Genomic DNA, 57,671 nt, shown 5'->3' on the forward strand with positions numbered 1-57,671 from the left:
AACTGCTTTCTGACGCCAGATAAATAGCTTTGTCTGCTAAGGCAGGTACAATCTGTTTGGGTGTCTGGCTGCAGAATTCTTTACTGTTACAAACGTCGAGAATATGCTTTCTTTCCTGCTCACTGAGGGCTTCGCACTTTTTTGACAGCACCAGCAACACGGCTGTATCCGGAACAGATTGATCAGTGGAAAACGGCAGCGCTGTCAGGGTATCAACGCCATGCTCGGGCTGAGAAAGAAAAGAATCGCTACCGTCAGGAAGACAGGAAGCAGATAAAACGTCTGGAATCTGAACTCAGACGCAAGGAAAAAGCACTGGCAGAAACAGGCCTTTACTGCGGCAATACTCACTCAGTTGTGCGCTATTCAAACCCGCTGTTTCTATGACAACCGCCAGTTTATCTTCTGCCGTCCAGTCATCTGCTTTACTGTTATCTCCCGGCACTGCGATTCCCCTGTTCCTGTATTCTTTTCTCCATTTGTACAGCGTAACATCAGATACTCCCGTTTCTTTACACAATTGTGGAACAGATACCGCATTGGGTGGCATCATCTTTTTGATTAATGATTCCTTGTATTCTTTCGAATAGCTCTTTTGCATCTTCTCCTCTCGCTTCGCCCTTCAAGTTTTTAGGTTTCAATTGAGGCGAAAGGTATCCTGACACATAGGGGAAGCGAAATTTCAAGGTGCTAATCTTGAAGGCGCTATATTTGCAGGGGCAAAGAATCTTAATGAGGCAATTTTTGATCCAGATGTTGATATTAATTTGTTTCCACAATAACCGATTATCGGAAAAACAGAAAAACCTCTATATTTAGTAGCGAACTATTAATGATATGTATTTGTAGCCCCCCGTGTTACTTAAACGGGGGATGCCAGATTATCACCGAATTAAATACAAATAACCGCGTATATCATCAGATATAAAATGAATACAAACATGACTCTTACTTGTGAGATATGCGAGCAAGACACGGATTGTCGGATAGGGCATTCAAATCGTAGAATACAACCGTTGAGTTTTGCTTGTCCTCACTGCGGATCTCTTATGCATATCACTCTTGACATATCGGACGCCCCTTCATCTAGTTTTCAATTTAAGAGCTGCAGTCCATCTAAAAATCAGCCCAAAAAGATATTCAATGGCACAAACCCCTTCGTAGATTTGCACTTAGATTTCCCGGTTAGGTTCGGGGAGTACGTTATGGGATTCACCCCATTCATAATGGCCGTAAACTATCTACATGATTCAACAGATTCGGAATCTGATGCGTTCTCAAAAATGGCATTCCATTCAGAAAGATTGGAGCAACTAAACTATTTTCACGATAAAGCAGATGAAATAAAAGCGATAATTCGCTTGTATAATGGAAATAATAAACAACTATTTAAGAAGCGAGTTGGCGAATTTCTGCAACAAGACCAAGGGTTATCTTTAAAGCCTCAGGATATCAATGCAAGTCTTTATCTATTCCTCAATTTCGTATTTTTACCTTTTGTGCACTTTGGTGAAGTTAAATCATTAGTTAAGGAATACACTCAACTAATCATGAATCTTCCTAAAAAACCACTCGATGACTTTGTAGAAAACCTTATTTCATCGAATTTTCTCAGCACTTTACAAAAGGATTGCCTAAAAATCTACCCCGAAATATACAACGCCGAAATGCCAATTCGTCCCGCGCTGTTTCTAGATTTGACCAAAAAATACGAAAAGGAAAAGATAGCAGCACGCATTTCAACAAAAGAATTTCAATCGTACAAAGACCTTTACAAAGATATTGCAGAGGTTTTTGCTCGCCAGCTTACAATAATCGCTGGGATCAACAACATCATACATCGTAATAATAGCAATTCTTTTAAGGCTATTGACGGTGGCGCATTAAGCTCTCTAGAAAAATTTACTTCAAAAGTCCTGTCCGATAAGTTCAAATACTTAGATGATTGTTGGTATCCAATAAACAAAGAGGTAGTCGATGTCGGTATGAGAAATGCAATCGCTCACAACAACGTTCAATACAATGAGATTTCCCAAGAAATAATCTACTATCCAAACGGCGGAAACTTACATCAAACAACAGGGAGCACAATTTATTTTCTAGATTTTATGAGAATGATTCTTGTCCTATTTCGAGAAATACATAATCTTCACCACTTAATTAAGTCTCTGTTTTATTATGAATATCTTATAAGAAATAGAACTCTAACGTCGTCTTCTACGCATCAGTAGTCGATCTAATATATAAAGAAGTTTCGTCGGAATCCGCTACTTTCCGCGCATTAAGATATTCAATTGAAACCGTGAGAAGCCAGTGCCCAGATTTATCCATATTGGTGAACCATCTATGTGTAACTCATTGTTCTATATAGCGTCTATCCGAAAACCATTTATTCCGATAAGAAACAGGGGTTACATCTAATTTAAGAAATGAAGATTTCTAAAAGATTGAAGCAGAGCGACGTTAATTAATTGAATTGCGTTGGTTTTACTCAAATTTCTAGAAATCTTCATTTTTGAAATTAGGCGCAACCTTTTGTTCTTTATTGGGTTTGAGAGTTCTCGGGCAAGCACTAATTACGACAGGATAGTTGGCAGCTTGATTCGGGTAGATCGTTAAGTCGTTGCACCGTTCGCCTCTATCGCGCCGAACACGCAGTTCCTTCCGCTCCGCTTGGCTTGATACAGACACTTGTCGGCCTTCTTCAGCAGCAGCCCGAACAAAGCGGAATCGCTTACAGGTGACGATGCTGCATTGTCAGTTAGAGTCACTACCCCGATACTGACAGTCGATGCGATTAATTCAGTGCCACCATTGACACTGACCTGCTTCCCCTCTATAGCTTCACGCAGCCATTCAGCTAGAGCGCAGGCACTGACATAATTAGTTTGCGGCAGAACGATGGCGAACTCCTCCCCGCCGATACGAGCCACCACATCGATACCTTTGCGAGTGCCGTTGAGACAAACATCGGCTACTGCACAAATTACCCGATCACCGATAGGATGCCCCCAGGTATCATTCACTCGTTTAAAAAAATCGATATCTAGAACGAGCAGTGAAAGTGGATGTCTGAAACGCTTAGCACGCTTGCATTCATTCGCACCTACTTCCATCAATTTGCGGCGGTTCGCCAGGCCAGTCAGTGAATCAGTCACCGCCAGTAATTGCAGGGAGGCATTCATGCTTTCCAATAACGCATTTTGTTTGGCAAGCTTGCGATTGATTTGTTCGATTTCATTTTCCCTGCGTTTGCGATCATCTATATTGAATGTGATGCCGATAAACCGTTTGCCATGGTCGCTGCCGCCGACCGTCATGATCTTGCCATAACTGGCATACCAGATCCATCTACCACTCCTGGAACGCAATCTGAATTCGCAACGATATTGTGCAGTAACGCCGGAAAAATGGTTCTTAACGGCCGATTTGAGTATTGGCACATCATCCGGATGAACAATCGAGTAAATATCATTGATATCATTACTTACCTCTTGCGCGCTGTAGCCAAGCTCCACTAACGTCTTCTTCGCCATGTGCATGACATCACCATTTACCAGATCATTCTCCCAAAGATCCAATCCGGCAGCTTCCAATGCCAATTCCAATCGTTCTTTATTGACGTTCTCTTCGGCCATGGTCTGATCAATCGCGAAGTATCGCACCAGCATAACCAATGTTACACAACTGGTTGGTAAATGATTCGGCTACGGCTACAGCTGCAGTATCGTAGCACAAGGGCGCAATGATCAGTGTTGCCATCCTGATAAGCAGCCATTATCTCTCCCTTATTCAATCTGGATTACACCATGATGCTGCTCCTTTCCAAGGAGGGCACTGGCTCAGCCATACTACGTTCTATGCTAGGAAAGATGATGTGTGTTTTCTCACAAACTGATAATAAAATAATATGCTAGCCCAGCAATACCATGCCCCATAAGGTGGTCATTTTAATCATCATCCTACTTCGCCCTGTGTGACTGATATGAATAAAATGCCTCTACAGTATAGCAAAGCTCAAATAAATTGATTGCAATCCATAGATGACTTATCCATCATCATTTCGCTGCAAAGTTTTGTCTGTTCGTAAGAAGGAAGGACTTACCATTGCGCAGGCGGCACGTTTTTGTGTGGAAATTGCCAGCGTGACGCACTGGGTGAAGAATCCCAATCCCAAGCAGACCCGTAATAAACCGGCGACGAAGATCGACATGAAGGTGTAAGCGAAAAAGGTATCGGCCACGCGCTGCGGCGTATGAAGCTCAAAACCGCGTCATCGTCTATATTGACGAGAGTGGTTTTGCGCACGATATGCCACGAACACATGGGTATACACCCATTGGCAAGCGGTGTCACAGTGTGTGTAATTGGCATGCCAGAGGCCGCGTCAATGTGATCGGCGCGTTTATCGGCGAATGTCTTCTGACGGTGGGATTGTTCAAAAGCAAATCAGAAAACAACAAAACCAAACCGTTGAGCATCTCTTTAAAATTGAATCATTTTATGTGACGTAGGCTATAACCTGTACCGTCAGCTAACTGTATGAAATCTGCGATCGCCTTTTTGATCATCTTGCTGATGACGGAAGTGGCATTCGTGGAGGAAGATTCCGGCTACTGGGAACCGGGTGCGGGCATTTCCTATCTGCAATCGCCCTATTATCTCGGTTCCGACGAGTCGAAAAACTATGTGCTGCTGTTTCCCCATATCCTAGTTCATAGCGAAAAATTTTCAGTAGAAGGCAGTAGCGTGCACTGGCATGTCCTGTCCACCGATCGTTTCGAGTTCGATCAGGATGACCGTATCACACGGTCAGGCCTTTAATAATCCCCCGGCAAAGCCGGGGGATTACCTCGTTTATTTAACCCACAGCGAATTACAAAATGCTTGACACAAATCATAGAATCTCAAGGCGAACGGGTGCGGGAGCGAGCAAGGGGTTTACTCTGCTGTATATGACCACTCTCGCCATCCTCCTAGCATAGGGAAATACAGGCCGAGCCGAATGGGTCGTTGTTCCATTTGTTGCATCAGATCAGCATAGCGTTCCAGTTGGGCGCGATAGCGTGTCTGCTCGCTATCGAGGAAGATTTCGATATCCCCCCCCATATGGCTGCCAGTTTTGTAATCAATGATCCAGCGTGTTCCCGTTGCATCGACAAAGGTTCTGTCCATGACGATATGGTCGGGCCCATCCTTGCGCATGCCGCTTACCGCCCATTCACAGCGCGCCTCGGCATGCTGCCCGCTCAGTATCCAGCGACCCCTTTCATCCTGCCACAAAGTCTTGAGCGCAGCGGATAGTTGCGCTCGTGCCTGATTGAAATGAGCCTGGGTCACGCCTGTTTGTATCAGCAATGCCTGGCCTACCTGCTCCAAATAGGCCAGGTCCTGCGATGCAAGCTGTTCGATACCGCTTCTGCCGATATATTGCAGCAGTCGGTGCATCACTGTGCCGACTTGCCGGGCAGTTTCCCCCGCCCAGTCGAATTCGATTGATTCTTCCGCAATGCGGCGAGCAGGCGCGATGGTTACCTTGACAGCTTCAGGCGACGGAGGTGCAGTCCAGTCTGTCGTCAGGCGAAGCCGTTTCAACGCAAGTAGCGGTAGCGGCTGGGTAGTCACTTGTGCCGGAGGGTGGTCTGCTGTTTCCCCATTTTGGCTATGCGCATTCAGCAAAGCCTGGAAATGTGCTTTTGTCACCGGCCATAACCGCGCCAGCAGGGAATTGGCCGGAGGTGCCTTGATTTCTGTATTGTCGGTCAGGTCGGGCTGATTCACATGCCCGAACAGATGCAGTTGCTGTTTGGCGCGCGTGGCCGCCACGTACAACAAACGGCCATCTTCCAGATAGCCTTTTTCTTTGTCCAGTTGCCGCAGGTAGATCGTAATCGGATTGGCATCATCGCCCACCGCACTGATCGGTGCGAGCAGCAGTGCTGGCTGACCTGATTTAAATTGATGTTTCATCCAGTACAGCAGTCTGGCTTCATCATTCTTGCCGCTGCGGCCAAGCCCCGGCAAAATCACTGTGTCAAATTCCAGCCCTTTTGCCTTGTGCATGGTCATGAGCTGCAGCGAGCCATCAGCCATCACATCCGGCAAGGCATAGAGTTGCCCGACATGCTCATTGAGTGTCTGGATATCCGGTAACTGACCTGCTTCGGACAGCTCCTGCAGCAACTGAAAATAAACTTCGGCATCGTCCAGATCGGTGACATCGGTCACGCAGGCCGGCCCACCCAGTGTAATCCAGGTGCCTTCCACATTCCGGCGCAGCGAGCGCCTGGCCTGCTGGCTGATCGCGCTTTCCAGTAGCGGCAGTACGCGGGCAAGCCGCTGCTGGCCATCTGCACTGAGTTGCGCAAGGCGGGGCGATTGCCGCAGCAGATCGATGATCGTTTGATCAAAGTCTCCGCCCGCCAGAGTATGCAGATCCTGCAAAGTCAGTCCGCACCATGGTGCACGCAACAGCGCCAGCCAGGCAATACGATCGCCATGATGCAGCAGAGCGCGCGTGAGCGCGAGCAAATCCTGAATCACGGGACGATGTGTCAGTTGCTCGATTTCAACTGCCTGGAAACGCTGCCCTGCCTGCTTCAGTTGCGCGATGATTTCCAGCAGATGAGTGCGGCTGCGTACCAGGATGGCAATGGCGCCATGCGGCTGCGCAATTTTAGCCTGCTGCACGATGGCCACGATCTGTTCTGCTTCCGCCTGATCATTACGTTGCAGCGAGGGATAAACAGTAACCGCTTTACTACTGGTGTTGGCATGAAAAGCGATTGATGGCGCATAGGACACAGCGCCTGCTGTCATTTCATCCTGCGCTGGCAAAATTGCGGGAAAATGCTGATTGATCCAGTCGACGATGCCTTGCTGGGAGCGGAAGTTGACCGACAAACGCAGGAATTCCAGCGGCACCTGACCAAATGAGCCACGGTCACGGATTTCGAGAAATAACCCGACCTCGGCCTGGCGGAAACGGTAAATCGACTGCATCGGATCGCCCACCAGAAAAAGTGTGCGCCCATCGTCTGCCTGCCAGCCAGCAGTCAAGCGTGCCAGCAGTGCTGCTTGGTTAAACGAAGTATCCTGAAACTCATCCACCAGCAGATGCTGGATGCGGTAATCCAGCGCCAGCGCCAGATCAGTCGGCGCATCGGGCTCGCCCAGCGCCTGGATTGCGGCCAGCGTCAGCGCTGGAAAATCAACTTGTCCCATTTGCAAAAAAGTGACTGCCAGATTGCCTGCCGCCAGTCTGAGCAACTTGAATAATGCCTGCAGCGTCTCCCATTCCTGCTGGGCATATTGATGCGGAGGGAGTTTCCGTATCTGGGCCAGTTGCTGAATGAATGCATTTTCCGGGGCCAGTGCTTGCAGCAAAGCTTCCATGCGCTGCTTCATGTCGCGATAGGACGCCTGCTCTTCCCGGTTTTTTGTCTGCGTTGGCGAAGGAAAACCTTCATTTTTGGTTACTTTCTTGCGTAATTCTCCTTTACTCGTCAGCAGCAAGGCGGCCAGTCCCTCCCATTGCGGGCGATCGGCGATTTGCCCGCCCGGCACATCCTGCAGCGTCTGGCAATAGGCGATGACAGCAGCGCTTGTTTCCGGCTGGCTTGCTGCAAATCTTGCCAGAGCGACAATTTCAGAACAGCAACCTGCAGGAACTTGGTCAGCCAGTGTTTGTAAAGCGTCTGTTATCAATTCAGTCAGTGCAGCTTCCAGCTTGTCGCGCATGAGCACTGCATGATTGGGATCAGCAAGAAAAGGAAGCCACTGATCGCGGCGCGCGAGCATGCTGGCAATCAGTTGCTGCAACTTGTCCAACTGGTTATCCAGATGCTCGATCAGATGGGCAATGGCATCCGACCACTCGCCATCCGATTCCACTGCTTCGATCGTCTGCCTGGCTGCTTGCTGATAAAGTTCGGTTGCATCTGCTGCAATCGCTGGTAGCGCACCTAACCTGGCCAGGATGGGCATCTGACTGACCAGTCTGGCACACAGCGAATCGATCGTCTGGATGCGCAAGCGCGCGGGATTCTCCAGCAATTGCCAGTTTTTACTCTGATCGCGTGCCAGTACACGCTGCGCGAGCTGCCAGGTATGAAGTGCGTATGATTCTTGCGGCATGGGAGCATGCTGGGCATCTGTTAGCGCCTGCAGAATCCGCTGGCGCATTTCAGCCGCTGCCTTGCGGGTAAAAGTGATCGCCACGATCTCCTCGGGTGCATCAACGATTGTCAGCAGCACCAGAAACCGCTGGGTCAGCAAGCCGGTTTTGCCTGAACCAGCGGGCGCCTGCACGATGAACGAATGCTGTGGATCAAGCGCCCGCAGCCGTTCAGCCTGATCGGCCACCTCTGATCGTGCCGTCATGAGTCATTCTCCGCACTGTCCATGCTGACATCGGCTTCATCCAGCAGAGTCATCTCATTGATACGGCACAGCGGCTGCAGCGTGCAATACAGGCAAGCAGCCGGATTTCTCCTGGGATCGACCGCTGCTTCGCCGCGGCGGAAACTATCGCCCAGCTTTGTCAGTGTCATGCGCCAATGCGCTAGTAGCTGAGGCCAGTCGCCAATCTCACGGCTCTGGGCAAGCATTTGATATGATTTCACACCGGGCAGAATCTCCTCTTCCACTGTAATGCCGCTGAATGCTATCTGCCCTGCTCGTAACTGGGCAAAGGCCATACCGGCCAGATCATCGGGAAAAATTAAACTATACAGCGGCAATTGCGGCTCATCGGGACGATCTCCAAACCATTGACTGGCCTTGGCCTGGCCTGTTTTATAGTCGATGATCAGCCGCCGACCATCTATCAGCGCATCAATACGGTCGATTTTAAGCTGAATACTGAGCGCACCTACAGTCACTTCATATTTCCTTTCTTTTTCGATGACCTGAAAAGATGGCCGATTCTTTTCCAGTTCCAGCCATGCCAATACCAGACGATGCAGCCGGTCAGCCTCCATAGTGCGGAAACGCCGGGTGAATGTTTGCGGATAGCGCGGGGCGATTTCATTGATGGCAGCGTTGACTTGAGCCAGCACCAGCAGGTTCAATTGGTCATGCGGTAATGCCATGAGTTGCTCATACGAACCCAGTTGATCCCAGACTTGTTCCATGATGCGGTGCAGCAGATTGCCGCGCGTCATGGCATTTAGTCCGATTTGCAACTGTCCCAGCGGACGGGCACCTAAGCGCAATTCCGCAAACGCGCGAAAGGGACACGCTGCCTGCAACTTGAAAATGCGACTGCCGCCGCTGATCGTACTCTGCGCCAGCGCAGGCGCAGGATCATGCGGCCATGCGCTTAAACGGGCGCTGTCATGTACGCTATCGCGCCATAGGATAAACTTGCCTGCTGCCAGTGCGCTTGCTTGCAAGGACGGATAGTCCTTGATCAAAGGACTGACACGCAATTCCTCATCGCCATTGCGTTGTGGATAACTGACGATGACTTGAGCGGCGCTCGTCACGATGCGCTGCGTGAGCATGCGCGTTACTGCTAATTCGCGCTGCTCGCTCGAATGCGGCAGTGTATTGCTGCGCTGTAGCGGCAAGGGAATGAAAGGATTGGGCTGAAATGATCCTGGCCATACGCCATCATGCAGTCCCATCATCCATAAACAATCAAACTGGATACCATGAGCTTCGAGCGGACCGAGCACCTGCACTGGCGCAATCCCTGTCTGAGGCTGGAAAATGCGCTCTCTCGCCATTTGCCAGAGCTGGCTCAGTGCAGCAGACAATGAAATTTCTCCCATTACCCAGTCCAGTGTGGCCAATTCCGCCAACAACGCATGCCATGCTTCCACCGTCTGATACTCTTCGCTCGATAAACGGTAGTCTTCCAGCCAGCCTATCGTTTTGAGTAATTGCACAAAATGCTGCACCCATTGTCCGGGATAATCCTTGCGTGGACAGGCTGGCAACCATGCTTTCAACATGGTGAGTTTTTTCGCCAGCACAGCGCAGGCATAGCTGCGATTCGTTTGTGCAGCATAATAATGCACGGTACTCATCGATACGCTAGCTTCGCCTGTTTCACGTAATTGCACATCGAGCAGCGCACGTGCGCTCGCTTCCTGCTCCCAGCCCGCTATAAATGGGGTAAGAAGAAATCGACTCATGTCCTGTAAACTGATCGTGGCTTTAAACAGCTCCAGCAGTTTCAATGCTGCCGCAATCAGCGGAAAAGTACTGAGCGGCTTGCCAAGCGACACATTGTAGGGACACTCTTGCTGCTGCCCCCCTGGATGAAAGACCTGCGGCATCAGGATTTGATCCAATGCATGGATGATGATTTCACGGTGTGCAGACAGTTCTGGCACCACGATCCCTATTTGTGCCGCTGGATTGTCTGCCAGTTGCTGTCGGACCCAGCGCGCCATGAGATTAGCTTCCTGATGATGATCGGTGCAGGCTAGCTGGCTAACCTGACTATCCTTCGGCCTTAATTGCAGCCACTGCACGTCGCAGCCTGATTGCGCCAGCGTTTCCAGCAAAGCCAATTGCTGCGGGATCAGCTCATCAAAACCGGTTAACACCAATTCAGCGGGCGCCGGTAGTGCTCCCTGCTCAAAACTATGCCGCAGCTGGTCTGGCAAACAAGCTGCGGATTGCCAGCCCTGCTGCTGACATCTATCTTGAAATAACCGTTGCCATTGCCAGAAGAGCCGGCTGTCATCGTTATACTGAAAAACCGCCTCATGCTGCGGCAGGCACCACCCCTGCAGCAATTGCCAGGCTTCCTGCACCTGTAAGGCTGTCTTGCTCATCGGCTGGAATGACAGATCTGAGGTGATCACCTCTTGCCAAAGAACACGCTCCTGCCGGGGCGAGAGCAGTTGTTTGCATTCAGACATCTTTCCTGACAAGAGCGCATCTTCCCACTGGCGCTGCAACCAACCATGCCATGGCAAAATATCGGGTGATAGCCAAACACTCGCCCCTTTATTGATCGCTGTCTGATCAAAGCGCTGACGAAATGCCTGTGCCAGCCGCTGATTCCCGGTAATCACCGTGATGCCTTGGCTTAATTTAGCGAGGATAGCCGCGCTATCCGCCAGTTGTGGAATAAGTCGGTATGCTTTCATATATGCCTAATTCTATTTCTAAATCAAAACTGACATTGTCGGCTTCACCTTGCCGTATTATTTATACTGTCGGCGGCTCGCCTTCGCGTCATTTTTGATTTGGAAATGGAATAATTACGCTTTGCTAAAAATTTACCCACATAGGCTGGCTGTTCATATCATGTTGAAATAGGTAGAATTGCAAATCAGAAACACTTTTATTTAGAGAAGCATATCAGGAGAACGAATGAATAAAAAAGTAATCAGCAGTATGTTTATGGCAATAACATTGTTGTGGTCTGCTCAAGTGCTAGCAGAAGAAGCAGAATCAGCAGAACCCGCTCAAGAAACTCCCTCTGCCGAGGCGCCTTCTACCGAAGCTTCTTCTCCGGAAGCGGCCTCTCAGGCAGCAACCCAATCATTACCCAGCGGCCAGGGATGGCGAGTTGTTCGCATTATCGAGATGGGCAATTCAGGCAAATTTGTGCATATGGTGCTGGTAGATTTGAATAAAGAAATGGATAAAACAGTCTATAGTGCTGCAATCAATCAAATTTGCGGTAAAGCAACCGATTTCTGCCGCATAAGATTCTGGACGCAGGAACGCTTCATACCGGAAAAAGTTTCTCCTACGGCCGAGCAGATCAAAGTTCAAAAAGCTGAATTCCTATTCAATAAGGCAGCGAGCATCCGCCAAACAACCTGGTCTTGCGCGGTCAATCCTGATAAAACTCAGTGCGTGAATTATTAAAAATCAGTAAACATTCCCCACATTGTTATTCTTGCAGATGTGGGGTCAGTACCTTCCCAATAGCACAATCAACCGGATTAAACAGTCATCAGATATGTAGTGCGCGTTTATCTACCGCTAACGCCGCTTCATGAAGTACTTCCGACAACGAAGGATGCGCATGAATAATGCGTGCCAGATCTTCGCTGCTGGCGGCAAATTCCATTGCAACCACAGCCTCCGCGATCATTTCGGAAACATAGGGACCGATCATATGCACTCCCAGAATGCGGTCTGTATCAGCATCAGCCAGCACCTTGATAAAACCGCTCGTTTCTCCCAGCGCGCGCGCGCGTCCATTGGCCATAAATGGAAATTGTCCTGCGCGATAAGCAACACCGGCTGATTTTAATTCCTGCTCGGTTTTTCCTACCCAGGCGATTTCCGGTGCGGTATAAATCACCCATGGAATGATATCCAGATTAACTTTGGCAGACTCTGTGCCATGGCCTTGCTTGGCAGCGGCAATCATTTCCGCCACAGCTACGCCTTCTTCAGAAGCTTTATGTGCCAGCATAGGGCCTCTGACTACATCACCGACGGCATATACTTTCGGCAGGTTGGTACTGCAGTGTTCATCGACTTCAATATAACCACGCTCGTTCGTTCTTAAACCGATTTCGTCTGCACCGAGACCTACTGTATTCGGAATCCGGCCAATCGACACGATCAGTTTATCGACTTCCAGTTTTTGCAATTCCGCTTTGGCATCAGCGTAATCAACCACTACCTGCTGCTGTTCCACTTGAACCGACTTGATCTCAACTCCTGTCTGCATCACTAAACCGAGTTCACGCGTAAAGATTTTTTGCGCCTCCTTGGCGATCTGCTCATCCGCAGCCATCAATAAAGCCGGCTGCGCTTCCAGCACGGTCACTTCCGAACCTAGCCTTCGCCAGACACTCCCCATCTCCAGGCCAATCACCCCCGCACCGATCACGCCCAGCCGTTTAGGTGTCTCCGTTAATGACAGCGCGCCACTATTATCCAATATGCGATCATTATCAACGCTGATAAACGGCAACTGACGCGGTGTCGATCCAGTAGCAATGATGACATGCTCAGCCTGAATTTCTTCGATCTGATCGCCATTCTTGACTTGAATTTTCCAGAAATCATGCTCGCGCTTCAGCAATGTTCCCTTGCCATGCAAAGAAGTCACCTTATTCTTCTTGAACAACATGGCAATGCCACCGGTAAAAGCCTTCACAATTTTATTCTTGCGCGCGATCATTACCGGCACATCCACCGATAAACCTTCCAGTTTAATACCATGATCAATGAATTTATGCGCAGCTCGCGCATAATTCTCGGAAGATTCCAGCAATGCCTTGGATGGAATACAGCCTGCATTGAGACAAGTGCCTCCCAGACTTGCGACGCCTTGCTCATTTTTCCATTCATCAATACAGACGGTATTAAGACCTAACTGCGCACAGCGGATAGCCGCCACATAACCGCCCGGGCCTGCACCTATAACAGCCACATCGAAAGATTTAGTCATGAATCACCTTATAAAAAAATGAGTGGTTACAAACGTAAGTTTTAAAAAGACAGCTCCCGATTGCTTGCGCCAATTTCATTGATTTCTCTGACAGCCCGCATAAAATTTGCCTCTTCGTGGAGCTTAAGCATTGATTGCGCATGACGCCGTCCACGCATGTGTGCCAGCCGCGCCAGACTCACCGCAGGAATTTCCCAGCGCAACGTTGCCAACAACTGATCTGCTGCTTGACAATCATTGCATACCAGCACCATGTCACAGCCAGCCTGTAATGCCGCCTCGGCGCGCTCAGTGATACTGCCATAGTCAGCTGTACCTTGCATGCTCAGATCATCACTAAAAATGCACCCATCAAACCCCAGTTCATTGCGTAAGATATGCTTGAGCCAGAAGCTAGAAAACCCAGCAGGATGCCTATCCATTTTAGGGTAGATCACATGAGCTGCCATGATTCCTGTCAGACCAAAATCGATCATCTGACGGAATGGAATCAGATCATCCATCTGGATATCGCCATAAACACGATCATCCACCGCTATCTCAAAATGGGTATCTGCCTGGATATAGCCATGTCCGGGGAAATGCTTGCCTACCGCCGCCATGCCGCCTGATTTCAATCCCAGCATTAAACTATGCGCCAGTTCAGCAATGGCCTGCGGCTTGCGATGGAAAGCACGATCACCAATCACGCTACTTTGCCCATGATCGACATCCAGCACAGGGGTAAAACTCAAATCAACGCCACAGGTGGATAATTCCGCCGCCAGCACATAACCTGTTTGCTGCGCCAGATGGTGCGCCTGGTGCGGATGCCTGTCCCACATCTGGCCCAATTCACGCATCGCAGGCAGTAGCGTGAAATCTTTATGGAAACGCTGCACCCTGCCGCCTTCATGATCGACAGCAATGAGCAAAGGTGGACTCCTGAGTGCGTGAATTTCGGCAGTCAGTGCAGTCAATTGCTCGCACGACTCATAATTGCGGGTAAACAAAATGACGCCACCGGTAAGCGGATGGCACAACCTGGCTTTATCTTCGTCGGATAGGTGCGTACTCGCAATATCGAGCATTACAGGCCCCAGTGACATCATGCCTTCTCCAGGATGACAAAAGCACTGGCAAGATGGAGTTCATCGCTCAGGGAAAGATGGTGATTGACAATCCCTTCACGTTTGATCAACTCGGCCAATTCAGGGTGAAACATGAAATACGGTTTGCCCAGGGAAGTATGCGCTACAGTGATATTGCTCAACGTCACAGGGGAGCGCAAGCCCGTGCCCATTGCTTTGGAGAGCGCTTCCTTGGCTGCAAAACGTTTAGCTAGAAACATCGCAGGTTTAGCGTCCTTAATATAATCAGACCATTCATGCTCTGCTAACAGTCTGCGCGCAAAGCGTTCACCATATTTTTCAAGTGATTGTGCAATACGGGAAGACTCGACGATGTCTGTGCCAATTCCATAAATCATTGACTGGCTTCCAGGATGAGCTGCTTCATCTCTTTGACTGCTTGCGTCAAACCAACGAATAAGGCATGCGACACAATAGCGTGACCAATGTTAAGTTCGGAAATACCTTGTATTGCAGCAATAGGCCGTGTGTTCTGGTAATGCAATCCATGGCCGGCGTTAACTCTTAATCCCTGGCTGATGCCAAAGGCAACGGCCGAGCAAATTTTTTCCAGCTCGCATTGTTGCGCATCATTATCTTTGGCGTCTGCATAATGACCGGTATGAATCTCAATGACTGGCGCACCTGCTCTGACTGCGGCATCAATCTGTTCGCGCTCTGCATTAATGAACAACGATACGCGGATACCGGCGTCTGCCAGCTTGCTGCAAGCCTGTTTCACTTGTTCGAAATGACGCACCACATCCAATCCTCCTTCAGTGGTCAATTCTTCACGCCGCTCTGGAACCAGGCATACATCGTGAGGTTTGATGCGGCACGCAAAGGCGATCATCTCTGTAGTCACAGCGCTCTCCAGATTCATGCGAGTTTGTAGCTGCTCGCGCAAAATCTCTACATCCCGATCCTGAATATGCCTGCGGTCTTCCCGCAGATGCAGTGTAATGGCATCTGCCCCGGCAGATTCAGCAACTAATGCTGCTTCCACTGGACTTGGATAAACCGTTCCACGCGCTTGGCGCAATGTGGCGACATGATCAATATTAACTCCCAAAGCAATCATGATAGTTGGATACCTTTAAGCAATAACTGAGGAACTTGCCACCATTCCGAACCAGGTTCCCAAGTACATTCTTTTATTGTTAAACAGCTCAATTCTACAATCTTATTCATATCCCAGATTCTTTAACGTGTTGATATCATCGGCCCAACCACTTTTCATCTTAACCCAGATTTCGAGATATACCTTGCCACCAAACAAATTTTCCATATCTTTACGCGCCTGGGTGGCAATCTTCTTAAGTTTTTCACCATTCTTGCCAATCACGATGGCTTTCTGATTTGCTTTTTCCACCAGAATGCAGGCAAAAATCCGGCGTAGATTTCCTTCCATCGTAAATTGATCGATGACCACACTGGTCGAGTAAGGAATTTCCTCTCCCATCAAACGAAATAGTTTCTCACGGATCATCTCAGCGGCAAGAAAGCGCTCGCTACGGTCACTAATTTCATCTTCGTCAAACAAAGGCGGACTCTCCGGCAAATAAGGCCGGACCATATCAATTAACTGCAGCAGTTGTATTTCTCTGGCTGCACTGACTGGAATAATGCCGGCAAAGCTGAATTTCTTCGCCATCATCTCCATGAAAGGGAGTAGTTGGTTTTTCTGTTCTAACTGATCTACTTTATTGATCACGAGGATGACTGGTCTGTCGGCAGACAGTAATTTCAGCACTTGTTCATCACGCTCATCAAAACGCATCGCTTCAATCACGAACAGCACAACATCGACTTCTCGCATGCTCTGAACAACTACTCGATTCATCATATGATTGAGTTGATTATGATAGCGAGTCTGAAAACCTGGTGTATCAACAAAAATGAATTGAGACTGGGCATCGGTCAAAATACCATTAATACGATGCCTCGTTGTTTGCGCCTTTTTAGAAGTAATACTGATTTTTTGCTGGATTAAATGGTTCAGCAAAGTTGATTTACCGACATTAGGACGTCCAACAATGGCAACATAGCCAGTTCTGAAATAAGGGGAATCCATAAATTAGATATTTTTGCTCTTATTTAACCAAGAAAGTTTCCAGGTTTAAGGTTAAGTGAGTATATCTTGAGCGCGTACATTGTTTATCCCTCTAAAACTGAGCTTATAAAGACAGAGACAATTTGAAGATATGAATCCAGATAAAACGGCTCAAACCAAGAAGGCACCAGGATAAGAGGAAGTTACAGGCATTTCTCCAGTAAGCCAGGAATTTTGGCCGCTCAGCGATGAATGATTAATTCGTATGCCTGTTTGGCTGCTTCCTGCTCGGCTCTGCGGCGACTTGTCCCTTCGCCTATCGTGCGAATATTAAATTTGGCAACGACGCATTCCACTCTAAATTTCTGCCGGTGCGCTTCTCCACTGGTGGTGATGATCGTATATTCCGGCAGAGCACCCTTGTGAGCCTGCAGATATTCTTGCAGCAGCGTCTTGGCATCCTTACCCAAGGTTTCAAGATCTAAATTCTGTAATAATGGCTTATAGAGATTATTGACAAAATTTTCAACTTCAGGGAATCCGCCTTCCAGGTAAATGGCGCCTATCACTGCTTCCAATGCATTTGCAAGAATAGAGGGACGATGATGCCCGCCGCTTTTTCGTTCCCCCTCACCCAATCTGATTAAATCACCTAGACTCAGTGCCGACGCAAGCTCAAACAATGCATGCTGATTGACAAGATTGGCGCGCAGTCTGGATAAGTTTCCTTCCGGTAAATGCGGGAACTGTTTGAACAGAAGCGCCGATACTGCACAATTCAATGCACTATCGCCAAGAAACTCCAGCCGTTCATTATGCGGAGAACCAAAACTTCGGTGTGTCAGCGCTTCCTGCAACAATGCAGGTTGCTTAAAAACATAACCGATTTTGTGAAAGAAATCGTTATGACTTTTAACTGGAGCGCTTTGCAAATGGCGTGTATCCAGGCTATGCGGGCTCATCACTTACTGGCAGCAGTAAAATCTATGAATAAAGAAACATTCGCAAATAAAGGTGTTTTAACCGCATAGTTCACGCTCAAAACTATTTGCCCGCCTTCTTTCCTGATGTCGATGTCGCGGCTATTCACAATCGTAATCTCGTCAATGACTGCACGCTTGTCGAAAGATTGACGTATCTCCCGGGGAAGAGCATTCTGCAGGCTTGGATCACTGGCTATAGCAACCAAGGCGCGCTTGATTGCTGCATATTCCAGATAGGATGGAGCTAACTTCATTCCTAGAATAGCGATCATAACGATAACTGCTGACCAGACTGACAAACCAGCAAGGCTGATACCTTGCTGTTTTTCTCTCATTACATGGCGCATATTTTCCCAGTTCCGAATTCCAGTCCTGAGCTCATTATTCTATCGTTAGCCCGATTCGACTTAGGTCACTAAAATTCCACCAAACCATAAAAGCTTTGCCTACAATATTTTCTTCCGGAACAAATCCCCAATATCGGCTATCGCTACTGCCATCACGGTTATCACCCAATGTAAAATAATTCCCATCAGGAACTTTACAGGTGAACCCCATCCTATCAAATGAGCAATTTTCTCTGAAAGGAAAATAATGCACGTTTGATAACAGCATGCCAGGCATCTCTTGATTGATAAGAATGCTGTGGCTTTTCTCTCCTACATATTCTCTGAAGCGCTGGGTATAAATATAAGCAAGTCCTGATTCAATATATTTATAATCACCGTCTAATTCGATTTTCAATGGCACACCATTAATGCTCAGCTTCTTGTGACGATAAGTAACGATATCTCCAGGCAAACCGACCACTCGTTTAATATAATCGATCGAAGGATCTTCCGGATAACGGAATACCATCACCTCTCCGTGTTTGGGCTGATTCACTTCAATGACCTTACGATTAACTACCGGCAACCTGATGCCATAAGTAAATTTGTTAACCAGGATGAAATCTCCCACCAGTAATGTGGGTATCATCGAACCAGAAGGTATCTTGAAAGGTTCTACTAGAAAAGAACGCAGGCAAAAAACAATCAGAATGACAGGAAAAAAACTTTTGGGATACTCCACCCACCAGGGTTCCACACCATCCGGTTCGCGCCTACGTTTCAAAAAGAAAATATCGAGCAGCCAGATACTGCCGGTCACGGTCAATAAGATTAGTAGCACTAACGGAAAATTCATTTCATTTTCCTTAATGACATCTTAAACTTAAAAATATAATAAAAAAGGCGAGCACGCATGGTTATCACTCAGTTAATTTGATCTTGCAGCAATTCATTATTTGCCAACCTGCAGGATGGCCAGAAACGCTGCCTGGGGAATTTCGACATTACCGACTCGTTTCATACGTTTTTTCCCTGCTTTTTGCTTCTCAAGCAATTTGCGTTTGCGGGTTATGTCCCCGCCATAGCATTTGGCCAGAACATTCTTACGCAATGCTTTAACATTTTCTCTTGCTATAACATGTGCGCCAACTGCCGCTTGCACTGCAATATCAAACATTTGACGCGGAATAAGCTCACGCATCTTTTGCGCTAATTCACGCCCTCTTTGCTGACTGGTAGCGCGATGCACGATCAATGACAGTGCATCCACTTTTTCACCATTGATCAGTATATCGAGTTTAACCAGATCAGATGCACGAAATTCTTTGAATTCATAATCCAGTGAAGCATAGCCACGGCTAACCGATTTTAATTTATCAAAAAAATCCATGACAACTTCATTTAAGGGCATTTCATAAACCAGCATGACCTGTCTGCCCATATACTGCATGTTTCTTTGCATACCGCGCTTGCCAGTGCACAGAGACATGACTACGCCGACATATTCTTCTGGAACTAATATCGTGGTAGTAATGATGGGTTCACGAATCTCTTCAATTTTAGAAAGGTCTGGCATTTTTGAAGGATTCTCAATTTCAATGACTGTACCATCGCGCAATGCAACCTCATAGATAACGGTAGGCGCGGTGGTGATAAGATCCATATCATATTCCCGCTCCAATCTCTCTTGAACAATATCTAAATGGAGCAAGCCTAGAAAACCACAACGAAAACCAAATCCAAGCGCCTGGGAAGTTTCTGGTTCAAACTGTAACGATGAATCATTCAACCGCAGCTTCTCTAATGCAGCACGCAGCGCATCATATTGATTAGATTCGACCGGATATAGCCCAGCAAAAACCTGTGGCTTGATTTCTTTAAACCCCATCAAAGGTTCGGCGGCAGGATTATCAGCCAATGTGACAGTATCCCCCACCTTAGCTGACTTCAACTCTTTGATACCGGAGATAACAAAACCCACTTCACCCGCACTCAGTAAATCGCGATTTTCTGCTTTAGGCAGAAATACGCCCACTTGTTCACATAGATGAGTGGCGCGACTGGCCATCAGCATGATTTTGTTGCCAGACTTCAGTACGCCGTCAACAACCCGCACGAGTATGACGACACCAACATAATTGTCAAACCACGAATCAATCACAAGCGCTTTTAATGGCGCGCTCGCATCGCCTTTAGGCGCAGGAATACGCGTAACAACTGCTTCAAGCATATCCTGGATGCCTTCCCCCGTTTTAGCGCTGACACGCAAGGCATCTTTTGCATCTATGCCAATAATATCTTCTATTTCTGCAATAACTCGATCCGGATCAGCAGCGGGTAAATCAATCTTATTCAATACCGGTATCACCTCGACGCCTTGCTCGATCGCAGTATAGCAATTAGCCACTGTTTGCGCTTCCACTCCCTGGGAGGCATCCACCACCAACAAAGCGCCTTCACAGGCAGCCAAGGATCGTGACACTTCATAGGAGAAATCGACATGACCAGGCGTATCAATCAAATTTAGCAGAAAGGTCTGACCATTACGTGCCAGATATTTCAAGGCAACCGTCTGTGCTTTGATCGTAATGCCGCGTTCACGCTCCAAATCCATGGAGTCGAGCACTTGCGCTTCCATCTCCCGATCAGACAAACCGCCACAAAACTGGATGATGCGATCAGCCAATGTGGATTTACCGTGATCGATATGCGCGATAATAGAAAAATTGCGAATGTGTTGCATTCGATTGGAATTTTTAATGTCAGTGGCTTTCTGCTAATGCGTGATGAAAACCTTGCTTTATTTTCGAATAAAAATGTCTGTTATGAGGCTGACAGCATTCTATCGAATTTTAGCAAAATACGCATCTAATGCAGCAGTATCGAGATAATAATGGCAGATTTCTTCTTGTTTTCCTGTTACCGATACCAACACCGGAATTCGCTCATTATACTGACTAACCAGTTCGGGATCGCTGTCGATATCAATCATCTCGAACTCGAACTCGATTTGTCCCTGTAATTTTTGCAATGAGGCAATCATTTCCTGACACAAATGACAATCCATTCGGCCATACACAATCAGTTTCTTGCTATCTGTCGACTCAAACATGATGGGTATTTTAATTATCGAGTTTCATAGTAATGAAAGTGGTCATATCACCTCTTTTTATCAACAGTGCAATATTACGTCCTTTCTCAACCTTGTTAAGCAGCTGATTAAATTGCTTGATCGTTTTGACATCCTGGTTATTAAAGCCGAGAATAATATCGCCTTGGCGTATGCCGGCATGACTTGCAATGCCTGTTTGTACTTCTTCCACCAGCAAACCACTCTCTATGCCCAACTGTTTTTTCTGCCTGTCAGAGAGTTCGCTTAGCGCCAATCCCAGACGATTAGATGTATCCGGAGCCTTGCTTTGCTTCCGGCTCAGATTACTTTCATCTGATGGCATTTCGCCAACAAGAACAGTGAGATTCTTGATGGCGCCATTACGCCAAACCTGTACCGCTACTTTAGATTGAGGTTTAGTATTTCCGACAAGACGCGGCAGATCGCTGGAAACAGCAATATCCTTGCCGTCAAATTTCAATATGACATCTCTTACCTCGATTCCAGCTTTGTCTGCCGGACCATCTTTTTCTACAGAAACCACCAACGCTCCGCGTGATTCGGATAATCCAAAAGATTCAGCCAGCTCCTCGGTCATCTCTTGAATCATAACACCGATTCTACCGCGTGAAACTTTCCCATGTACCTTAAGTTGATCAGCAATCTCTGTTGCCACATTGATTGGAATAGCAAAAGACAATCCCATAAAACCGCCCGTGCGGCTATATATCTGCGAGTTGATACCTACGACTTCCCCTTTCATGTTAAACAGGGGACCGCCGGAATTACCTGGATTGATTGCGACATCTGTCTGGATGAAAGGAACATAGCTTTCCTGGGCAAGTGAGCGACCTTTCGCACTTACTATTCCTGCTGTTACACTATTCTCGAAACCAAAAGGAGAGCCAATTGCAATAACCCACTCCCCTACCTTGAGCTTATCCGGATCACCTTGCGTCACCACAGGCAGATTTTTTGCCTCGATCTTGATGAGTGCCACATCAGTTTTTCGATCCATGCCTATAACCTGAGCATTAAACTCTCTTTTATCTGTTAGTTTTACAGTAATCTGATTGGCAGATTCAACAACATGCGCATTGGTCAGGATATAACCATCCTTACTAAGGATGAATCCAGAACCCAGTGATCTGGATTCATACTTCCGAGGTGCCGAAAATGGCTGCATATACCTGCGAAAAAACTCGAAGAAGGGAGAATCTTCAGGAATATTAGGGATTTCTGGAAAAATCTGACCACCTGTAATCTGCTGTGTTTGGACTGTACTAATATTTACCACCGCTTCTCCATGCTGCTCAACTAAGTCGGTAAAATCAGGCAGCTCCTTTGAATGAACAAAACTGGTCGAAGAAATTAGAAGTAGGCACAGGAGAACAAATTTTTGCATGTTTTTCTTGATAAAAGAATTAATAAATACTGAAATATAAAAATCGATCAGAGACTTCGCTCAGTCCTAATCCAATGTGAGTTATATACTCGATCAAAGTCTCTTGCTGATGCTGATTAGGTCAATCATCCGCTACCAATAAAATAAATTTTTTCTAAAGATTTATCAAAGCCAGTCCGGAACCATATGAACATCCTTACCTAGATTCTTCTTCCCTGTCTTCAACCTGGTGTGCGCTCGTTGCCGGCGCATGCATCATCGTATTGGATGAAAATTCCCGATGAATCAATGAATAGTCACCAGGGTGATGGGGTATAAGTGGAAGTGTAAAGGCTGAGGAGGAGCGGAAAGGAACAGGATGATAGACTTGCACAACGGCTTTATTATTTGCTTGCTCAGCAATAAGTGTTTCTTGCTGAGCATCTATTATTTGCATTACTAACCATCCACTTACCACCGTAACAAAGGAAGCAGCAGCTGAAAGCGTAACCAATTTCCGTTTGTACAGGTATGATATCCGCGGCGTGAGTAAGATTGGTTCGCTTAGCAAGCGATCATTCACCTGTTTTACCACATTAATGGGAATTGACGCTGCAGGTTGCCGCAGCGCTTCGCTGATCACGTGATATGTTTCCCAATCACTCAGCAAATCATTCTTTTTCTTTAATTCTATGATTACTTCATTGGCATTTACTGTATCTAATTCACCATCCATCAGCTCTGATATTTTACTTTTCATATAACCACCCCATCATTACCACCTCTTGTCTTTACCTGTTCCCAACAAAGGCCGCAGTTTTTCTGCGATAGCCTCACGTGCACGAAATATACGAGAACGAACTGTACCTATGGGGCAATTCATAATACTCGCAATTTCTTCATAACTTAAACCTTCAATTTCTCTAAGAATAATCGCAGTTCTTAATTCTTCAGGTAATGCATCTAATGACTGATTAACTGTTTGAGCAATTTGTTTGCTCATCAGTTCACTTTCAGGAGTACTTACTTCCCGTAATCTACCTGCCTCTTCAAAATTCTCTGCATCTTCATTATCAAATTCACTAACTGTCGTGGGTACCTTTCTTCCTTGTGATACCAGAAAATTTTTGGCTGTATTAATCCCGATACGATATAGCCACGTATAGAAGGCACTCTCACCACGGAATGATGGCAAAGCACGATAAGCCTTGATAAAGGTCTCTTGCGCAATATCTTCAACCTCAGCGGCGTCACGAATAAATTGCGATAATAAACGCGCCAGTTTTCTCTGATATTTGATTACTAACAAATCAAAAGCATGCTTATCACCATGCTGCACGCGTTCAACCAATTGTTGATCGATTTCGCGATCACCCATGCCATCAGTTCCCCAAATTAAATAAATAGATATCTTTTGATGCAGCTACTCAAATTTTAAATTGAGCCATTGTCAAAGTATACCTTGTTCGGGGATCCGTCGTGAACTATCCTAAACTTGTCAAAAGACAATAAACCGTCAAGTTTAGTTCACCATTTTTATTCAATATAAGAGTTTCAAGGAAAATTTTTATTATTGGGTTATGATTAATAAATAACTCTAATTTACAAAAATAAATTATATATTCGATGCAACACTATCACTTTGATACGCTAATTATCGGCAGTGGTCTCGCGGGACTTACACTTGCACTGAATCTGGCACAAAGTCAGAAAGTAGCCATTATCACCAAACGAACTTTGCATGACAGTTCCAGTATTTGGGCACAAGGCGGCATTGCTGCAGTGCTTTCTATGGAAGATTCTTCTGACACTCATATGCGCGATACCTTAGTTGCTGGCGCAGGATTATGTGATGAAACAATTACACGCTATGTTGTTGAGAATGGACCACAGGCTATCAAGTGGCTTATTTCCCAAGGAGTCAGTTTTACCCGGGATAATAATAGCGAAACAGGATATCACCTGACGCAAGAAGGCGGTCATAGTGTGCGCCGGGTTATTCACACAAAAGATGCAACTGGAAAAGCTGTACAGTTAACACTAAGCAAAAAAATCTGTGCCCATCCGAATATCACAATGCTGGAGCATCATATTGCAGTCGATCTGATCACAAGCTCCAAGTTGCCTTATCATACCGATAAACATCATAGCCGGTGCTACGGCGCATACGTATTGGATATTAAAGCAGACAAAATTCATACTATCGCTGCTCACAACACAGTGCTAGCTACCGGTGGAGCCGGCAAAGTCTACCTCTATACAACCAATCCCGATACCGCCACAGGTGACGGTATCGCCATGGGCTGGAGAGCGGGCTGCCGCGTTGCCAACATGGAATTCATTCAATTTCACCCCACCTGCCTTTACCACCCGCACGCTAAGTCTTTCCTGATTAGTGAAGCCGTTAGAGGTGAAGGAGGATTATTAAAACTTCCCAACGGTGAGCGTTTTATGCCCAGGCATGATGAACGTGCAGAACTTGCCCCACGGGACATCGTAGCGCGTGCCATTGATTTTGAAATGAAAAAAAGAGGCCTTGACTGCGTCTATTTGGATATTTCTCATAAATCAGCCGATTTCCTCAAACAACACTTCCCTACTATTTATGCTCGATGCCACGAATTAGGGATTGATATCACCCGGCAACCCATTCCAGTTGTGCCCGCTGCCCATTACACATGCGGCGGTATTGTGACCGACCAGAATGGCAAAACTGATCTGGATAACTTATATGCCATTGGTGAAACTGCGCATACTGGATTGCACGGTGCTAACCGCTTAGCGAGCAATTCTTTACTAGAATGTTTAGTATTCGGCCAAGCAGCGGCCCAGGATATTCTTAATCAAGCACCAACACCTTTCATAACATTACCAAAGTGGGACGAAAGCCGTGTCACTGACGCAGATGAAGAAATCGTCATTTCACATAACTGGGACGAATTACGCCGTTTCATGTGGAGTTACGTAGGAATCGTACGAACCAATAAACGCCTGCAACGCGCTCAACACCGTATCAATCTGTTACATGAAGAAATCAATGAGTACTACACCAATTTCCGCGTAACAGGTGATTTGCTAGAACTACGCAACCTGGTTACCACCGCTGATTTGATTGTGCAAAGCGCGATGCTTCGCCATGAGAGCCGTGGATTGCACTATAGCCGTGATTATCCTGACAGTTTACCAACCGCCCAGAACACTATCTTGCGACGACAAAATTCAAATTGATTTAACCTCGTAACCGCCTCCAGGTTAAGAAAGGCACAGCACCCCTATTAGGCATGGCAAATCCAGAATTTGTCGTTTGCTTCTGATACGCTACCAGCAAATTCTTCCGCCCTCGGTATAATGAGTTGCCGTTTTAATGCGATTTAATGTCTTTCTTTTCAGAAAAGAAAGGCATCGGGTTATAGAAAATAAAGAGGATAGATACAATGAGAATTACGACGGATTCTGTCACATCAAAAGCAGAGGATAGATCGGATATTATCCGTCAACCAGAGCTACAGCATAATCCACGGTCATTTTTGAAATTGATTTTACTTGGTTTCTCAATAGTAGGTTTGCCATTAATTGCAGCGCTCATCTACAGCGCCATAGGCATTGATCAGCTTGCCGAACAAAGCCGTAAGATCGTTTATCAAGCAACACAAATTACTCATGGCAGCAGTATCCTGATTGATGAAATTACTGTCATGGAGCGTAGCGTTCAACATGCCCGTATCCTGGAAGATTTGTCTTTACTCGAGAGCTATTTTCAGGCGCATACTAATTTTGAAAAAACAGCGATAAAGCTGCTGGAAGTTTCTCCTCATCTTGAACAACAACTTTTATTGGAAAAATTACGATTATTTGAAACAAAGATTTTCCGCGAAGTATTGACTTTATATGAGACCCCCCAGAATCTTCCAGGCTTGCTGGACAAATTTGCCACCATGCTTACCCTTGCTCAGGATTTTTCCGCAGGAAACTATCGGTTAATTGGGCAGAATGTCAATGAAATGAGCGAGAAAGCCGCATATGCTCGTACCTTGGTAGAATGGGAGTTACTCATTTTGATTCCATTTGTTATCTTACTCGCACTCGCTTTCTCGGTGTTTATAGCTCGTCCACTTCGCCAGATTGATGAGGCAATATATAATATGGGCCAAGGTAAGTTATCCAGCGTGGTACGCGTAAGCGGTCCGCAAAATTTAAGATACCTAGGTTCCCGCCTAGACTGGATGCGCCGCCGTTTGCTTAAATTGGAAGAGCAGAAAATTCTGTTCTTGCGTCATGTCTCCCATGAGCTTAAAACTCCCCTTACTGCTATTCGTGAAGGGGCTAATCTCCTGGCAGAAGGAATAACTGGCAATCTTAATAAGAAACAGCAACAAATAGCGCATATCCTCCATACCAGCAGCATCCAATTGCAGAAACGTATTGAAGATTTATTGAGTTTTAGCGCTCTGCAAGCAGACAAAACAGCACTTATCAAACAACGTACAAATTTGGCTCAAATCATTGCCAGTGTAATGAAGGACCAGAACCTTTCCATTATGTGTAGAAAAATAAAAATCGATTTGACATGCCCAGAATTGATACTTGAATGCGACAAACAGAAAATTGGCATCATTATTGATAACCTATTATCCAATGCCATCAAGTTCTCGCCAAAAGAAAGCTGCATCAAAATCTCTGCGGTGCAAATCGGTCAAACCATTCAATTCGATATCGTTGACAGTGGAAGTGGTATTGACAGCGCCGACGAGGATAAAATATTTGAACCCTTTTATCAGGGACGTATCAAACCCAGTAGCCATATCAGAGGAACTGGGCTCGGGTTGTCAATTGCCCGTGAATATGCACTTGCACATGGCGGGAATATTGAACTGGTTAAACACGGTGGACAAGGAGCGCATTTCCGCCTGACTTTGCCTATTCGTGACCCTGAGGCTCAGCTATGAATGTCACTTTCAAATCGATTTCACTGCTAATATTTTCCGCTATATTAGGCGGATGCGCAGCACCGTCTGCTCAACAATCACCTGTTATTTTTACCGAGCAACCTCATCAGCAGCACGGATCTTATGGATACAACAGCCTAGATGAATTAATGCTGTATTTTGACTTACTGCAGAAGAAAAACGCTGCTCAATTGACTCAGGAATATAACGATGTCAAAAACCGCTTCAAAAATGATATCGAAGCTGAAAACCGCCTTAAATACATTTTGCTTATCAGTCTACCCAATACGGCTTTCACCAATGTCCAGGCTGCTCTCGATTTACTGAATAACTGGCCACAGGATATAACGCTACCGCCTAATTTAGCTAGCTTTAAAAAATTATTAATATTGCTGCTCACAGAACAACAAACCGCGAAAACACATACAAAAAATTTATTACAAAAATTAAAAGCAACAGAAGAACATGCTCAGATCCTGCAAAATAGAATAGACGCTATAAAAAGTATAGAAAAGAGCCCGATCCGAAGAATAACCCCTTGAGTAAACATTATGGTACAAACTAAAAAAATCTTACTTGTCGATGACGATAGTGATCTTCTTGAGTTACTCTCGATACGTTTAACGGCTGCAGGATTTGAAACCATTGTAGCTACAAGCGCAGAAGCAGCATTAAATTGCCTGGACATCATACGCCCCCATCTTGTCATTAGTGACATGCAAATGAGTGGGATGGATGGTATGGCATTATTTGAACATATTCATCAAACGATCCCAACGCTCCCCGTCATCATTCTGACAGCGTATGGCACTATCCCGGATGCCGTCGCCGCAGTTCAGCGTGGTATTTTTGGTTATCTTACCAAGCCTTATGATCCAAAAACTTTACTCGATCAAATCGATCAGGCACTTCGACTTACATGCAATAATGGAAATAACGAGACCAGTGAAATATCACAAGTGGCCTGGCGCAAAAACATTATTACCCAAAACGCAGAAATGCAAGATATCCTCACTAAAGTAGAACGCGTTGCAGAAGGAAATGCGAGTGTATTGCTACTTGGGGAAAGTGGTGTCGGTAAAGAATTATTTGCACGCGCTATTCATCAGGCATCGAAGCGTTGCTGCCAACCCTTTGTGACCATTAATTGTGCCGCCATTCCTGAGCAATTACTGGAATCCGAGTTATTTGGACATGTCAAAGGGGCCTTCACAGGCGCTATCCGTGATCATAAAGGTTTATTTCAATTGGCTGAAAGCGGCACCTTGTTTCTGGATGAAATTGGCGACATGCCTTTGCTGCTGCAAGTAAAATTACTCCATGCACTGCAAGAAAGAGTAATCCGACCAGTGGGATCTATGCAAACGATCCCAATTGATGTACGGGTAATATCTGCTACTCACCGTGATCTCAAAGCTGAAATCGTTGCGGGGAATTTTCGCGAGGATCTATATTATCGACTCTATGTAGTCGGCTTAACTATTCCCTCACTTGCTCAGCGTCGCGAAGATATTCCATTATTGGCGAATCATTTTCTTCGTACCTTTGCAGAAAAATATGAAAAAGAAATCAACGGATTCTCGCCGGAGGCTATCAATCTTCTGCTAAGCGCTTCCTGGCCAGGTAATGTCCGACAATTGATGAACGTGATAGAACAAAGCGTCGCGCTGAGCGCGAATCCTCTTATCTCATATCAGCTAATCTATGATGCGATGCACAAGGAAGAAACACAACTGGTATCCTTTGAAGAAGCGCGTAAACAGTTTGAAAGAGATTATCTGGTGCGTTTATTAAAAATCACTGCAGGCAACGTGACACAAGCAGCCAGGCTGGCCAAGCGCAACCGAACTGAGTTCTATAAGCTGCTGCAACGACATCAGCTCGATTTTACCCTTTATAAACAGCAAGAAAAGAACAAAGGACTCACCCCAATATCATAATCTTCACAGATACTTGGCATAGTACACACGCCAGACAGGCGGCTTCTTCATTTTATCTGCGCAGGGAATTTGGCAAAGATATCAATCTCGTCATTTCCCCGCTTAACTCTGAGTGGCAACCAGGTACCCGGCGCTTGACGCTTGATCACAGCGACGATATCACCGATCTCCTTCACCGACAGACCAGCAATTTCAGTGATAATATCGTCTTCACGCATATTAGCCGCTTCTGCAATACTGCCTTTTTCAACCTGCAAAACACGCGCGCCCCCTTCTTGTAAAGCAATTTCATAGCGAATGCCTAGCCGCTGACGTAAAGGTGTTGTTTCCGGGGCAAAGGGAGCAATGCCGAAAACTGCATCAGCATAGCCTGCCACTAAGCGCTGACATGATTTGCTCACATCCCAAGGTAACAGGGAAGTAATTTTCGTCACACCCAAATCCTTTAGTTGATGAGGAACACCAAAACCATGCAAAATATGCCCTGATCCCATAACACCAACAACCAACGGGCTTTTTCCTTGAGTCTGCCTACTGAGTGTTGCCACAATCTCCTGTGCCATTGCCCGGTCCCACAACTGCTGACCAACGACAAACCTTAAAAAATCAGGATCATAGCGATTTTTCCCCGCCTTTTTCTTGTTCTTGCGATCATGTGACTCGTATATCGGCAACAGGAAATCAAGATATTCAGGACTAGGAGGCGCCGGATGCGTCACCCCCTCTCGCTCATTTTCTAGAACGCTCTCAAAGCCTTTCTCGGATACCTGTTTCCTTAGGTGTGTATCGATATTAAGCGCTCGCATCGGAATGCGATTCATGCGTGCGAAATGAAATAATGGCAGATAAAAACTGGCATCTGTTCGCCATACCGTGTCCCATTCTGCAGCTTTCAAGAAAGCAGACTCAGACAGTTGGCCGGCCACCCATTGGTCAAGTACTTTCTGGAGGCGGCGTGGAAACATTTCAAAACCGATCACCATATCGGGACGTGCGGCATATAGCGCCGCCAGCATTTGCAACTGCCAGCGATGATGCTCCTGATTGACGTGTGTTTCACCTAGCAAAATGACCGATTGCTCTGTTGCGCGTGCGACTATCTCAGCTAAAGTGGTTGCTCCCTTTCCCGGGATAATCCAATTTGCTACCGGCACACATTCGTGCACAGAATTACTGAGACTAGGTTTATGGATGGGAATAATTTGCGCTGACAAATGATCGGTATACACTCCCCCTGCTGTTAACATGATGCTTATCAATCCACTTCGGGCAATCACTTTTAACTTTGTCATTTTTATTAATTGTTCTCGAGATTATTGATGGTCCAGGTTGGACTACAGAAATACCTTCGGAAGGACAAATAAAGTCCATCATTGGTTCCAGACATCTATCCTACCCATTTACGCGCATTCCTGAACATTCTCATCCAGGGCGAATCTTCTGACCAGGTATCCACATGCCATGAATGCTGTACGGTACGAAAAACCCGTTCTGGATGGGGCATCAGGATGGTAAATCGACCGTCGGTTGAAGTCATGCCCGTAATACCCTGTGGCGAACCGTTGGGATTGAATGGATACTGTTCGGTCGGCGCACCACTGTGATCAACAAAGCGTAATGCGACATAAGATGATGCCGACTCCAATTGCTGATTGCTGCTGAATGCTGCAAAACCTTCGCCATGCGCTACCGTGATAGGCAGGCGGCTTCCTGCCATGCCGTCAAAAAAGAGCGAGGGACTGCGTGGTATCTCAACCGTGACAAAACGTGCTTCGAATTGCTCAGAGAGATTACGCTGAAAATGCGGCCAGTGACCAGCACCTGGAATGATTTCATGCAAATTGCTCATCATCTGGCAGCCATTGCACACCCCCAGCGCGAAAGTGTCACTACGCTCGAAAAAAGATTGAAATTCATGACGTGCACGCGCATTAAACAAAATCGACTTGGCCCATCCTTCTCCCGCCCCCAGCACATCTCCGTAAGAAAAACCACCGCATGCAGCAAATCCCTTGTAGTCACTTAAGGAAACGCGTCCAGCCATAATATCGCTCATATGCACATCAATCGCAACAAATCCGGCGCGATCAAAGGCAGCAGCCATTTCAACATGACCGTTCACACCTTGCTCACGTAGGATAGCCATCCTGGGCCGGATTCCAGTTTGGATAAAGGGTGCCGCGACATCCTCTTCAATAGCGAATGTCAGCTCTGCATTCAGACCAGGATCTTCAGCATCGAGAATCCGATCAAATTCTTGCTGCGCGCATACCGGGTTATCACGCAGTTTTTGCATCTGATAGGTGGTTTCCGACCAGGCGCGCTGCAAATCAATCCGTTTCTCCTGAAAAACGATTTTATTGTTACGTAAGAAACGGATTTCATCCTGCTCGTTAAGGTTTCCCAAAACAAAGCTATCTTGCCCCAAACCGGCTTCTGATAATGTTTGCAGCACTGCATTATGGTGTTGGGTTTTGATCTGAATCACCGTACCCAGTTCTTCACTGAATAAAACTGCCAGCAGATGTTCGAGGAATCGGCCGCGCAGCATTTCCGGCTTAATTTCATAACCATCGACATCAGTGGCCAACGGGTCAAAACACAGCTGATCCAGATTAACCGTCACCCCCACATGTCCAGCAAACGCCATTTCGCATAAGGTTACGAACAAACCGCCGTCTGAACGATCGTGGTAAGCGATGATCTGACCTGCCCGATTCAGTTTCTGGATGACTGAAAACAAACGCTTGAGTTGTTCTATTTCGGCAATACCCGACAAATCTGGTGCAGTATTCCCGAATTGTCCATAGACTTGCGCCAATGCTGAGCCACCCAGTCGGTTTCTTCCTCCTCCTAGATCGATTAGTATCAATTCAGTTTCCCCACAATCAGTACGCAATTGCGGAGTCAGTGTCTTGCGTACATCGCTCACTCTTGCAAAGGCAGAAATAATCAGCGATAGTGGCGCAATAACCTCTTTCTGCTGCCCGCCTTTATTTCCATCTGACTCCTGCCAACTGGATTTCATAGACATGGAATCCTTGCCAACCGGGATGCTGATACCGAGTTGCGGGCATAACTCCATCGCGACAGCGTAAACCGCATCATAGAGTGCTGCATCCTCACCGGCATGTCCGGCTGCAGCCATCCAGTTAGCAGAAAGTTTGATCTCGCTGAGATCGTCTATCGCAGCAGCAGCAATATTGGTAATGGCTTCTGCTACGGCCATACGCGCAGAAGCTGCCGCATCAATCAGCGCCAGCGGTGCACGCTCACCGAGCGCAAACGCTTCACCAAGATAGGTTTGATAACCCATGGTCGTCACCGCGACATCTGCCACTGGAATTTGCCAGGGTCCAACCATCTGATCACGTGCGGTCATTCCGCCTACACTGCGATCGCCGATGGTAATTAAAAATGTTTTATCTGCGACAGCGGGTAATCTTAGAATCCGGTAAGCAGCTTCCTGTAAATGCAATCCTGTCAGATCAACTGGGACAAGCGTCCTGGGAATATACGCTACCCTGCGCGTCATCTTGGGCGGCTTACCCAATAATATCGCAAGCGGCATATCTATCGGCAGCTTGTTTGATTTTTCATCAGATACAATAAGCTGTTGCTGAACAATCGTTTCGCCCACTACGGCATAAGGACATCGCTCCCGCTCACAAATTGTCTGAAACAAAGCCAGTGATTCACGTCGAATGGCGAGTACATAGCGCTCCTGCGCCTCATTACACCAGATCTGCATCGGTGACATACTTGATTCTTCCGAAGGAATCGCACGCAAATCAAAGCGTCCGCCGCATCCTGCCCCATGCACAAGTTCTGGTAGCGCATTGGACAATCCGCCTGCGCCGACATCATGGATGGAAAGTATCGGATTGGACTGTCCGCTCCGCTCCAGCTGCCAGCAGCGATCGATCACTTCCTGCGCACGGCGCTGCATTTCCGCATTACCGCGCTGTACCGAATCAAAGTCAAGATCTTCCATGTTAGTGCCCGTATCCATGCTGGAAGCCGCTCCCCCGCCCAATCCGATCAGCATACCCGGCCCACCCAGTTGAATCAGCAACACATCCGCTGAGAAAGTCTGCTTTGCAGTATGCAAACCAGAAATCTGCCCAATTCCTCCCGCCAGCATGATGGGTTTGTGATAACCTCGCATCTCCCCGGCAACCTGTGCTTCAAATGTACGGAAGTAACCTGCGAGATTTGGTCTGCCAAATTCATTATTAAATGCGGCACCACCGATCGGCCCGGTCAGCATGATTTCGAGGGCTGATGCAATGCGTGCTGGCTTGCCATAGCTACCCTGCTCACACCCTTGCTCTATTTCCCAGGGTTGAATGAAATCTGGTATACGCAGATTGGATACAGAAAATCCAGCCAAACCAGCTTTCGGTTTGGCGCCCCGCCCAGTTGCTCCCTCATCGCGTATTTCTCCTCCTACCCCTGTTGCGGCTCCCGGAAAAGGAGAAATGGCAGTGGGATGATTATGGGTTTCCACCTTCATGAGCAGATGCGTAGACTCTAGCGCGTAACCATAGGTGTGATGCTCTCCGGGATAGAATCGGTTGATCGTTGCTCCTTCGATAATGGCAGCATTATCCGCATACGCCACAATCGTACCGTGCGGATGCTGTTGGTGCGTATGACGTATCATTGCAAACAGGGATTGATGCTTTTGCTCGCCATCGATAACCCAGTCTGCATTAAAAATCTTATGGCGGCAATGTTCTGAATTGGCCTGAGCAAACATCATCAATTCAACATCAGTAGGATTCCGCTTAATTTCAAGAAAATAATTCATGAGATAGTCAATCTCATCAGAAGACAAGGCCAGCCCCATTGCTTGATTTGCCTTGCTTAAAATTTCAATCCCTCCTTGCAGGATATCTACTTCTTTAAGGGTTGCTGGTGCAAAGTGATGAAATAACACGGCTGCATCAGAAAATGAATGAAAAACCGCTTCAGTCATGCGATCATGGATAATTGCTTCGATTGCACATCGGTTCTCATCAGAAAGCACCGCTTCATGTTGAATATAGAATGCAATACCGCGCTCTATTCTTTCAGTTACATTAAGTCCGCAATGGTGCGCAATGTCCGTTGCTTTAGATGACCACGGCGAAATAGTACCAGGGCGCGGTAACACCAGCAAAAACTCACCCGTTGGCACATACGATTGACGAACTGACTCAATGCCAAGTAATTTCTGCAGAATATTTAATTGATCCTGATTCAAAGTGCGACTAGTTTCACAAAAATACCAGTATTCGGCGTCAATAGCCGAAAATTGCGGTACGATGGCTTTGATCAGATCAGATAATTTTTGTAACCGAAATTGGGATAGTGCCTTATGGCCTCGAAATTGGAGCATCAAAAAAATAATCAGTTGAATTGAGAGTAACAATTTTACACGAGAAGACGCACAATCAGATGAATAACCCGATACCTGTCTATTCCACCACTGAAATCCGCGAAATCGAGCAGCTCGCCGCCGCCCTACCTGATTCACCTTGCCTGATGGAGAAAGCTGGCTTGGCAGCTGCACATATTGCCAAAGATAAGTTGCTTAGCAACGGTAAAAATAAGGTACTGGTGCTGGCCGGACCGGGTAATAACGGGGGAGATGCCTTTGTTGCAGCACGCCACCTGCATGCCTGGGGCTTTCAGGTGACAACGGTCTTTACTGGAATATCTTCCAGGTTATCACAAGACGCTAAACATGCCCTGGAAAACTGGCTAAAGGCAGGAGGTGAACTGCACAGCGCAATTCCATCTGCGGAGCAATGGCATGCCGTCATCGATGGCTTATTCGGTATTGGTCTCAACTATGCCAAACATCCATTGGATGAGAAATACCAGCGTCTGATCGAAACCATCAATAGCATGAATTTACCGGTACTCGCGCTCGATATTCCAAGCGGTCTTGGCGCGGATAGTGGTGTTGCTCCCCATACCGCCATCAAAGCAGCAATCACAGCTACTTTCATTGGACTGAAACCGGGTCTGCTAACTCATGAGGGCGGCGAATATTGCGGGGAAATCGTCCTATGCGGCCTGGACCTCGTGGCAACTGCCATGAAAAGCCCGCACTCGTGGCTACTTGATCAAGTCATAATAAAAGAACTCCTACCGCCACCTCGCCCGACTAACAGTCATAAAGGGGTTTTTGGCAGTGTTGGTATTATCGGTGGATCGTCAGGCATGGTGGGTGCAGCGTTACTGGCAGGCTCGGCTGCACTTAAACTAGGGGCAGGACGCGTATACCTTGGCTTGATTGTCAATCCACCTCCTCGCATTGACCCCACCCAACCCGAGCTTATGTTGCGTTCAGCTGACGAGTTATTTGAATTCAATCACCTCAGTTGCTTGATCATAGGCCCTGGACTGGGAAAGGAAATCACTGCCTGTCTTTGCTTGGAGAAGGCGCTGCAAACATCCTTACCACTGGTTTTGGACGCAGATGCACTTAATCTCATTGCCTGTCATTCTGAGCTGGCCAGTGCGTTACGCATACGCAAAGCGCCGTCTATTCTCACTCCTCATGCAGCTGAAGCAGCTCGACTGCTCAATACCGATATTGCCGCTGTTCAGAATAATCGCTTGCAGGCAGCGAAGAATTTAGCCAAGCATTTCCATTGCTCATTTGTGCTAAAAGGAGCGGGCAGCATTTGTATGCTGCCAAACGGTTATTGCTACTTCAATACCAGTGGCAATCCAGGTCTGAGCAGCGCGGGAACGGGCGATGTACTGTCCGGCATGATAGGCGCTTTACTTGCCCAGGGGCTATCTTCAGAAAATGCATTGCTACTGGCAGTCTATCTACATGGCGCAGCAGCAGATACTTTACTTGCAACGCTGCATGGGCCGATAGGAATGACTGCATCAGAAATTATTTACTCGGCCCGCCATTTACTGAACAGATGGATATATGGCGATAACGCCCAGTGTAGGTACACTCACAAAATTATCACGCGCTGAGCGTTAAGTAGCCATTCTTTTTTCTGTAGCATTTGTGGCACTAAAATCCCGTTACTGTCGGTAAAAAAGTATCACTGACGCCGCCAGGTGGTGCCCTGCGCCCCGTCCTCCAGAATAATACCTGCTTCTGCCAGTTGTTTACGAATCATATCAGCCCGAGCAAAATCCCGTTTTTTTCGCGCTTCCAACCGCTGCTGAATCATGCGCTCGATCTCTTCTTGCGAAAACAGACTTCTTTCCGTTGAAAAATTATATTGCAGATATGTCTGCGGATTTTGCTGCAATAATCCCAATATCCCACCCAATACTTTAAGCGATGCTGCAAGCTGAGCATTCCCCGTTCTATTAAGCTCTGCTGCGAGATCGAATAGGACAGCGATGGCCTCGGGTGTATTGAAATCATCGTTCATTGCAGCCATAAAACGTTCTGCATAAGGATCCTTCCAGTCGATTGCGGCTGTTGGAATCTCATATTCTTTTAAGGCAATATAAAGTCGATCGAGCGCATTCCTGGCATCATTGAGATGCTCATCTGAATAATTCAATGGACTACGATAATGCGCACGCAAAATAAAAAAACGTACGACCTCTGCTTGATAGCGTGTTAGAACTTCCCGTACCGTGAAAAAATTACCCAATGATTTGGACATTTTTTCGTTATCAACACGCACAAAGCCATTATGCATCCAATAATTAACATAGGGATGATCATGGGCACCCTCGCTTTGCGCGATTTCATTCTCATGATGAGGAAATTGCAGATCCTGACCACCGCCATGAATATCAAAATGTTCGCCCAGATAGCGCTCACTCATTGCTGAACATTCTATGTGCCAACCTGGCCGCCCTTTTCCCCAGGGTGAATCCCAGCATGGCTCAGCTGGCTTGGCAGATTTCCATAATACGAAATCTAATGGATCCCTTTTATTGAGATCGATCTCTACCCGCTCACCTGCACGCAGATCTTCGAGTGATTTCCCTGAGAGTTTGCCATAATCAGGGAATCGATGAACAGCATAAAATACATCACCATTAGCTGCAACGTATGCAAATCCTTTTTGAACAAGGGTATGAATCATGGCAATCATGTTGTCAACACACTGGGTAGCGCGTGGCTCATGGGTCGGTTGAGTCGCCCCCAGCATCGCAGCATCTTGATGCATCGCCTCGATAAATCGTTTGGTCAAAGCATCGATGGACTCGCCATTTTCCTGCGCACGCTTAATGATTTTATCATCTATATCGGTAATATTACGGACATAAGTCACTTTAAAGCCAAGTTCTTTCAGCCAGCGCACAACTGTATCGAACACCACCAGAACACGGGCATGACCCAGATGACAGAAATCATAGACGGTCATACCGCATACATACATTCTGACTTCGCCAGGTATTAAGGGAATAAAATTCTGTTTTTTTCGGATCAGAGTGTTATAAATTTTAAGCATCACAGCAAATGAATGATTGTGAGAGAAATGATCTTCTTGGTAAAATGTGCCAATGATGGAATTTTATCCCTAGATAAAATTCCATCATTCCATCTTACCTCATAGCAAAGCCGGGGGATTGTAACATAAGGAAGCGGTTACTTTTTGATACGCTCTCTTACTCATTCAATAGGAATTACCATGATTCGAATTCTCTCAGTCATCTTACTAATGATCAGCTCCACCCTTTGTGCTGCTACTCAACCAAAAGTCAAGATCAATACCAATCTTGGAGCGATCACGTTAGAACTCTATACTGATAAAGCACCCAAAACAGTTGAGAATTTCTTAAGTTATGTCAATGAAAGCTTTTATGACGGCACAATATTTCATCGTGTGATCGCAAACTTTATGATTCAAGGAGGGGGATTTGATCAGTCACTCGTCCAAAAGATGACGAAGCAACCTATCGAGAATGAAGCTGCTAACGGTCTAAGCAACGAGATAGGCACAATAGCCATGGCAAGAACCAGTGATCCACACTCTGCAACAGCACAATTCTTTATTAATGTTGCGAATAATTCATTTCTCAATCATACTGCCCCGACTGTCCGTGGTTACGGCTATACGGTATTCGGCAAGGTTATTAAGGGCATGGATGTCGTCAATAAAATAGCGGCAGCACCCACAGGAGCAAAAGGAATGTTCGCTAGTGACGTACCAAAAGATATGATCGTAATTGAATCTATCAAACTGCTCACCTCTCCCTCTGATCATTAACTTAGGAATAAACATGATAAAGCTACATACTAATTATGGTGTCATCGCAATCGAGCTAGATCAGGATAAGGCGCCACTCACAGCACAGAATTTTCTGAACTACGTTAATAGTGGACACTATGACAATACCTTGTTTCATCGCGTTATAGATGGATTTATGATTCAAGGCGGCGGCTATGAACCTGGCATGAAACAGAAAGAGACTCTTGCCCCTATCAAGAATGAAGCAGCCAATGGTCTTAAAAATGATACCTATACCGTTGCCATGGCGAGAACAGCCGATGTAAATTCAGCAACTTCACAGTTTTTTATTAATGTTAAAGATAATAATTTCCTCAACTATACTGCCCCTACCTCTCAAGGGTTTGGTTACTGCGTCTTTGGTAAAGTAGCAGAAGGACAAGATGTGGTTGATAAAATCAAAAAAGTAAAAACAGGTAATTATGCCGGACACCAAGATGTACCATTAGAAGATGTCGTGATCACTAAAGCAGAGAACTGCTAAAGCAGCCCAATTATGGCAACAATCCCCGCGCCAAATCTGCTTTAATATCCTGCGGGGATTCGAGACCTATTGCGATACGCAGCAAGCCATCACTAATCCCGGCAGCATCACGCGCTTCTTGACTAATCCGGCCATGAGTAGTGGTAGCTGGATGAGTGATTGTACTCTTTGCGTCACCAAGATTAGCCGTGATTGAAATCATCCGAGTATTATCCACCACACGCCAGGCTGCTTCTTTGCCGCCTTTTACTTCAAAAGTCACGATACCTCCGCCCGTTTTTTGCTGATGTTTGGCTAGCTCATATTGCGGGTGGGACGTTAAGCCCGGATAAAAAACACGCGCAACACTTGGTTGCGCCTCCAACCAGCGCGCGACTTCCAAGGCATGTGCAGAATGCGCATCCATCCTGATTTTAAGCGTTTCCAGTCCCTTCAGAATGATCCAAGCATTGAATGCGCTCAAGGTAGGGCCCGCCGTACGCAAAAAAGAAAAAATACCACCATCCATTAGTAAATCACGTTTACCCAATACTGCCCCACCAAGCACTCTCCCTTGTCCATCCAGATACTTGGTTGCAGAATGGATCACTAGATCAGCGCCCAGCTCTAAAGGTTTTTGTAAGATAGGCGTACAAAAACAATTATCCACCACCAGCCATGCATTCGCTTGCTTGGCAATTGCTGCTAGCGCTGGGATATCGGAAATCTCAGTCAACGGATTTGAAGGTGTTTCCAGAAATAACAGCTTTGTATTAGCCTTGATTGCTGAGCGCCATTGATTAATCTCAGTAGCAGATACGAAAGTCGTTTCAATATTGAAACGACTGAGAATATTCGTGAAGAGACTGACTGTTGCTCCAAATAGGCTACGGGAGGCAATAATATGATCTCCTGCTGAAAGTAATCCCATTACACAAGCAAGTATCGCTGACATACCGGAAGAGGTTGCCACACATGCTTCTGCCCCCTCCAGCACGGCGAGCCGTTCTTGCATAGCCGTCACAGTGGGATTTGTAAAACGAGAATAAATATTGCCGGACTCTTCCCCTGAGAAACGGGCAGCTGCCTGAGCAGCACTCTCAAAGACAAAGCTTGAGGTAAGATACATCGCCTCAGAATGTTCATTGAATTGACTACGATGAATGCCCGTATGGAGCGCTAATGTCTCTGGCTCAAAATCATCCGACATATTGACTTTCCTCTAAATTAAGCCTGCCTAACTGTTCCTGGAAACCAATACAATACTACTTCGCCCAAACTGAACTTGTCTTCTATTAATTTGCCAATGCCAGACTCAGATCAAGTTGAGTACTGAGTTTACCAGAACGCGGTAATTTTTTACCTGAATTACGCTGTGATTCAATTCTGGCTAAATATTCCTGAGTAACATCCTTGGTTATATAATTCCCATCAAAGCAAGAGGTTTCAAAATTCTTAACTTGTGCACCTATCGATGATATTGCATTCTTGAGAGATTCAAGATCTTGATAAATAAGACCGTCTGCGCCGATCTCATGACAAATTTCGTCATCACTACGATCAGTTGCAATCAGTTCCTGACGAGTCGGCATATCAATCCCATAAACATTAGGAAAGCGGACAGGCGGTGCCGCTGATGCAAAATATATCTTACGTGCTCCCGCTTCTTGCGCCATTTGCACGATCTCTCGACTGGTCGTTCCTCTAACGATTGAATCGTCCACTAGCAATACATTCTTACCTCGGAACTCCATACTGATTGCATTGAGCTTCTGCCGTACTGATCTATGCCGATGCTGCTGGCCAGGCATAATAAACGTTCTGCCAATATAGCGGTTTTTGACAAATCCTTCACGAAAATCAATCCCAAGACGGTTGGCCAATTGTAAAGCGCTTGGGCGACTTGATTCCGGAATTGGGATCACCACATCGATATCAAGTTGCTGCATTGATTTATTTATTTTATCAGCCAAACTACTTCCCATATTGAGCCGGCTTTCATAAACGGAAATACCATCTATGATCGAATCTGGGCGTGCCAGATAAACATACTCAAAAATACATGGATTCAAACTAGAATTGGCTGCACACTGCTGGCTATAAAAATGACCTTTATCATCAATGAAAATTGCCTCACCTGGCGCGACATCACGAATCAATTTAAACCCCAGCGTGTCAAGCGCCACGCTCTCCGATGCAACCATATATTCAGTTCCATGATCTGTTTCCGCTGCACCAAAAACTAAAGGACGAATGCCATAAGGATCGCGAAAAGCCAGCAAACCATGGCCAGCAATCATTGCTATCACTGAATAGGCACCCTGGCAGCGTTGATGTACTCCAGAAACTGCAGTAAAAATTGTTGCAGGATCCAACTGATAACTCGTTGCACATTCCTGTAATTCATGCGCCAACACATTTAATAATACTTCTGAATCAGAATGAGTATTGACATGACGCCGATCAGACTCAAACAATTCTTTGTTAAGCTCATCTGCATTAGTCAAATTGCCGTTGTGTCCCAACACAATCCCAAAGGGGGAATTGACATAGAACGGCTGGGCCTCAGCTGGAGATTCTGCAGAACCAGCCGTAGGATAACGCACATGGCCTATTCCCATATTACCTGGCAGAGCACGCATGTTACGGGTACGAAAAACATCCCTGACCATACCTAATCCCTTATGCATATGGAACGTATTTTCCTGAGCTGTAACAATACCAGCCGCATCCTGTCCACGATGCTGTAACATTAACAAACCATCATAAAGTAACTGATTGGCAGACGATTGAGCAACTACACCGAGAATTCCACACATAATTACCCCCGGAATAAGCTTAGGTTACAGAGAAGATAAATAAACACTTGCATAATAAATCTGAAAGATATCCAAATGGATGCTAAATTATTTTATATGACCAGCGTGTTTAATTAACCAATCCCAGTATAAAAGACGCCAGTCACTTACTGAAGCTAATATGTTCCTTGAGCCCCTGCGGCAACCATGGAATCGCCTGTGCTGCGATCATTTCAAGCGGCTCCCTCAATAATGCCTGTTGCCAGAAAGGTTGTTTTGGCAAGACAGTAAATCCAGCAGCCAATACCATAAATAACACAATTAATAAGCCACGCGCAAAACCAAATATAACTCCCAGCATTCTGTCGATAAGACCAAGTCCAACACTTCTAACTAATTTAGACAATAGCATCGATCCCACCATAGCTACGACTAAGGTCACAAAAAATGTCATCATAAACACAATCAACATACGTATGGATTGGTCTTCAATGGTCCGTGGTAAGAGTGGCTCAAAATTTACTGCATAGTGACTTGCCACAAAGAAAGCAACAATCCAGCCAAGTAATGATACGACTTCACGAACTACGCCACGAGTTATGCCAAGAACAATGGAAGCGAAAACTATAGCCAGAACGATATAATCAAAAATAGTCATTTGCTATCACTTAACGATAAGATGAGTAAGCTCACATTATCTACTTGTTACAACACCGCTCAGTCCCATTTTCTTTAGTTTCTCATATCCCTCTTCTGCTGCTTTCCGTGTTGGGAAGGGACCAACACGCACGCGAACCATTTCATTACCACCAACTTTAATTGTTTCAATATAAGCATCAACGCCACTCGCTGCAAGATTTTGTTGCTGCTGTTTTGCTTTGGCTGCATCAGCAAATGCACCCAGCTGAATTACAAATGCCCCCTCGGCTTTGGGAGAATCGGTTTTTTTTGCAGACTCAACTTTTGGAGGATCAGATTTCTTTGCAGCTTCAACTTTTGGAGGATCAATTTTGGCAACTTGAATTGTAGGCTTGCTATAGTGCGGTTTGGAAGAAGGAATGGGAACACGTGAGGCACTATATGCTTCAACCGGCCAATCATCTGCTTGTGAAAATTCTGACGTGCTGAATGGCAATGGTTCTTCAGATTCCGCACCGGCATTGATATCACGATCAAGAGACTCACCAGGCATCATCCAGGGAGAGGTCTCACTTGTCAAATCCTCAGACGGAATAAGAATATCAATTTCTTGTTGCTCTTGTTTTGGTTCACTGTCCAGGATCATTGGTAAAAATACAACCGATAGGATCACCAGCGTAACCGCCCCTACTAAACGTCTGCGCGCACGTTTTCTCAGTAATGCTTCTTCTTCACTAATATTTCTGACCATTTGAATTACCTTTTGATCATTTATAACTTAGTTTTTCTGTAATACCGCTAATACAGCACTCACTGTATAAAACGAGCCAAATACGCATATTCTATCATTTTCAGCCGCATGCTTACGAGCAAATGCATAGGCTGCTTTAGCATCTGGAAAAACACGAATCTTGTCTTTATTTGTTATTCCGATTTTTTTTAGCGCTTGAATGATTTCATCAGCTGAAGCACCACGGTCTGTATGAGTGCTGGCGACCAACCAACTATCCACGCATTGTTTCAAAGCCAGCACGACGGAGGTGATATCCTTATCCTTCAACATACCAATCACTCCATAAGTATACTGATGAAAACCTAAAGCGCCAAGATTATCAGCCAATACCTGCGCAGCTGCAGGATTATGCGCAACATCTAGAATTGTTGTTGGTTTCCCTGGTAAAAGCTGGAATCTGCCAGGCAAGGATATTTCCAACAGACCTCGCCGCACATCATTTGCAGTAACAGGCAGCTTATCTTTGAGTACATCCAATGCAGTTAAACAGAGACTGGCATTTTTTAATTGATAAACTCCACGTAAAGCTGGATAAGGTAAGGAAGAATAGCTACCTACTGGCCCCTTGTAGTTCCACTGAATATTGCTGGCCTCATAACTAAAATCATCACCTATCCTAAAAAATTTTGCACCTATTGTATTTATCTGCTTGCATACGACCTCGGGAAGATCCGACTCACCACAGATAGCAATTTTATTCTTTCTGAAAATCCCTATCTTCTCAATGCCGATTTCTTCCCGTGTAGCACCGAGATAATCCATATGATCCAAATCAATATTGGTCAATATAGCGCAGTCTGCATCAAATACATTGACCGCATCCAAACGTCCGCCCAACCCAACTTCCAGAATGGCAATATCCACGCTGGATTGAACAAACAAATACATTGCTGCTAGAGTCCCAAACTCAAAATAAGTCAAAGAGGTGTTACAACGAAGTCTGGCAGATTCTATGACCTCAAATGCGCAACAAAGCGCCTCATCGGCGACAGCCTTTTGTTCGATACGAACGCGCTCATTATATTTCAGCAGATGCGGCGAGGTATAACATCCCACGCGGTAGCCAGCACAACTCAGGATTGCTTCAAGCATGGCGCAGGTTGAGCCTTTCCCATTAGTACCACCGACCACAATAAGTGGAAATACAGGAGTAAGATCCACTGCCTCTTTTACTTGCCGCACCCGGACCAATCCCATATCGATGGTTTGGGGATGAAGTTGCTCTAGGTACAGCAACCAATCACCTAACGAAGTGGGTTTTGCAATTTCTTCCGCCATTGCGGTATCTCAGTGAAGCAAAGATTCTTGAATAGCTAGTAGGTTATCCTGCCAACCCGATCTGTCGTTAATATCATTGCTTATTAACACCTTTCCTTAATCAGGCGAAGAAGTGGCCACCTGCTGATGTGCTGCAACCGGTATACGCATCAATAACGTGCATAAATTAACTAGCTTTTCGCGCATTTCCCTACGATCGACAATCAAGTCTATTGCACCATGCTCTAATAGAAATTCGGCTCGCTGGAATCCATTCGGTAGTGTCTGCCGCACTGTTTGCTCAATTACACGCGGCCCAGCAAAACCAATCAATGCCCCCGGTTCGGCAATAACAATATCTCCAATAAAGGCAAAACTGGCTGATACCCCACCCATGGTCGGATCGGTCAGCACTGAAATAAAGGGTAATTTCTCTTTGCTCATGTGCGTAAGCGCTGCCGATGTTTTTGCCATCTGCATTAGCGAGAACAATCCCTCTTGCATGCGCGCCCCCCCACTCGCTGCAAAACATACAAAAGGCAAATGTTGCTCGATACATACTTGTACTGCTCGGACAAAACGCTCTCCCACGACGGATCCCATGGATCCCCCCATGAAACCAAACTCGAAGACTGCCACCACGACAGGTAACGCATTGATTTTACCCTGTATGACTACCAGGGCATCCTCCTCATTCGTACTTGCATTGGCCTGTATTAAGCGGTCAGTATAACGCTTACTATCTTTAAATTTGAGTGGATCTTGAGGTGCGACTTCTGCGCCGACCTCTTTACGTCCTTCCGGATCTAGTAATATATCAATTCGCTTTCTGGCAGAAATACGATTGTGATAAGCGCACTTGGGACATACGCCTAGATTCTTAACCAAATCGGTGTAATACAGCACCGCTTCACAACAGGCGCACTTACTCCATAATCCTTCCGGCACCGCCTTCTTTTCGCCATTTTCTTTACGCTTGATTTTAGGCGGGATAATACGTTGAAACCAGCTCATAGCTTTCTAACACTCGGATTTCGCGATTGTACCGTTGACTTCATCAAGCGCAGCACGCAGGGATTTCGCCAAGTTACTGACATTGTCCAGCAAAGTGGCGCGGGTAGAATTTTCAATTTCTTCGATAATGCGGCTGCCCACCACTACTGCATCAGCCAGTTCTGCCACTGCCTTGGCTGCAGCTCTATCACGTATCCCGAAACCAACTCCAATGGGAATAGAGATGCATGTGCGCACCTCTGCCAGCTTATTGCATACATCACTTAAGTCAAGATGTGAAGCCCCCGTAACACCCTTTAATGACACATAGTAAACATAACCTTTTGCCAGTTTTGCTACTTTCTCCACGCGCGCTTTAGGTGTAGTCGGTGACAATAAAAAAATGGGATCAATCTCTTGATTTTTGAGTTGCTGCGCCCATTCCTCACATTCCTCCGGCGGATAATCAACAACAAGTACACCATCCACCCCGGCTTCCTTTGCTGCCACGGCAAAATTGTCACACCCCATTGCTTCGACTGGATTCGCATACCCCATCAGTATTACCGGCGTAACGGTATCAGTTTTTCTGAATTCCACTACCATGTTCAATACATCTTTTAAGCCAATGTGGTGCTGCAACGCTCTTTCTGATGAACGCTGAATGGTCGGACCATCTGCCATAGGATCTGAGAACGGCACCCCTAACTCAATAATATCGGCCCCTGCTTTCACTAGTTCATGCATCAAGGCAACTGTCATTACCGGCTCTGGATCGCCGGCAGTAATAAATGGAATTAGCGCTTTTTTATTCTGGGCTTTGAGGGTTGAAAAAGTCGATGTAATACGATTCATCTTTTTAAATAAGCATCATTTAGTGAACGCAAAACTAGAATTGCTTCTGGCTTCAGGAATAATTGTCATGGATGAATCTTCACTAACAAAGATTTAAATCAAAATTCTATCCCGGACTGTTGTGCTACGGTAACCATATCTTTATCACCTCGTCCCGACAAATTGACCAGCAGCAATTTGTCTTTGCCAAGTGAAGGCGCAATTTTAGCTGCATATGCCAGAGCATGACTAGATTCAAGCGCCGGGATGATGCCTTCAAATCGGCATAAGGCATGAAATGCTGACAAAGCCTCATCATCTGTCACTGCCACATACTCAGCACGACCGCAATCTTTAAGCCACGCATGCTCTGGCCCCACGCCGGGATAATCCAATCCCGCTGAAATAGAGTGTGTTTCGATAATCTGACCATTATCATCCTGAATCAGATAAGTACGGTTACCGTGCAGAACTCCTGGCCTGCCCGTCACTAAAGTAGCAGCGTGCTGATGGGTATTGATTCCCTTACCTGCAGCTTCTGCACCAATCATGCGAATCTCGTTATCCTCTATATAAGGATAAAACAAGCCAATAGCATTTGAACCGCCTCCCACACAAGCAATCAATGCGTCGGGTTGGCGCCCATATTCTTCTTCCATTTGCACTCTAGCTTCACGCCCGATGACAGCTTGAAAATCCCGTACCATCATTGGATAAGGATGCGGACCGGCAACTGTACCAATAATGTAATAAGTATTTTCAACATTGGTCACCCAATCCCGCATCGCTTCGTTCAATGCATCCTTTAGTGTGCGTGATCCAGATTCAACCGGTATCACTGTAGCGCCAAGCAACTTCATTCGATAAACGTTGGTTGCTTGACGCTTCACATCTTCCGAACCCATATAAACGACGCATTCCATGCCATAGCGCGCAGCCACGGTTGCACTTGCAACGCCATGCTGACCCGCACCTGTCTCAGCAATCACGCGCGTTTTACCCATGCGTTTTGCCAGCAATGCTTGCCCTATGGTATTGTTGATTTTATGCGCCCCTGTGTGATTCAGGTCTTCTCGCTTGAGCAATATTTGGGCTCCACCAAGATGTGCTGACCAACGTCTGGCGTGATAAATTGGTGTAGGCCGACCTACGTAATGCCTGAGCTCATGATTAAATTCTGCCTGGAAATCAGCGTCATCCCGAAAATGCTGATACTGAGCAAGCAATTCATCAAGTGCTGCGATCAGTGTCTCTGCTACAAACGTTCCACCATATGGGCCAAAATGCCCTTGCTTGTCAGGAAGATCATAAATCTTCACAATTCTTGACTCCTTGCATAAAAGCAGAAATTTTGTTCACGTCCTTAATTCCCTTTGTGATTTCTACGCCACTAGACACATCCACGGCCCATGGCCGCACTTGCCTAATTGCATTCGCTACATTATCAGGATGAAGACCTCCTGAAAGTATCAGTGGCGAAGGAAAATCTAGCGGAACCATGCTCCAGTCAAATACCTGACCAGTGCCACCTGGCATCCCTGCCGTATAAGTATCTAATAATAATCCTTTAGCATTTTGGTAAAGTTCCCCATATTGTAACAAATCCATCCCTTCTCTGACACGCAAAGCTTTAATATAGGGCAATATAAATTGGTTGCAAAATTCAGGTGATTCCTGCCCATGAAACTGCAGCAAACTCAGACCAGCAATAACAGACGTTTCTTCAACCCATTCTGGAAAAGGATCAACATAAACACCCACTACACTCACAAAAGGTGGTAAGCGCAATGCAATTTCACGCGCTTGCATGGGCGAAACAAAACGCGCACTTTCCTGCCAAAATACAAATCCAATAGCATCTGCGCCATGCTGCACTGCTGCCAGCGCATCTTCAACTCGCGTTATACCACAAACCTTTACCCGAACTGGCATGAAACATTCACTCCATCCTAAGCATATCAATAGTCATAATCCCTCCTCCCCTATCTGCATGAATTTATTCTTCTTGATCTTTGCCCAATGTTACATTTTTACCAGGTCTATTAACACCCAATATCATAGCTGCAGGGAAAAATTGATTAAAGGCAGGCAAATTCCATTTTGCTTCATAAGTAATCCCCGCCAGGTACAACCCATAAGGAGAAAATGTTGGCGCGGCAAGTGTCCGATCACGGCTTTGCAGTAACATCCGCATCCATCCAGGAGGATATTTACCTTGACCAATATAAACAAGACTGCCGACAATATTACGTACCATATGATGTAAAAAACTATTAGCACGAAATTCGAACAAGAAAAGCTGGCCATATTGCGTGACCTCTAGCATAGTTATGTTTCGTACCGGATTCCTCGCTTGACACTCGGCTGTGCGGAAAGCGCTAAAATCATGCTCACCCAGCAACATGCCTGCAGCCTGCTGCATTTTCTCAAGAGACAGCGGTCTATAAAACCATCCTACTTTCCCTTGATGTATGCTAGGACGAACGGGATGATTCAATAAGTAATAAAGATAACGCCGCTCGATAGCACAAAAACGCGCATGAAATGCTTCATCCATTTCTGATGCCCACAAGACGGCGATATCATTAGATAGTAACGCATTAGCTCCTCGTACCCATGCACTCAGAGGCCGCTGTGTTGACGTTTCAAAATGAATCACTTGATATAACGCATGAACGCCCGCGTCTGTCCGGCCAGCCGCAACAACTTCTACTTTATGACAAGCAATTCTGGATAATGCTGTCTCCAGCTCACTTTGAATCGAGATGCAAGCAGGTTGACTTTGCCAGCCATGATATCGCTCACCGTTATATTCTAAAACTAAGGCTATTCTCACAAAAATATGACCATCGCTACGCTGGTCTGCTGCTGAGTATGACTAAAAGTTACTTCGGAATTTTACTAAACAACTACATCAAGTCTTCTAACATTGTTCTTGCAGTAGTTTGCTGCTTCTCATCCCCCTCTCTCATGACTTCTTCTAACATCTCTCTGGCACCCACTTTGTCATCCATTTCCAGGTAGGCCTTGGCCAAGTCAATTTTCACAGCAACTTCATTCCATACTGTATTGCTATCTTTAGCATGATCGGTATCGTTACTTGTCTTTTCCAGTTCATCATCTAAATCCAGTTTGATATCAGCTAGATTGAATCTGGTCAACCGATTATCATCTTGTGTCGATAAAGATTCCTCTTCATCTAACAATGCCACTGATTCGAAGGACTGTTTTATCTCATCAGGAAAATCTATACTGAATGCCACCCCTCTTTCTTCAGTAGAAGAAATTTCCTTATTGGTTTGCTCAGCCTCAAGTTTCATGGCAAATCCGGGATCAGATTTAGGCTCCCCTTTTGTTACCGACATTCCGGATACATTTGAATCTTGCAACCGATCGACTGCGGCAGTCGATAAAAAATCATTGCCAATATTTTTCATCTCAAATTTATTTTGATGAACAAACTCAGCAGAAGCGATCTCCGTCTGGCTAGAGCCAATTCCGACACGACTATGCTCTATATCGACTTCTCGCTCATTGGCAAGGTTTTCACTTGTTTTTTTGCCAAAAAAGAACCCGGCAGCAGCGTCAGAAAGACTATTATTGAGATCTGCAACACCAGATTTAGAGTTTTCAGAAGATTTAAATAGTAAGCTTTCTTTCTCATCCCGTGCAGTGTCTAACCCCATGGGAACTGCAGATGCTAATTTAGTCATATGTGATGCAGTCACATCGTCTTTCGCAATTTGTTCAGCATACTCAAACGCATCATCCATTTCGTCACTACTCTCTCTTTTGCGGCGAAGAATGGATATCCCTAGCCAAGCCGTAAGCAAGGCCGCAAGCCCTCCTCCCACTAATTCCATATTATCTGTGACAAAACCCATAATTTGATCCGATATCTCTTTCATCGCAAAAGAATCGGGTAATTGGCTTTGTTTTGCAGTCTGTTCTGGCATAATAGACGGGGATGAGGCAATCGTTTCAGGAGACTTGGCATGATCCAGTGCAAGTAATGAGGCTAGATCTCTTAAATCTCCTGTAGCTGCCCCCGTTTCAGCCGGCGTTGGTGATGCTGGTGTTATCGCTGCATCCGCTTGTGCAAGCGACTGCTCTGCCTGGCTTTGAATTTCCGCCATACCTGCACCCTTAATCTCAAGCAGGCGCTGCAATCTTTCAACATTTTGCTCCAATAAAGCAACCCGCTCATTCGCTTCTTTCAGCGCACGATCCTTAGCGATGGCATTTTCCTCCATCATTCGCACATAGTCTTGGGAATCAGTCCTTTCTCCTTCAGAACTTTCATTAGCCTGAACACCCGTAAACTGCTCACCTTTTGAAACGATTAATACTTCCTCAGGCGATTCATTTTTTGCTGCAGCACCCTGATCGGTAATTGTCGTCGATATTCTTCCGACTGCAGATTGCTTCGATTCTGCTTTAGGTGCGGAATCCATGGCCACACTGGCTATTCTTTGACGATAAGCATGCCAGTTTGCACTTTGCGCTTTCATTTCACGGTTTACTTCTGCTTGACTGATAGCTGAAATCTCATTCTGATCAGGAATGCGCAGCATTACTCCCATTTTCAACAAATTCATGTTTTTGTCAAAAAAAGCATTTTGATTTGCTTGATAGAGCGCAACCAGCATTTGATTGAGATCCCCCCCCTCCGGTACAATCTGCTTGGCAATTTTAATCAACGTTTCGCCTCGCCCAACGGGACCATAAATGCCCATCTCATGTTCATAGGTGGTGACTTCCCTGGCTGCGGATCTCTGATCAGTACCACCTAGTGGTTGTTTTGATTGAATGGCTTCACCTGATCCCAAGGTAGTAGTTTGGGATAGAGCCGACATAGGCGGAATCATCGGCTTAGTTGACTCAGCTGTTTGTGTTTCAGCTAGATCCAGTAGAATGGTATACTCGCGTAACAAACGCCCAGATGACCAGTTCAGCTCTATCAGCAAATTTACAAATGGATCATCTATCGATTGCGATGAAGTAATTTGAATATAAGGCTGACCATTGACGCGTTTCTCCACCGAAATATTCAACGACGAAAGATAAGGTGCATATGTTACACCTGCCTCACGAAAAGTTTCAGGTGAAGCCACACGCGCTGTCAAAGACGGGATTTCATCATCTATTACAGAAACGAGTTCTACCTCTGCTTTAAGCGGTTGCCCCAGAGACGAGCCTAGGGTTAGCTTTCCCAGTCCAGCCGCATAAGCCAGCCAGGGAGACATGAACCAAATGATTAACCAACATGCTCTAAAATAAATCTTATTCACAGAGATATCCTTACATTTCTTGGAATGAGATGCACACCAAGGCGGAATTTAATGACCCAAAAGGATCACTTTATATCATGGGTCAATTCAATCGATCTGGTTACATTGAATGAATTGAAATTGCCTCTTGCCCTCTTCATTTTGAGGAAAAGTTATTTTAGTTCTCGATCAGTATCCGCAGCATTCTACGCAAAGGTTCTGCTGCTCCCCACAGTAGCTGATCGCCTACGGTAAATGCAGAAAGATATTCTCCACCCATATTAAGCTTGCGCAACCGCCCAACATGTACATCTAGCTTGCCATTCACAGCAACAGGCGTCAGCTCTTTTGTGGTCTTTTCCCGCTCGTTAGGGATTACTCGCACCCAATCATTTGACTGGGCAATGACATCCTCGATTTCATCCAGTGGAATATCTTGCTTGAGCTTGATCGTCAATGCTTGACTATGGCAGCGCATCGCGCCAACACGCACACAAATGCCATCAACCGGGATAGGTTTATCAGTCTGCCCCAGGATCTTATTGGTCTCGGCCTGACCTTTCCATTCTTCCCGACTCTGACCATGCGCAACTTCCTTGTCAATCCAAGGAATCAGACTTCCTGCAAGCGGTACACCGAAATTTTCCATCGGAAATTTTCTGTCACGTAATTTCTCTACAACTTCACGGTCAATATCCAAGATGCTAGAGGCCGGATCATTTAACAGACCCTCTGCCACTCGGTGAGTTTCACCCATCTGCTGGAGCAACTCCCGCATATTTTGAGCGCCTGCACCTGAGGCAGCTTGATAGGTCATCGCGCTCATCCATTCCACCATGTTCTTCTCAAACAACCCCCCTACCGCCATCAGCATCAGGCTGACAGTACAGTTGCCACCGATGTAATTCTTTACACTATCATGCAAGGCTTGCTTGATAACAGGCATATTGACAGGATCAAGAATAATGACAGCATCATCTTTCATTCTGAGGACCGATGCCGCATCAATCCAATAACCTTTCCAGCCAGATTCGCGTAACTTACCAAAAATCTCATTGGTATAGTCTCCCCCCTGGCAAGAAATGATGATGTCCATCTTCTTAAGTTCTGCAATATCACGTGCATCCTCAAGAGGTGGTACATCTTTACCGATATCCGGCCCTTTTCCGCCCTTCTGCGAGGTTGTGAAAAATACCGGCTCTACCAATGAAAAATCATCTTCTTCTCGCATACGCTGCATGAGAACAGAGCCTACCATACCACGCCAGCCTACAAATCCTACTCGCTTCATTTAATTTTCTATAACCTTTCTGCTGAATAACCTTGACTATTTAAATTTCGGGCAATTGTTAGCGATTAACTGGTAATCGAAGAATCGAACTACAAGTTGCAAACTTAAATCCAAATCAACAATAGACAGATAGATTTATAATCGCCATCGTGAGCTATCTGTCTAAGCATCGCAGGTTTATAAATTTGCCAGCACGGCATCGCCCATTTCTATCGTACCAACTTTTTTCATACCAGGTTCATAAATATCACTGGTACGAAAGCCCTGCGCCAACACCTTTCTAACTGCATTCTCAATGCGTAAAGCTGCATCTTCCTGAGCAAAGGAGTAACGTAACATCATCGCTACTGATAGTATTGTGGCTAAGGGATTAGCCACATCCTTTCCTGCGATATCCGGTGCCGATCCATGAATGGGCTCATACAATCCTTTATTTTGCTCATCCAACGATGCAGAAGGCAGCATGCCGATCGAACCAGTCAGCATGGAAGCCTCATCGGATAAAATATCGCCGAACATATTACCTGTCACGATCACATCAAACTGCTTGGGATCACGCACCAGTTGCATTGCGGCATTATCTACCAGCATATGAGAAAGACTTATCTCCGGATAGTCCTTAGCTGTTTCAATAACCACATCACGCCACAACTGAGTGCACTCCAGTACATTCATTTTATCAACCGAACATAACCGCCCTTTCCGTTTACGTGCTGCCTGAAAAGCGACATGAGCAATCCGGCGTATTTCCATTTCGCTATAGATCATAGTGTTGAAACCAACTCGCTGACCATTGCGTTGTTCAATACCGCGCGGCTGACCAAAATAAATATCGCCTGTCAGCTCACGTACAATCAGGATATCCAGTCCCGAGACAACCTCCGGTTTCAACGTTGAAACGCTGGCCAATTCTGGATACAGGATCGCTGGCCGCAGATTAGCAAATAGATTAAGCTCTTTTCGAATCGCAAGCAGTCCTTGTTCGGGACGTTTCTCGCGCGGCAAGCTATCATATTTTGGACCGCCAACGGCACCCAACAGTACCGCATCTGCCTTAGTAACGAGTTTGCGGGTAGCCTCTGGAAACGGCTCTCCCGTGACATCCACTGCACATCCGCCCAACAGACCAGATTCCAGCTCAAGCTTTAAGCCATCACTTTTAAGCGCTGTCAATACTCGCTGAGCTTGCGCAGTAATTTCCGGGCCAATACCATCACCTGCTAAAACAGCAATTTTCATATTATTCTTTCACGAAAGGTCAATTCATTTCAGGCAAACAACCATGGCTGCTCTCTACGTCGCCTTTCTTCAAACTGTTTGATTTTATCAGCGTGCTGCAAAGTCAAGCCAATTTCATCCAATCCATTGATTAAGCAATATTTGCGGAATGGGTCGATATCAAAGCTGTAGATTTCATTACCCGGCGTCGTAACTGTCTGCGCTGCCAAATCCACAAACAGGCGATAACCGCTCGTAGTCACAACTTCATCAATCAGCTTATTCACTACATTTGAATCAAGCACGATGGGTAACAAACCTATCTTGAAGCAGTTATTAAAAAAGATGTCGGCGAAACTCGGCGCAATGATTACCTGCAAACCGTAATCCTGAAGCGCCCAGGGGGCATGCTCCCGGCTTGAGCCACAACCAAAATTATCACGTGCAATCAATATCTCCGCACCTTGATAGCGAGGCTGATTTAGCACAAAATCAGGGTTAATTTTACGCTGCGATGCCTCCATTCCAGGCTCACCCCGATCAAGATAACGCCATTCATCAAATAAGTATTGACCAAAGCCGGAACGTTTGATCGACTTCAGGAATTGCTTAGGGATAATGGCATCCGTATCCACGTTAGCACGGTCAAGCGGGACCACTAATCCTTTACACTGCTCAAATTTTCTCATTTTTTGATTTATTGGGCAGATTTTTCGATTGCCTCGCCGCCACGCTGGATATCCTTGCCAACCCCCTGCAACGTATGACAGCCAGACAACTGCAGTGCAATCATCAACGATCCAATCAATACCGACAACATCTTCATTCGCGTCTCCTTAAATAAAAAATAGAGCTCCCAACTATTCATTCATTGTACGAACATCAACGAAATGACCAGCTACTGCGGCAGCAGCTGCCATGGCTGGACTGACCAGGTGCGTTCTTCCGCCCGGTCCCTGCCTTCCTTCAAAATTACGATTTGATGTGGAAGCGCAGCGCTCACCTGGCATCAATCTATCGTCGTTCATAGCCAAACACATGGAACAGCCAGGTTCACGCCACTCAAATCCTGCCTCACGAAAAATTCTATCGATTCCTTCCTGTTCGGCTTGAGATTTTACCAAACCGGAGCCTGGCACCACGAGAGCCAGTTTGATATTAGGTGCAATGCGCTTACCTTTCAGAATCACTGCAGCCTCTCGCAAATCTTCTATCCGTGAATTGGTACATGAGCCAATAAAAATCTTGTCGAGAAAAATCTCGCGAATCGGTGTATTGGGAGAAAGTCCCATGTATTTCAATGCATTTTCAGTGTCATGGCGCTTGACCGGATCAGTGATCAAAGCAGGGTCTGGCACTTTCCCTTCAATCGAAGCTACCATTTCAGGGGAAGTTCCCCAAGTGACCTGCGGCTTGATTTGTGCAGCATCCAATCTTACAACCCGATCAAAGACCGCGCCTTCATCGCTTCTCAATGTACGCCAGTAAGAAACCGCCTGCTCCCACATTACCCCCTTCGGTGCAAAGGGCCGACCTTTAAGGTATTCGATCGTAGTCTCATCCACCGCAACCATGCCTGCACGCGCGCCTGCCTCGATCGCCATATTGCAAAGCGTCATTCGTCCTTCCATGCTAAGCGCTCGTATGGTGCTGCCTGCAAATTCAATCGCATAACCTGTACCACCTGCCGTGCCAACCTCACCTACAATCGCCAATGCAATATCTTTGGCAGTCACGCCACACCCTAATTTACCCTCAATCAGTATTTGCATCGACTTGGACTTTTTGGCTAACAGACACTGGGTAGCCAGTACGTGCTCCACCTCGGAAGTGCCGATACCAAAGGCAAGGCAAGCGAAAGCGCCATGAGTGCTGGTATGTGAATCTCCACATACCACCGTCATTCCAGGCAAGGTCGCACCCTGCTCCGGACCGATGACATGCACGATTCCTTGTCGCTGATCATTCATTCTGAACTCGGTTATACCCAGTTCCTCACAATTCTGATCCAGCGTTTCCACTTGCAGACGTGAAGTAGGATCTTTAATACCACTGCTTCTGTCTGTTGTGGGTACATTATGATCTGCTACCGCCAGAATTGAATTCACTCGCCATGGCTTGCGGCCAGCCAGTCTCAGTCCTTCGAATGCCTGCGGGCTGGTTACTTCATGCACCAGGTGACGATCGATGTAAAGAATGACCATGCTGTCCGGCTTGTCTGATTCCGCATGCACCACATGGCTTTCCCAAAGTTTGTCATATAAAGTCTTCATCTTACGTTATTCCAAATGAACGGAGTGATTATCCCATAAAGCAGAATTAAGAAGTAGACAGTCATTCAAACAGCTGCAAATAATGCTATTTTGTTAATCGCAACTTTCTTTGAGCTGGATGAATGGTACAATTTTCTTGTTCATCATTTTCGCTTAAAAATAATGAAATAAAGGATTGTTCTATGTCCACCATCGAATCCGTATTGCATGAAACCCGCATCTTTCCACCTTCGCCAGATTTTGTTGAACAAGCTAATCTGGCTGGCATGGCTGCTTATCAAGCACTGTGCGCTGAAGCTGAAAAGGATTATCCAGATTTCTGGAGTAAGTTGGCGCAAAAACATCTCTTGTGGCATAAGCCTTTTACACGTGTACTGAATGATTCAGACCCTCCTTTCTTCAAATGGTTTGAGGACGGTGAACTTAATATTTCATACAACTGCCTCGACCGGCACCTTTCCAGTCAGCCGGATAAAGTAGCCATTATTTTCGAGGCGGATGATGGCAATGTGAGCCGCTGCACCTATCGTGAGCTGTATCAGCGTGTTTGTCAGCTTGCCAATGGATTGAAAGCGCTTAATGTCAAAAAAGGCGATCGCGTCATCATTTATCTGCCCATGCGCATTGAAGCCGTCGTCGCCATGCAGGCATGTGCGCGCATTGGCGCGATTCACTCGGTCGTATTTGGTGGATTTTCCGCTAAAAGCCTGCACGAACGCATTGTTGACGCTGGCGCGGCAGCCATTATCACTGCAGATGAGCAAACGCGCGGCGGTAAACACCACCCGCTGAAAGCAACTGTCGATGCGGCCATCGGCATGGGCGGTACGGAATCAGTTAAATCTGTCATCGTTTATAAACATGTAGGTGCAGACACATCATGGCAGCCCGACCGCGACATTTGGTGGCATGAACTCATCCAGGATAAGCAAAGCGACTGTACACCAGAATGGGTCAGTGCCGAGCATCCTTTGTTTACACTTTATACTTCCGGTTCCACCGGCAAGCCCAAAGGCGTGCAGCACTCATCAGCCGGTTATCTCTTGGGTGTGATGACCAGCATGCAGTGGATTTTTGACTATAAACCCACCGATGTTTTTTGGTGCACTGCTGATGTCGGCTGGATTACCGGCCATAGCTATGTCACATACGGACCGCTGGCGATGGGAGCAACCCAAGTCATCTTTGAAGGCGTGCCAACTTATCCCGATGCCGGGCGTTTCTGGAAAATCATACAAAATCACAAAGTCACTATTTTCTATACAGCACCGACTGCGATCCGTTCGCTGATTAAACTGGGCACAGATCTGCCTAAACAATATGATCTATCTTCACTACGCCTGCTTGGCTCGGTGGGTGAACCGATCAATCCCGAAGCCTGGATGTG

Annotated in this window: 50 protein-coding genes (1 of these 50 running past the window's edge); 14 read left to right on the forward strand and 36 right to left on the reverse strand. The window is 46.1% G+C overall.

Annotation, left to right across the window (positions count from 1 at the left end; all coding sequences use genetic code 11):
- Positions 1 to 295: 295 nt before the first annotated feature.
- Positions 296 to 601, reverse strand: a complete 306-nt coding sequence (locus J5I83_RS00285) for a transposase (RefSeq protein WP_304052358.1) — start codon at positions 599 to 601, stop codon at positions 296 to 298.
- 64 nt (positions 602 to 665) lie between these two features.
- Here J5I83_RS00285 and J5I83_RS14445 point away from each other — a divergent pair, with 64 nt between their 5' ends.
- Positions 666 to 782, forward strand: coding sequence for a pentapeptide repeat-containing protein (locus J5I83_RS14445; protein WP_369683374.1), 117 nt, complete (start codon positions 666 to 668; stop codon positions 780 to 782).
- A gap of 423 nt (positions 783 to 1,205) precedes the next feature.
- Positions 1,206 to 2,231, forward strand: a complete 1,026-nt coding sequence (locus tag J5I83_RS00290) for a hypothetical protein (RefSeq protein WP_304052360.1) — start codon at positions 1,206 to 1,208, stop codon at positions 2,229 to 2,231.
- 384 nt (positions 2,232 to 2,615) lie between these two features.
- On the opposite strand, the gene J5I83_RS00295 is transcribed toward J5I83_RS00290, so the two are convergent.
- Positions 2,616 to 3,638, reverse strand: coding sequence for a sensor domain-containing diguanylate cyclase (locus J5I83_RS00295; RefSeq protein ID WP_304052362.1), 1,023 nt, complete (start codon positions 3,636 to 3,638; stop codon positions 2,616 to 2,618).
- Between the two features lie 405 nt (positions 3,639 to 4,043).
- Between J5I83_RS00295 and J5I83_RS00300 the strand changes: the two genes are divergently transcribed.
- The 3 genes from J5I83_RS00300 (at position 4,044) to J5I83_RS00310 (ending at position 4,824) form a co-directional block, all read left to right on the forward strand.
- The gene (locus J5I83_RS00300) at positions 4,044 to 4,223 is read left to right on the forward strand and encodes a hypothetical protein (protein ID WP_304052363.1); all 180 of its coding nucleotides are present in this window, start codon (positions 4,044 to 4,046) and stop codon (positions 4,221 to 4,223) included.
- An 88-nt stretch (positions 4,224 to 4,311) separates the two neighbouring features.
- On the forward strand, positions 4,312 to 4,509 hold the full coding sequence (locus J5I83_RS00305; protein WP_304052364.1) for a hypothetical protein: 198 nt from the start codon (positions 4,312 to 4,314) through the stop codon (positions 4,507 to 4,509).
- Between the two features lie 33 nt (positions 4,510 to 4,542).
- The gene (locus tag J5I83_RS00310; RefSeq protein WP_304052365.1) at positions 4,543 to 4,824 is read left to right on the forward strand and encodes a hypothetical protein; all 282 of its coding nucleotides are present in this window, start codon (positions 4,543 to 4,545) and stop codon (positions 4,822 to 4,824) included.
- Positions 4,825 to 4,941: 117 nt separating this feature from the next.
- Here the strand turns inward: J5I83_RS00310 and J5I83_RS00315 are convergent, their stop codons facing one another.
- Together J5I83_RS00315 and J5I83_RS00320 are read right to left on the reverse strand one after the other, a co-directional pair.
- Complete coding sequence (locus tag J5I83_RS00315; protein ID WP_304052367.1) at positions 4,942 to 8,382, reverse strand: exodeoxyribonuclease V subunit beta; 3,441 nt, start codon at positions 8,380 to 8,382, stop codon at positions 4,942 to 4,944.
- Positions 8,379 to 11,108 carry a PD-(D/E)XK nuclease family protein gene (locus tag J5I83_RS00320; RefSeq protein ID WP_304052368.1) on the reverse strand — a complete coding sequence of 910 codons (2,730 nt, stop codon included), beginning with the start codon at positions 11,106 to 11,108 and terminating at the stop codon, positions 8,379 to 8,381. Before J5I83_RS00320 ends, J5I83_RS00315 begins: the two co-directional genes overlap by 4 nt.
- 226 nt (positions 11,109 to 11,334) lie before the next feature.
- Here J5I83_RS00320 and J5I83_RS00325 point away from each other — a divergent pair, with 226 nt between their 5' ends.
- Positions 11,335 to 11,838: a hypothetical protein gene (locus J5I83_RS00325; RefSeq protein WP_304052369.1), complete on the forward strand. Its 504-nt coding sequence runs from the start codon at positions 11,335 to 11,337 to the stop codon at positions 11,836 to 11,838.
- An 88-nt stretch (positions 11,839 to 11,926) separates the two neighbouring features.
- Here J5I83_RS00325 and lpdA read toward each other — a convergent pair whose 3' ends face one another.
- The 13 genes from lpdA to rpoE all read right to left on the reverse strand — a co-directional run bounded on the left by lpdA (position 11,927) and on the right by rpoE (position 23,729).
- The gene (lpdA, locus tag J5I83_RS00330; RefSeq protein ID WP_304052370.1) at positions 11,927 to 13,381 is read right to left on the reverse strand and encodes a dihydrolipoyl dehydrogenase; all 1,455 of its coding nucleotides are present in this window, start codon (positions 13,379 to 13,381) and stop codon (positions 11,927 to 11,929) included.
- Positions 13,382 to 13,422: 41 nt separating this feature from the next.
- The gene (nagZ, locus tag J5I83_RS00335) at positions 13,423 to 14,469 is read right to left on the reverse strand and encodes a beta-N-acetylhexosaminidase (protein WP_304052504.1); all 1,047 of its coding nucleotides are present in this window, start codon (positions 14,467 to 14,469) and stop codon (positions 13,423 to 13,425) included.
- Positions 14,469 to 14,849, reverse strand: a complete 381-nt coding sequence (gene acpS, locus J5I83_RS00340) for a holo-ACP synthase (RefSeq protein WP_304052373.1) — start codon at positions 14,847 to 14,849, stop codon at positions 14,469 to 14,471. The genes nagZ and acpS overlap by 1 nt, the downstream gene beginning before the upstream one ends.
- Complete coding sequence (pdxJ, locus tag J5I83_RS00345) at positions 14,846 to 15,571, reverse strand: pyridoxine 5'-phosphate synthase (protein WP_304052376.1); 726 nt, start codon at positions 15,569 to 15,571, stop codon at positions 14,846 to 14,848. Before pdxJ ends, acpS begins: the two co-directional genes overlap by 4 nt.
- 102 nt (positions 15,572 to 15,673) lie before the next feature.
- The gene (gene era / locus J5I83_RS00350; RefSeq protein ID WP_304052378.1) at positions 15,674 to 16,564 is read right to left on the reverse strand and encodes a GTPase Era; all 891 of its coding nucleotides are present in this window, start codon (positions 16,562 to 16,564) and stop codon (positions 15,674 to 15,676) included.
- A 221-nt stretch (positions 16,565 to 16,785) separates the two neighbouring features.
- Positions 16,786 to 17,505: a ribonuclease III gene (gene rnc / locus J5I83_RS00355; protein WP_304052380.1), complete on the reverse strand. Its 720-nt coding sequence runs from the start codon at positions 17,503 to 17,505 to the stop codon at positions 16,786 to 16,788.
- A complete protein-coding gene (locus J5I83_RS00360) occupies positions 17,505 to 17,873 on the reverse strand; it encodes a DUF4845 domain-containing protein (RefSeq protein ID WP_304052381.1) in 369 nt (122 codons plus the stop codon). Before J5I83_RS00360 ends, rnc begins: the two co-directional genes overlap by 1 nt.
- Before the next feature lie 34 nt (positions 17,874 to 17,907).
- Positions 17,908 to 18,711 (reverse strand): signal peptidase I, encoded by an 804-nt coding sequence (gene lepB / locus J5I83_RS00365; RefSeq protein WP_304052382.1) that lies wholly within the window; start codon positions 18,709 to 18,711, stop codon positions 17,908 to 17,910.
- A gap of 96 nt (positions 18,712 to 18,807) precedes the next feature.
- Positions 18,808 to 20,598, reverse strand: coding sequence for a translation elongation factor 4 (gene lepA, locus J5I83_RS00370; protein WP_304052383.1), 1,791 nt, complete (start codon positions 20,596 to 20,598; stop codon positions 18,808 to 18,810).
- Positions 20,599 to 20,697: 99 nt separating this feature from the next.
- Positions 20,698 to 20,967, reverse strand: a complete 270-nt coding sequence (locus J5I83_RS00375; RefSeq protein WP_304052384.1) for a glutaredoxin family protein — start codon at positions 20,965 to 20,967, stop codon at positions 20,698 to 20,700.
- A gap of 10 nt (positions 20,968 to 20,977) precedes the next feature.
- On the reverse strand, positions 20,978 to 22,372 hold the full coding sequence (locus tag J5I83_RS00380) for a DegQ family serine endoprotease (protein WP_304052385.1): 1,395 nt from the start codon (positions 22,370 to 22,372) through the stop codon (positions 20,978 to 20,980).
- Positions 22,373 to 22,568: 196 nt separating this feature from the next.
- Entirely contained in the window at positions 22,569 to 23,111 is a 543-nt protein-coding gene (locus J5I83_RS00385) for a sigma-E factor negative regulatory protein (RefSeq protein ID WP_304052386.1), read from the reverse strand.
- 15 nt (positions 23,112 to 23,126) lie between these two features.
- Positions 23,127 to 23,729, reverse strand: coding sequence for an RNA polymerase sigma factor RpoE (gene rpoE, locus J5I83_RS00390; RefSeq protein WP_304052387.1), 603 nt, complete (start codon positions 23,727 to 23,729; stop codon positions 23,127 to 23,129).
- Between the two features lie 248 nt (positions 23,730 to 23,977).
- Here rpoE and nadB point away from each other — a divergent pair, with 248 nt between their 5' ends.
- The 4 genes from nadB to J5I83_RS00410 all read left to right on the forward strand — a co-directional run bounded on the left by nadB (position 23,978) and on the right by J5I83_RS00410 (position 29,237).
- On the forward strand, positions 23,978 to 25,579 hold the full coding sequence (gene nadB / locus J5I83_RS00395) for an L-aspartate oxidase (RefSeq protein WP_304052389.1): 1,602 nt from the start codon (positions 23,978 to 23,980) through the stop codon (positions 25,577 to 25,579).
- Between the two features lie 206 nt (positions 25,580 to 25,785).
- On the forward strand, positions 25,786 to 27,297 hold the full coding sequence (locus J5I83_RS00400; protein WP_304052391.1) for a HAMP domain-containing sensor histidine kinase: 1,512 nt from the start codon (positions 25,786 to 25,788) through the stop codon (positions 27,295 to 27,297).
- Positions 27,294 to 27,839 (forward strand): dihydrolipoamide acyltransferase, encoded by a 546-nt coding sequence (locus J5I83_RS00405; RefSeq protein WP_304052392.1) that lies wholly within the window; start codon positions 27,294 to 27,296, stop codon positions 27,837 to 27,839. Before J5I83_RS00400 ends, J5I83_RS00405 begins: the two co-directional genes overlap by 4 nt.
- 9 nt (positions 27,840 to 27,848) lie before the next feature.
- Positions 27,849 to 29,237, forward strand: coding sequence for a sigma 54-interacting transcriptional regulator (locus J5I83_RS00410; protein WP_304052394.1), 1,389 nt, complete (start codon positions 27,849 to 27,851; stop codon positions 29,235 to 29,237).
- 47 nt (positions 29,238 to 29,284) lie between these two features.
- Here the strand turns inward: J5I83_RS00410 and J5I83_RS00415 are convergent, their stop codons facing one another.
- Together J5I83_RS00415 and purL are read right to left on the reverse strand one after the other, a co-directional pair.
- Complete coding sequence (locus J5I83_RS00415) at positions 29,285 to 30,529, reverse strand: ChaN family lipoprotein (protein ID WP_304052395.1); 1,245 nt, start codon at positions 30,527 to 30,529, stop codon at positions 29,285 to 29,287.
- A gap of 95 nt (positions 30,530 to 30,624) precedes the next feature.
- Positions 30,625 to 34,620, reverse strand: coding sequence for a phosphoribosylformylglycinamidine synthase (gene purL / locus J5I83_RS00420; protein WP_304052506.1), 3,996 nt, complete (start codon positions 34,618 to 34,620; stop codon positions 30,625 to 30,627).
- Between the two features lie 59 nt (positions 34,621 to 34,679).
- On the opposite strand from purL, the gene J5I83_RS00425 reads away from it, so the two are divergent.
- Entirely contained in the window at positions 34,680 to 36,227 is a 1,548-nt protein-coding gene (locus J5I83_RS00425) for an NAD(P)H-hydrate dehydratase (protein ID WP_304052400.1), read from the forward strand.
- Positions 36,228 to 36,298: 71 nt separating this feature from the next.
- Here the strand turns inward: J5I83_RS00425 and cysS are convergent, their stop codons facing one another.
- Entirely contained in the window at positions 36,299 to 37,675 is a 1,377-nt protein-coding gene (cysS, locus tag J5I83_RS00430) for a cysteine--tRNA ligase (RefSeq protein WP_304052401.1), read from the reverse strand.
- A gap of 210 nt (positions 37,676 to 37,885) precedes the next feature.
- Between cysS and J5I83_RS00435 the strand changes: the two genes are divergently transcribed.
- Together J5I83_RS00435 and J5I83_RS00440 are read left to right on the forward strand one after the other, a co-directional pair.
- Positions 37,886 to 38,434, forward strand: coding sequence for a peptidylprolyl isomerase (locus J5I83_RS00435; RefSeq protein WP_304052508.1), 549 nt, complete (start codon positions 37,886 to 37,888; stop codon positions 38,432 to 38,434).
- A 13-nt stretch (positions 38,435 to 38,447) separates the two neighbouring features.
- Entirely contained in the window at positions 38,448 to 38,939 is a 492-nt protein-coding gene (locus J5I83_RS00440) for a peptidylprolyl isomerase (protein ID WP_304052403.1), read from the forward strand.
- A gap of 10 nt (positions 38,940 to 38,949) precedes the next feature.
- Here J5I83_RS00440 and J5I83_RS00445 read toward each other — a convergent pair whose 3' ends face one another.
- The 16 genes from J5I83_RS00445 to leuC all read right to left on the reverse strand — a co-directional run bounded on the left by J5I83_RS00445 (position 38,950) and on the right by leuC (position 56,284).
- Positions 38,950 to 40,128, reverse strand: a complete 1,179-nt coding sequence (locus J5I83_RS00445; RefSeq protein ID WP_304052404.1) for an O-succinylhomoserine sulfhydrylase — start codon at positions 40,126 to 40,128, stop codon at positions 38,950 to 38,952.
- Positions 40,129 to 40,213: 85 nt separating this feature from the next.
- Entirely contained in the window at positions 40,214 to 41,737 is a 1,524-nt protein-coding gene (gene purF / locus J5I83_RS00450; RefSeq protein WP_304052406.1) for an amidophosphoribosyltransferase, read from the reverse strand.
- Positions 41,738 to 41,879: 142 nt separating this feature from the next.
- A complete protein-coding gene (locus J5I83_RS00455; protein WP_304052407.1) occupies positions 41,880 to 42,374 on the reverse strand; it encodes a CvpA family protein in 495 nt (164 codons plus the stop codon).
- A 36-nt stretch (positions 42,375 to 42,410) separates the two neighbouring features.
- The gene (locus tag J5I83_RS00460; RefSeq protein ID WP_304052408.1) at positions 42,411 to 43,106 is read right to left on the reverse strand and encodes an SPOR domain-containing protein; all 696 of its coding nucleotides are present in this window, start codon (positions 43,104 to 43,106) and stop codon (positions 42,411 to 42,413) included.
- A gap of 27 nt (positions 43,107 to 43,133) precedes the next feature.
- Positions 43,134 to 44,426, reverse strand: a complete 1,293-nt coding sequence (gene folC / locus J5I83_RS00465; protein ID WP_304052409.1) for a bifunctional tetrahydrofolate synthase/dihydrofolate synthase — start codon at positions 44,424 to 44,426, stop codon at positions 43,134 to 43,136.
- Positions 44,427 to 44,522: 96 nt separating this feature from the next.
- Positions 44,523 to 45,419, reverse strand: coding sequence for an acetyl-CoA carboxylase, carboxyltransferase subunit beta (gene accD, locus J5I83_RS00470; protein ID WP_304052410.1), 897 nt, complete (start codon positions 45,417 to 45,419; stop codon positions 44,523 to 44,525).
- Positions 45,420 to 45,425: 6 nt separating this feature from the next.
- The gene (trpA, locus tag J5I83_RS00475; protein ID WP_304052411.1) at positions 45,426 to 46,253 is read right to left on the reverse strand and encodes a tryptophan synthase subunit alpha; all 828 of its coding nucleotides are present in this window, start codon (positions 46,251 to 46,253) and stop codon (positions 45,426 to 45,428) included.
- Between the two features lie 98 nt (positions 46,254 to 46,351).
- Positions 46,352 to 47,551: a tryptophan synthase subunit beta gene (trpB, locus tag J5I83_RS00480; protein ID WP_304052412.1), complete on the reverse strand. Its 1,200-nt coding sequence runs from the start codon at positions 47,549 to 47,551 to the stop codon at positions 46,352 to 46,354.
- The gene (locus J5I83_RS00485; protein ID WP_304052413.1) at positions 47,538 to 48,164 is read right to left on the reverse strand and encodes a phosphoribosylanthranilate isomerase; all 627 of its coding nucleotides are present in this window, start codon (positions 48,162 to 48,164) and stop codon (positions 47,538 to 47,540) included. The genes trpB and J5I83_RS00485 overlap by 14 nt, the downstream gene beginning before the upstream one ends.
- Positions 48,165 to 48,228: 64 nt before the next feature.
- Positions 48,229 to 49,068, reverse strand: a complete 840-nt coding sequence (truA, locus tag J5I83_RS00490; RefSeq protein WP_304052414.1) for a tRNA pseudouridine(38-40) synthase TruA — start codon at positions 49,066 to 49,068, stop codon at positions 48,229 to 48,231.
- Between the two features lie 73 nt (positions 49,069 to 49,141).
- Positions 49,142 to 50,932 (reverse strand): FimV/HubP family polar landmark protein, encoded by a 1,791-nt coding sequence (locus J5I83_RS00495; protein WP_304052415.1) that lies wholly within the window; start codon positions 50,930 to 50,932, stop codon positions 49,142 to 49,144.
- A 748-nt stretch (positions 50,933 to 51,680) separates the two neighbouring features.
- Positions 51,681 to 52,793: an aspartate-semialdehyde dehydrogenase gene (gene asd / locus J5I83_RS00500; protein ID WP_304052416.1), complete on the reverse strand. Its 1,113-nt coding sequence runs from the start codon at positions 52,791 to 52,793 to the stop codon at positions 51,681 to 51,683.
- A gap of 177 nt (positions 52,794 to 52,970) precedes the next feature.
- Positions 52,971 to 54,032, reverse strand: coding sequence for a 3-isopropylmalate dehydrogenase (gene leuB, locus J5I83_RS00505; RefSeq protein WP_304052417.1), 1,062 nt, complete (start codon positions 54,030 to 54,032; stop codon positions 52,971 to 52,973).
- Positions 54,033 to 54,061: 29 nt separating this feature from the next.
- Positions 54,062 to 54,700 carry a 3-isopropylmalate dehydratase small subunit gene (gene leuD, locus J5I83_RS00510; protein WP_304052418.1) on the reverse strand — a complete coding sequence of 213 codons (639 nt, stop codon included), beginning with the start codon at positions 54,698 to 54,700 and terminating at the stop codon, positions 54,062 to 54,064.
- An 8-nt stretch (positions 54,701 to 54,708) separates the two neighbouring features.
- On the reverse strand, positions 54,709 to 54,837 hold the full coding sequence (locus J5I83_RS00515) for an entericidin A/B family lipoprotein (protein ID WP_304052420.1): 129 nt from the start codon (positions 54,835 to 54,837) through the stop codon (positions 54,709 to 54,711).
- A 34-nt stretch (positions 54,838 to 54,871) separates the two neighbouring features.
- Complete coding sequence (gene leuC / locus J5I83_RS00520; RefSeq protein ID WP_304052422.1) at positions 54,872 to 56,284, reverse strand: 3-isopropylmalate dehydratase large subunit; 1,413 nt, start codon at positions 56,282 to 56,284, stop codon at positions 54,872 to 54,874.
- A gap of 182 nt (positions 56,285 to 56,466) precedes the next feature.
- Between leuC and acs the strand changes: the two genes are divergently transcribed.
- Positions 56,467 to 57,671: the 5' portion of an acetate--CoA ligase gene (gene acs, locus J5I83_RS00525; protein ID WP_304052423.1), read on the forward strand. Its footprint extends 766 nt past the window's final position; the window shows 1,205 of its 1,971 coding nt (coding positions 1-1,205); it begins with the start codon at positions 56,467 to 56,469; the stop codon falls past the right edge of the window.

It is taken from the genome of Nitrosomonas communis (assembly GCF_024102715.1).
GTDB lineage: Bacteria > Pseudomonadota > Gammaproteobacteria > Burkholderiales > Nitrosomonadaceae > Nitrosomonas > Nitrosomonas communis_B.

Bases quoted from the DNA above. Each gene is read 5' to 3' on its own strand.
- J5I83_RS00285 (WP_304052358.1), bottom strand. From the start codon at position 601: ATGCAAAAGAGCTATTCGAAAGAATACAAGGAATCATTAATCAAAAAG.
- J5I83_RS00290 (WP_304052360.1), top strand. From the start codon at position 1,206: ATGGGATTCACCCCATTCATAATGGCCGTAAACTATCTACATGATTCA.
- J5I83_RS00295 (WP_304052362.1), bottom strand. From the start codon at position 3,638: ATGGCCGAAGAGAACGTCAATAAAGAACGATTGGAATTGGCATTGGAA.
- J5I83_RS00300 (WP_304052363.1), top strand. From the start codon at position 4,044: ATGACTTATCCATCATCATTTCGCTGCAAAGTTTTGTCTGTTCGTAAG.
- J5I83_RS00305 (WP_304052364.1), top strand. From the start codon at position 4,312: ATGCCACGAACACATGGGTATACACCCATTGGCAAGCGGTGTCACAGT.
- J5I83_RS00310 (WP_304052365.1), top strand. From the start codon at position 4,543: ATGAAATCTGCGATCGCCTTTTTGATCATCTTGCTGATGACGGAAGTG.
- J5I83_RS00315 (WP_304052367.1), bottom strand. From the start codon at position 8,382: ATGACGGCACGATCAGAGGTGGCCGATCAGGCTGAACGGCTGCGGGCG.
- J5I83_RS00320 (WP_304052368.1), bottom strand. From the start codon at position 11,108: ATGAAAGCATACCGACTTATTCCACAACTGGCGGATAGCGCGGCTATC.
- J5I83_RS00325 (WP_304052369.1), top strand. From the start codon at position 11,335: ATGAATAAAAAAGTAATCAGCAGTATGTTTATGGCAATAACATTGTTG.
- lpdA (WP_304052370.1), bottom strand. From the start codon at position 13,381: ATGACTAAATCTTTCGATGTGGCTGTTATAGGTGCAGGCCCGGGCGGT.
- nagZ (WP_304052504.1), bottom strand. From the start codon at position 14,469: ATGTCACTGGGGCCTGTAATGCTCGATATTGCGAGTACGCACCTATCC.
- acpS (WP_304052373.1), bottom strand. From the start codon at position 14,849: ATGATTTATGGAATTGGCACAGACATCGTCGAGTCTTCCCGTATTGCA.
- pdxJ (WP_304052376.1), bottom strand. From the start codon at position 15,571: ATGATTGCTTTGGGAGTTAATATTGATCATGTCGCCACATTGCGCCAA.
- era (WP_304052378.1), bottom strand. From the start codon at position 16,564: ATGGATTCCCCTTATTTCAGAACTGGCTATGTTGCCATTGTTGGACGT.
- rnc (WP_304052380.1), bottom strand. From the start codon at position 17,505: ATGAGCCCGCATAGCCTGGATACACGCCATTTGCAAAGCGCTCCAGTT.
- J5I83_RS00360 (WP_304052381.1), bottom strand. From the start codon at position 17,873: ATGCGCCATGTAATGAGAGAAAAACAGCAAGGTATCAGCCTTGCTGGT.
- lepB (WP_304052382.1), bottom strand. From the start codon at position 18,711: ATGAATTTTCCGTTAGTGCTACTAATCTTATTGACCGTGACCGGCAGT.
- lepA (WP_304052383.1), bottom strand. From the start codon at position 20,598: ATGCAACACATTCGCAATTTTTCTATTATCGCGCATATCGATCACGGT.
- J5I83_RS00375 (WP_304052384.1), bottom strand. From the start codon at position 20,967: ATGTTTGAGTCGACAGATAGCAAGAAACTGATTGTGTATGGCCGAATG.
- J5I83_RS00380 (WP_304052385.1), bottom strand. From the start codon at position 22,372: ATGCAAAAATTTGTTCTCCTGTGCCTACTTCTAATTTCTTCGACCAGT.
- J5I83_RS00385 (WP_304052386.1), bottom strand. From the start codon at position 23,111: ATGAAAAGTAAAATATCAGAGCTGATGGATGGTGAATTAGATACAGTA.
- rpoE (WP_304052387.1), bottom strand. From the start codon at position 23,729: ATGGGTGATCGCGAAATCGATCAACAATTGGTTGAACGCGTGCAGCAT.
- nadB (WP_304052389.1), top strand. From the start codon at position 23,978: ATGCAACACTATCACTTTGATACGCTAATTATCGGCAGTGGTCTCGCG.
- J5I83_RS00400 (WP_304052391.1), top strand. From the start codon at position 25,786: ATGAGAATTACGACGGATTCTGTCACATCAAAAGCAGAGGATAGATCG.
- J5I83_RS00405 (WP_304052392.1), top strand. From the start codon at position 27,294: ATGAATGTCACTTTCAAATCGATTTCACTGCTAATATTTTCCGCTATA.
- J5I83_RS00410 (WP_304052394.1), top strand. From the start codon at position 27,849: ATGGTACAAACTAAAAAAATCTTACTTGTCGATGACGATAGTGATCTT.
- J5I83_RS00415 (WP_304052395.1), bottom strand. From the start codon at position 30,529: ATGACAAAGTTAAAAGTGATTGCCCGAAGTGGATTGATAAGCATCATG.
- purL (WP_304052506.1), bottom strand. From the start codon at position 34,620: ATGCTCCAATTTCGAGGCCATAAGGCACTATCCCAATTTCGGTTACAA.
- J5I83_RS00425 (WP_304052400.1), top strand. From the start codon at position 34,680: ATGAATAACCCGATACCTGTCTATTCCACCACTGAAATCCGCGAAATC.
- cysS (WP_304052401.1), bottom strand. From the start codon at position 37,675: ATGCTTAAAATTTATAACACTCTGATCCGAAAAAAACAGAATTTTATT.
- J5I83_RS00435 (WP_304052508.1), top strand. From the start codon at position 37,886: ATGATCAGCTCCACCCTTTGTGCTGCTACTCAACCAAAAGTCAAGATC.
- J5I83_RS00440 (WP_304052403.1), top strand. From the start codon at position 38,448: ATGATAAAGCTACATACTAATTATGGTGTCATCGCAATCGAGCTAGAT.
- J5I83_RS00445 (WP_304052404.1), bottom strand. From the start codon at position 40,128: ATGTCGGATGATTTTGAGCCAGAGACATTAGCGCTCCATACGGGCATT.
- purF (WP_304052406.1), bottom strand. From the start codon at position 41,737: ATGTGTGGAATTCTCGGTGTAGTTGCTCAATCGTCTGCCAATCAGTTA.
- J5I83_RS00455 (WP_304052407.1), bottom strand. From the start codon at position 42,374: ATGACTATTTTTGATTATATCGTTCTGGCTATAGTTTTCGCTTCCATT.
- J5I83_RS00460 (WP_304052408.1), bottom strand. From the start codon at position 43,106: ATGGTCAGAAATATTAGTGAAGAAGAAGCATTACTGAGAAAACGTGCG.
- folC (WP_304052409.1), bottom strand. From the start codon at position 44,426: ATGGCGGAAGAAATTGCAAAACCCACTTCGTTAGGTGATTGGTTGCTG.
- accD (WP_304052410.1), bottom strand. From the start codon at position 45,419: ATGAGCTGGTTTCAACGTATTATCCCGCCTAAAATCAAGCGTAAAGAA.
- trpA (WP_304052411.1), bottom strand. From the start codon at position 46,253: ATGAATCGTATTACATCGACTTTTTCAACCCTCAAAGCCCAGAATAAA.
- J5I83_RS00485 (WP_304052413.1), bottom strand. From the start codon at position 48,164: ATGCCAGTTCGGGTAAAGGTTTGTGGTATAACGCGAGTTGAAGATGCG.
- asd (WP_304052416.1), bottom strand. From the start codon at position 52,793: ATGAAGCGAGTAGGATTTGTAGGCTGGCGTGGTATGGTAGGCTCTGTT.
- leuB (WP_304052417.1), bottom strand. From the start codon at position 54,032: ATGAAAATTGCTGTTTTAGCAGGTGATGGTATTGGCCCGGAAATTACT.
- leuD (WP_304052418.1), bottom strand. From the start codon at position 54,700: ATGAGAAAATTTGAGCAGTGTAAAGGATTAGTGGTCCCGCTTGACCGT.
- J5I83_RS00515 (WP_304052420.1), bottom strand. From the start codon at position 54,837: ATGAAGATGTTGTCGGTATTGATTGGATCGTTGATGATTGCACTGCAG.
- leuC (WP_304052422.1), bottom strand. From the start codon at position 56,284: ATGAAGACTTTATATGACAAACTTTGGGAAAGCCATGTGGTGCATGCG.